Here is a 57671-nt window from a genome sequence, read left to right as displayed (position 1 = left end):
ACTTAAGTAGGCCGATTATGGCAAAACCCATTTATTTTTATGGCATTCATGCAATTGATGCCTTACTCAAACATCGTCCGCTCGATGGTCTTAGCTTGTTTGTCCAACAAGGCCGTGACAGCGACCCTCACGTGCAAGCAATCATGGCCGAAGCCGAGGCCAATGGCATCAGTATTCAGCCCACACAAAAAGACAAGCTGACCCAGATGTGTGGCAGCCCGCAGCACCAAGGCGTGGTGCTTAATGCCCGCCCTCTAGGTTTTGCTGACGAAGCGCTGCTAGACACCATTGCGGGGCGCGAGCAGTGTTTGTTGCTGATACTCGATCAAATCACTGATGCGCATAACTTCGGTGCGTGTTTGCGTACGGCCGTTGCGATGGGCGTGGATGCGGTGATTTGTCCAAAACATCACGCCGCCAGCCTCACCCCAACAGTGGCAAAAGTCTCTGTAGGCGCCGCTGAGCTGATGCCGATTGTCAGTGTGACCAATTTGGCGCGTACGCTTGACCACATCAAAAACGCTGGTGTATTTGTGTTTGGTACGGCGCTTAGTGATGCGGCCAAGCCCATACATGCAGCGGACTTGACCGGCAAAACGGCCATTATCATGGGTTCAGAAGGAGAGGGCATGCGCCGGTTGACCACAGAGCGCTGTGATGAGCTGGTTTATATCCCGATGTCGGGCAATGAGCATGGCAACTTACAAAGCCTAAACGTCAGCGTGGCTACCGGTATGGCGCTGTATGAGGTCAATCGGCAGCGTACTTTAGCTGCTGGGCAAGCGTAAGATAGTTTTGGTGTAGCGGCTCCAGCTGTGCATACAGAGCCGCTAGGTCGCGATCGTTTAAGATGACATCATCAGCGTGACGGTTGCGCGCTTCGCGGCTTAATTGATTGACCATAATGGCTTTGATCTTTTGAACACTTTGCTCATCACGCTGGCTGGCGCGCTCAAGCTGGGTGTCTTCGCTGGCATCAATCACCAGTACTCGTTGGCACAAGTTTGCCAGCCCCGCTTCTGCCGCCTCTATGAGTAGCGGCGCGGACAGTACCACATAAGGCGAAGTGCTGGCGGTTAGCTGTGCTTTTGCCGCTTCTCTTATCGCTGGGTGAGTAATGGCTTCAAGCTCGATGAGCGCCTCAGGATGAGTAAAAACGTGCGTACGCACCGCCGCTCTGTCCATCGAGCCGTCGCTATTTAACACCCAATCGCCAAATTTTCTTTGAATTTTGCGCAATGTCGCGCTGCCTTTTGCCACCACCTCATGGGCGATCACATCAGCATCGATAATATCGATGCCTTGCTGCGCAAACCAGTCACTAGCAGCAGATTTGCCACTACCGATACCGCCTGTCAATCCGACCACCAGTGTCTTGCTTTGCTTTTGGTGAGTTTGCGGCTTGTGAGAATAAGGTGAAGCGTTAGCGTTTGACATAATAATGACTTATCTGACCGATATGATAAAGATGAAAACGTGCGCAGCTGTTTTGCCCCATCTATGTTGATGATTTGAGGCTGGCACAAAGATGAGAGAGATAAGCGCCATTGCCACTTACCCTGCTACTTTTACAGTATGTTTTTTAAAACGTATGGTAAAACTCACGCCTGTTTTAGTAAGTATACATGCCTAAGTACCAACTGACGATATCTGTGCCATATAATAAGGCGACAATACCGGCAATAGCAATGTAAGGGCCGAAGGCAAAGGGTCTGCTCTCGCCTTGTTTTTTCATTAAGATCAGCCCGACGATAGAGCCGAGCAGGGAGGAGAGTAAGATGATAAGCGGGAGCATCATAGGCCCCAGCCAAGCGCCCAATACGGCCAACAACTTAAAGTCGCCCTGACCCATGCCGTGTTTTTTGGTGATCAAATAAAACAGCTTTACCACCACCCATAATGACAAAAACCCCAACAGCAATCCCCAAATAGACTGGCTGGGTGAGACAAACCAGCCTTGGCTGTTGACTGCTAGACCTAGCCCCGCCAAAGGGAAGGTTAACCGATCAGGGAGGAGCTGAGTATCAAAATCGATACCGGTTAAGGCGATTAGCGTCCATACTAAGACCAATGCCGATAAGCCTGTTGCACTCACCCCAAATTGATAAATGATCAGCACAGAGAGTAGGGCGGTGATCAGCTCCACCAGCGGATAGCGGATACCGATGGCGGCGTTACAAGCAGCGCAGCGCCCGCGCAGCATCAGCCAACTGAACAAAGGGATGTTTTGATACCAGGTGATTTTATGAGCGCAGTGCGGGCAGCGCGACGCCGGGCGACTCAAGGTAATGGTGTTGTCGCCTGCGACGATACGGGTCAGTGGCTGCGTATGCTCGCGCGGCATGTCTGCTTGCTCAGCCAGAAACTGACTACATTCTTGCCGCCAGCTTGCAAACATCATCAGCGGGAGCCGATGGATGACCACATTTAAAAAACTACCGACACAAAGCCCTAATAACCCAAATACGACCAAAGCCACGGTCGTATTGTCTTGTAATAACTGTATAAATTGCATGAAATCGCAGTCCTTGAGTGAGGTATTAGCCGACCACTGAGCCCATTTGGAAGATCGGCAGATACATCGCAATCACGAGGCCACCGACCAATACCCCAAGCACTGCCATAATCATAGGCTCCATCAAACTGGTCAGACCATCAACCGCGTTATCGACTTCGCTTTCATAATAGACCGCCACCTTGTCTAGCATCTCCTCTAAGCTACCAGACTCCTCACCGATACCGACCATCTGTATGGCCATACTAGGAAATAAATTGGTAGAACGTATCGAAAACTGTAACTGCTGACCGGTAGAGACGTCGTTTTTGATCTGCTGAGTGGCATTATAAAACACCACGTTGTTGGTCGCGCCTGCTGTGGAGTCCAGCGCATCGATGAGCGGTACCCCAGCGGCAAAAGTCGTTGAGAGGGTGCGGGCAAAGCGGGCGATAATCGCTTGATAAGCGATATTACCAAACACAGGTACCTTCAAAACAGCGCGGTCCAAAAAGTCACGGAATTTTTTGGAGCGTTTTTTCGCTTCTGAAAACCCGATAATGGCGCCGCCGATGAGCACAATCAAAACAAACCACCATGACTGCATCCACTCAGACATGCCCACCACCATTTGGGTAAAGGCGGGCAGCTCAGCACCAAAAGACTCAAAAAGATCAGAGAACACAGGTACCACTTTGATGAGCAAAATCATGGTCACGATGACGGCGACGATAATAACGGCAATCGGGTATTTGACCGCTTTTTTGATTTTGGCTTTGAGCATCTCACTTTTTTCTTTATAAGTGGCCACCCGCTCGAGCATGGTCTCAAGTGAGCCGGATTGCTCACCAGAATCCACCAACGAGCAAAATAGGTCATCAAAGTAGCGTGGATGCTTGCGTAGGGCAGAGGCAAAGGTACCACCAGATTCGATATCAGATTTTATTTGCAACACCAAATCTTTCATACTGGGATTGTCTAATGAGTCAGCGACAATCTCAAAAGACTGCGTCAAAGGCACCCCAGCTTTCATCATGGTGGCCAATTGACGAGAAAAAATCGCGATATCGATGGGTTTAATGGCTTTTTTAAACGTATAAAGCGGCTTGGGTTTTTTCTTGATGCCCTTAACCGTAATACCCTGTTTGCGCAAGGTGGCTTTGGCCAGCTCTAAGCTGCGACTGGTGGTCTCGCCTTTTATCTTTTGTCCGCGCCGGTTTACGCCATCGTAGACAAAGTCTGACAGCATGTCGGTCTTCACTTTTGCCATGTTTCTACCCTCAAAAATTGTCTTATTAGATATTGCAAATATATAAACGATGGTTCGCCAATAACGTTGACTTTAGCCACTTTTATAACAGTGATTTTATGGCACTGCTCTCGTAAATACAGCTGGGCACAGCGTAGTAGCGATAACACAACCTTTTGCATTTCCTACTTTATTTTAGCCTAAAAAACCAGTGCTCATCTGTTTTATTTTGAAATATATCTGGTAGATATTATTGCTAGTTTATAAAAGAAAAGCCATACCTACTTATGACTGGCAAATGATGACCAAGATTACTGCTGCTGTCTTTGATAAAAACACCATTTAGCAATGACGCAGTATGCTCCTCTTTGACGCGATGAGAGTTGGTGCTATTCAGAGGTTACTCGCATCATCTCTTGAATACTGGTTACCCCTTGTAATACCTTTAAAATGCCAGAGCGGCGCAGATCGCGAAAGCCGTTTTTGAGCGCAGCGTCTTTGATATCCATGGCATTGCCATCTTCCATAATGATGCGAGAAATGTCTGGGCTGACCTTCATGACTTCATAAACACCCACTCGGCCTTTATAGCCTTCACGGCATTCATTACAGCCGACAGGCTCATAAATGACGTTGTCTGGATCGTCTAGATCGGCATCCGTAAAGCCAAGCTCAAGCAAGCTTTGCCGCGGTACATTGATGGCTTTTTTGCAGTTTTTACACAAGCGCCGTGCCAAACGCTGAGCAATGACCAAGTTGACAGAGGTGGCAATATTAAAAGAAGCCACCCCCATATTGCGTAGACGCGTCAACGTCTCAGGGGCAGAGTTCGTGTGCAGGGTTGAGAGTACCATGTGGCCTGTTTGCGCCGCTTTTATTGCAATCTCCGCAGTCTCTAAATCTCGAATCTCACCGACCATGACGATATCAGGATCCTGACGCAAAAACGACTTCAAAGCATTGGCAAAGGTTAGGCCAACTTTTTGGTTGACGTTGACCTGATTGATGCCTTCAAGGTTGATCTCCACTGGATCCTCGGCAGTGGAGATATTGGTTGCTCCCGTGTTGAGGATGTTGATACCAGTATATAGCGATACGGTTTTACCAGACCCTGTCGGACCTGTGATCAACAGCATGCCCTGCGGCTTATGAAGAGCCTCTAAAAACATCTCTTGTTGATCTGGCTCATAACCTAAGGCATCAATCCCGAGCATGGCCGATGAGGGGTCCAAAATACGTAGTACGATTTTTTCGCCAAACAGCGTCGGCAAGGAGTTTACCCGAAAGTCGATGGCTTTGTTTTTTGACAGTTTTAGTTTGATACGGCCATCTTGCGGGATACGGCGCTCAGAGATGTCCATTTGTGACATGACCTTTAGGCGCGCTGCGATCTTACCGGCAAGCTGGACAGGCGGGCTGGCCATTTTTTGCATGACCCCATCGACACGAAAGCGTACGCGGTAGATCTTTTCATAGGGTTCAAAATGCAGATCTGAAGCTCCCATACGAATGGCATCCACCAGCATCTTATTGACAAACTTAACGACAGGGGCCTCATCGACGCTATCACTGAGCTTGGTCTCGCCCTCATCAGCCGCGTCATCCCCTTCTTCAAAACCGACGTTTAAATCGCTATCAGAAAAGCTGTCAAAGCTTTGCATACTGTCTGCATAGACCGCTTCGATGCGTTTTTTGAGCTTATCTTCTTCGACCACCACCGTTTCGATAGACAACCGCGAGTTAAACGCAATGGCATCAATGGCATCAATACGTGTTGGATCACTTAAGGCGACAAACAAACGCTGACCGCGCTTAAACAAAGGCAAAGCATTAAACTTACGGACGATTTTTTCATCGACCAAGTCTTTAGGAATGACATCGAGGCTCAGGGCGTCTAAATCAAACAAAGGATCGCCAAAAGCTTGTGAGAGCATTTGTGCCAAGTGATAGGCGTCGGCCAGCTTGTTGTCTACCAAGTATGACACCAGTCCTATTTGCTGCTGCTGCGACTCGGTTTGTGCGGTTTTCATATTTGCTTCGCTAACGATACCTTCGCTAATCAGCTGCTGTGCTAAACCACCATATTTGCTGGTTGTGATAGACATGACGACCTCTCCTCAATAACAAACGTTTGTATCGTTATCTGCTGTTGCACGAATAAATAGGTAGTAAACGAATGCTACTATGTAGTTTTTTTGGGTATTAGGGTAATAATATAGAACATTACTTTAGTTTAAAGAACTTATGGCAACTATTAAACTGTTTATTGACGACGCCAAAAAGATAATAAGAGGTCAATAAATAGCGGCAGATGGTTTAGTGCGGTCAGCCGCTGCAGCCATATCAAGCCATGACAGCCGCTGCAACACCATACTATAGCAGTTGTGAATTATTTGTTATACTGGCGCGCACATTCACCGAATTGGCATAAATACTTAAGACAGGGTAACTACAGATGCAAGCTTGGGTAATTGGTAATTGGAAACAAAATCCTGCAACGAGCGATGATGTCCAGACATTATTAAGCGATTTATTGGCGACTGCTGATAAAGATGACGGTGCCAATAGCGCTGGTTGCCAGTTAATGGTGGCCCCTAGCTGTATCCACTTGGCCAGTGTCAGCACCCATCTACAAGACAGCCCAGTACTGTGTGCTGCGCAAGATATCAGCGCGCATAGTGGCACTACAGGTGCCTATACGGGGGATTGCTCCGCGCAGCAGGTGGCAGACGCTGGCGCAACTTGGACATTACTTGGTCACTCTGAGCGCCGCCAATATCATCAAGAGACGCATGCTTGTTTACTCAGTAAAATGACCCATGCGTTTGACCAAGGCCTAGGCGTGGTGTTTTGTATTGGGGAGACACAAGCACAGTATGACGCTGGACAAACACTTGCGGTTATCGATGAGCAGCTCACCGTCATAAAAGACATACTAACGCAGCAGCCTGCGCTTGCTGACACCTTATCTGATCGCCTTATCATCGCTTATGAGCCAGTATGGGCCATCGGCACAGGTAAAGTGCCTACCGTGGCCGAGGTCAGCGCGACGCATCAGCATATCAAGCAGACGGTCGCAGACTATGGGGAAGCATTGGACAATATCACAGTCTTATATGGAGGTAGCGTCAATGCTGATAATGCCGATAGTTTTGCGGCAGATGCTATGATTGATGGCGCACTGGTCGGCGGCGCTTCATTAAAGGCTGCCAGCTTTTTGGCAATTGCGCAAGCTTTTGGCAATGGGCAAGCCTAAGGCGTCTGACATTACGCCTAACATCGCAGCTGGGTCACTGTTATGTGCTGGGTCGCTGATATGTATAGTACTGCTGGTACTGACGCGGGCACTATAAGCATACGGTTATGGTAAGGTCATCATTTGTATGCAAAATCTCTTTATCAATTGATAAAAGTGGGTTTAACAGTGCCCTTGTAATCGTGTACAATGCGCCTTATTTATATAATCTCATATATAAGCGGATCGGGCAGTGACTTTTGCGCAAAGTCATCTCTGTGCTTGCATAGTAGGTAAAGTAGAGTTAGTAGGTAACGTAAAAGGTTGGCACTAAAAAGTTAACATTGTTATTTGCTAATATTCCAGACTTTTAAGTTGCCTTGTTAGATTGTCGCTTTGTTAGACTCAAGTCAGCTTATATATTGATTCTTAGATTTATTTTCCGTTATCAGTCGTCATTACGCGGCAAAAGAGGCCAGCATGTTTACGTTTATATTAGCCCTGCATATTATTGTGGCGATTGCCATGATTGGCTTGATTTTGATACAGCATGGTAAAGGGGCAGACGCTGGGGCTTCTTTTGGTGCAGGCTCGTCTGGTACCGTCTTTGGGGCGGCAGGCTCCGCAAACTTTTTGACGCGCGCGACCGCTGTTTTGACAGTGATATTTTTTATTACCAGTATGACACTCGCGGTCCATGCGCGTAAACAAGCAGAAGATCAGTTTCGCTTAGATGCACCTGTGTCAGCACCGCAAACGCCGCGCCCCTTGACCCAAGACCCTCAATAACAGCTGGCTTACTATCGGCCTATAGGGGCAGCCTTGTAGGCGATAGCGTAGTAAGTGGTTGGTTTTTTATGGATTGGGGTTTGAATGACGGTTTACTGCTTTCTTTTTTTCAGCAGTACTTGCTATTTTTAGACGTTAGATTTACAATGCCTTTTCTGTTTTTCGCAGTCCAGCTTTAGAGTGGCTTATATAGACACTCAACAAGCTCATTGGCAAGTAAAAGCAGTAAAAAACGCGATTGTGGTGGAATTGGTAGACACGCCATCTTGAGGGGGTGGTAGCGCAAGCTGTGGGGGTTCAAGTCCCCCCAATCGCACCAAGTTTTATGACGTAGCATGACGTCAGGGTAGATTGATTGATGATAAATGGCTTGTTTAAATTTTATTTAAAATAAGCATTGACAATCATACAAACCTTCCCTATAATATGCGTTCTAGATTGATGCGGGGTGGAGCAGTCTGGTAGCTCGTCGGGCTCATAACCCGAAGGTCGTTGGTTCAAATCCAGCCCCCGCTACCACTTTTTATACTGATGTTTTGTACACTAAATTTGTCAGTAACGATTAACCCACCATAATGTTTGTGGGTTTTTTTGTATCTGAAGGTCAGTGTTATCGCGGTATCTATCCTACTTATGCTAAGCTCTATGTCTATAGAGCACGATACGGGTCGTCACTTGCCGCCATTGGCATGATTGTTTCGTAAGCACACTATCTTTTATTCCTCACTCCTTTATCGATAGTACTGCTTTATGAATAATAAAAGCAATGTTTGGCTGAGCTTGATGTTTTTTTGCTCAGCCTTATATAAACGCGCATACATACAACGATCTGTCTTGGTTTACAATATATGAGTATGACTCATCACGGTGAGCGATTATCATCGGTAAACGATCAGCATAACTTTAATAGAGTTTGTGAGTACGATAGATAAGTGAACAGGAAAATATAAATAAATTATGAAGCTTTCGACCAAAGTTGCAGAACTGACCAATATCATCGCGCCTGCGGTTGCTGCTTGTGATGTGGCGCTATGGGGCATAGAGTTTGCGCCGCAAGGCCGTCGCTCGTTGCTGCGCATTTATATTGAGGCGCTGCCAGAAGAGCAGGCTCAGGGCAAACACGTCACTATCGAAGACTGTGCGGCGGTGAACCATCAAGTCAGCGGTATTCTTGAAGTGCATGATCCCATCGCAGGTGAGTACGTCTTAGAGGTGTCATCGCCTGGTTTTGATCGCGCGTTTTTCTCAGATGAGCAAATGCATGCGTATGTTGGTCAAACCATCAGCCTACGTTTGATCCAAGCGATCGGGACAGGTGAGCAAAAACGCCGCAAAGTGACAGGTACGCTAGACAGTATCGATGCCACTTCATTGAAGCTGACGGCCGCTGATGGTGAGCAGTTTGATATTGCATTAAGTAATATTGATAAAGCCAATCTGGTATACGAAGATGCTTAGGTGGCCTACCTGAGCGACTGCACAAATGACCTAGATGGTTTATGATGAAAAACAACGTTAATACATTAATGATAAAATTTAAGTCAATTAAAAAATGATAGGACAGGTATAGCATGAGTCGTGAAATCTTAACGGTAGTAGAAACTGTCAGTAATGAAAAGGGCTTAAATCCTGAAGATATCTTTGAAGCTATAGAAGATGCTTTGGTGGTATCAACCAAGAAAAAAGTATATACCGACCAGCCAGAAGTGGCGGTACGCGTATCAATCGACCGTGCAACTGGCGATTATGATACTTATCGTTATTGGACAGTGGTTGCCGATGAAGATCACGAAATGCCTGCTTGTCAGTTGGCCATCAGTGACTTAGATCAAGACGAGTGGTCCATTGGTGACATCAAAGAAGAGCAGATCGAGTCGATTGAGTTTGGCCGTATCGCTGCCACACAAGCCAAACAAGTCATTATTCAAAAGATCCGTGAAGCGGAGCGTGCGCTAGTTGCAGACGCTTTTGAGCCACGTATCGGTGAGATGATGTATGGCGAAGTAAAAAAACAAACTCGTGATGGCTATATCATCGATTTAGGTGATAATGCCGAAGGCTATTTGTCACGCGATCAGATGTTGCCTCGTGAGCAGTTACGTCCAAAATCACGTATCAACGCTATTTTATATCATGTTAACCGTGAAAACCGCGGTGCTCAGCTGCTTTTATCACGCACGCACCCTGAGATGCTCTCAGCCTTGATGCAAAAAGAAGTGCCTGAAATTGCAGAGCAAATCATCGAAATCCGTAACGTCGCTCGCTTGCCCGGGACCCGTGCTAAAATAGCAGTCAAGACCAACGACCATCGTATTGATCCAGTTGGCGCTTGTATTGGTATGCGTGGCACGCGTATCCAAGCGGTACAGCAAGAGCTCGATGGTGAGCGTATCGATGTGGTGGTGTGGTCAGATGACCCAGCCCAATTTATCATTAGTGCGCTAGAGCCAGCCGATGTTAGCAGTATCATCCTCGATGAAGACACCCAGACCGCTGACATTATCTTTAGCACCAACGACCAGCTCGCGCGTGCGATTGGCTCACAAGGTCAAAACGTCCGTCTGGCCTCAGAGCTGACTGGTTATAAGCTCAATATGATGCTAGAAGAAGAGTATCAGCAGCGTCAAGAAAACGAATCCAAAGCCTTTATTGAGCTGTTTTATGAGCGTTTGGAGGTCGATCATGATCTGGCACAAGCGCTGGTGGATATTGGCTTTACCAGTATCGAAGAAGTCGCCTACGTACCTGTAGAGACTTTTTATGATATCGAAGGTTTGGACGACGAAGCGATTGACATCATTCAAGAGCGGGCAAAAGAAGTGGTCATCGCAGATGAGCTGGTCAAACAACAAAACATGAAAGAGCCAAGTCAAGAGCTGCAAGAGCTTGAAGGGATGACAGTCAGCTGGGCCTATAAAATGGCACAAAAAGACATCATCACCGTAGATGACTTGGCAGAACAAGCCGTCTTCGATTTAGAAGATATCGAAGGATTAGATTCTGAAACTGCAGGACAACTCATCATGAAAGCTCGGGAATCTTGGTTCGATGAATAAGCGGTAACTGCATATCGCTGTCTTTTGGTGATATGCTATTGATAATAAAGCGCTGATAACAGGTACTCATACCGTCACAGGCATTATTGCCGTATCAATACGGACAGATGAGCGCATGAAATCAGCCTTACCCCAATCATTTGTAGCCAACAACTGAATTGAACATATAGCAAATAATAGACAGTAGGTGATAATAAATGGCAGATAAGACCGTCAAAGAACTGGCAGATATGGTAGGCAAAACCGCAAGTGCTGTAAGACAGCAACTGGTGGATGCTGGGCTGCCTGCTCGCGCAGAGGATGACCCAGTCACCGAGCTTGAGCAAGAGAAGTTGGTGACGTATTTAAAGCAAAGTCATGGTCAGCAAGAAAAGCGCCGTATTAGTCTGAAGTCTAAGACGACTAGCACTGCGCGTGTGACCGGCTCTTCAGGTAAGTCTAAGAGCGTCAATGTGGAAGTGCGTAAAAAGAAAGTCTTTGAAAAACCCAATCCAGAAAAAATGGCTGAAGAGTTGGCTGCGCGTGAGCAAGCCTTAATCGAAGCCCAAGCTCGTGCTGCTAAAGAAGCAGAAGAACGTGCTGCTGCTAAGAAAAAAGCAGAAGAGCGTCAAGCGGCAACGCTGGCCGCTATGCGTGCAAGCCTAGGTTCAAGCAAAAAGTCTGACGATAAAAACGACGATATTTCAGCCTCTGTGGTGGTAAAAAAAGGTGGCAAAGCAGCCACTGAAGTGAAGCCAAAAGAGCAACCGAAGAAAAAAGCCGCTGCGACCAAACCTAAGGTAGAAACCGCTGCTGAGCGTAAAGCTCGTGAAGCGCGCGAAGCCGAGGAAGCGCGTCTGCGTGAAATTGAGGCAGAAACACGCCGCAAGCAAGCAGAAGAAGCGCAAAAGCGTACGCTGGAGCAAATGCGTAAAATGGCAGGCAAATATACCGATCGTGAGCCTGTGGCAGAAGTGCGTAAAGATGAGCCGTTGGCCGAAGGTCTGGTCGGTGATGCTCTAGAAGAGTCGTTTGAAAAAGAGCGCCGTGAGATCAAGCGTGGTGCTAATAGCACGGGTGCTCGTGGCCGCCGCCGTAAAAATCAAGATGAGCGTGAATTCAAAAACCGCAAAAACGGTTTACGTTCAACGCAAGCTTCACAGCACAAGTTTGAAAAACCTGTCGAAAAAATTATCTATGACGTCGAAATCAGTGAGCACATCACTGTTGCAGATCTTGCACAGCGTATGGCAGTCAAGGCTCGTGAAGTCATTAAATTACTGATGAAAATGGGTGAAATCGCTCGCGAATCAGACACCATCGACCAAGCGACAGCAAGTCTTATCGTTGAAGAGATGGGCCACAACCCTGTCCCTGTCAGTGATACCAAGGTCGAAGACGATCTACAAGATGCTGTCGATGAGCGCAGCAGTAACGTGCAAACCCGTCCACCTGTCGTCACTATCATGGGTCACGTTGACCATGGTAAGACCTCATTGCTCGACAAGATTCGCGAGACCAAAGTAGCGACTGGCGAAGCAGGCGGTATCACTCAGCATATCGGTGCTTATCATGTTAAGACTGACCGCGGTGTGATTACTTTCCTTGACACCCCAGGTCACGCAGCATTTAGTGCCATGCGTTCGCGCGGCGCGCAAGCGACAGATATCGTCGTCTTGGTCGTGGCCGCTGACGACGGTATGATGCCGCAAACAGCAGAAGCCATCGACCATGCGCGCGCTGCTGGTACGCCGATTATCGTTGCTATCAACAAAATGGATAAGCCAACTGCTGACCCAGATCGCGTCCTCAATGAGCTGACCACCAAAGAAGTGGTATCAGAAGATTGGGGCGGTGATACCCCGATGGCACGTATCTCTGCTAAGACAGGCGACGGTATCGACGAGTTGTTAGAGCTTATCGGATTGCAAGCTGAGCTGATGGAGCTAGAAGCACCGCTTGATGGTTCAGCGCAAGGTGTGGTCATCGAGTCAAGACTAGAAAAAGGTCGTGGTCCTGTGGTGAGCGTGTTGGTCAAAAAAGGCACACTCAAGCAAGGCGACTTGGTATTGGCAGGTGAATACTACGGTAAAGTGCGCGCCATGACAGATGAGCGCGGTCAGCGTATCAAGTCAGCTGGCCCTTCTATTCCTGTCGAGATTTTAGGTTTACCTGAAACGCCAGCCGCTGGTAGCGAGTTCTTAGTCGTCACTGATGAGAAAAAAGCACGTGAAGTTGCGGACTTTAGAACCAATCGTGAGCGCGAGCGTCAACTCGAGCGTCAGAACAAAATGCGTTTAGAGAACATGTTTGATCAGATGGAACAAGGCGATGTATCGACCTTAAACATCGTGCTAAAAACGGATGTTCGTGGCTCATTAGAAGCCTTACTGGCCGCCTTAAACGAATTATCAACGGACGAAGTCAAAGTCAGAGTGATCAGCTCAGGTGTGGGTCCTATCTCTGAATCTGATGTTACGCTTGCTGAATCTAGCGAAGCGGTATTGCTCGGCTTTAACGTCCGCGCAGATAGCGCCGCACGCCGCAAAGCCGATGTCGCCAATATCGATATCCGCTACTATAGCGTCATCTATGGTCTAATCGATGATGTCAAAGCGGCAATGAGCGGTATGCTAGCGCCTGAGCATCGTGAACAAATCCTTGGTATCGCTGAGGTTCGCGAAGTCTTCCGCTCTAGTAAGTTTGGTGCTGCTGCTGGTTGTATGGTGGTCGAAGGTACAATCTACCGTAACAAGCCTATTCGCGTCTTGCGTGATGACAAGGTTATCTTTACCGGTCAGTTGCAGTCATTACGTCGCTATAAAGAAGACGTCAATGAAGTACGTACTGGTATGGAGTGTGGCCTTGCGGTTCGTGGCTATGATGTCGAAGTGGGTGATAAAATCGAAGTCTTTGAAATCCAAGAGTTCGCTCGTACTATCTAAAAACAAAGCTAGATACAAACACCCCTCAGACCATAGGCTCTATCAGCCAAGTCTGAAAGGTGTGGTGGATAGACCGTAGTACAGAGGCCTAACAGGTACATCCTGCTAGGCCTTTTTTACCATAGATAAGTCCTCATAACCAAGTCACTTAACCAATAAAAATAAGCCATATTAACTAAGTCATACTAATATTAAGGTAATAACATGAATCAACGTTTACAACGCTTAGCCGATCAAATCCAGCGTGAGCTTGCCGTCCTTATTCGCGACGAAGTCAATGATCCGCGTCTGACCGGTTTTGTCACCATCTCTAGTGTTAAAGTCAGTCCTGATTTGGGTTACGCTGACATTTATGTCACTATCATGGAGCCAGGGCTCGATGATGCGATGACCAAGACCAATCATGAAGAAAGCGTCAATGTGCTCAATAAAGCAGCAGGATTTTTGCGTACCGAGCTTAGCCACAGCCTAAAAACGCGTACAACCCCGCGTTTGCGTTTTCACTATGATGAAGTGACAGCGCATGGTAATTATATGATGGACTTGATCAATCAGGCTGTCAGCAAAACCGAAAAAAACGAGCATGACGAGTAAGCCCATATTATGCCTATCCCAGCGAAGCAAAATGACAAGATAAAAGTCTCAGGGGTTCTTTTAGTGGATAAGCCCTATGGTCTGACCTCGCAGCAAGTGGTGTCCAAGGTTAAGTATTTGTTTAAATCCCCAAACCATGACAGTAAAAAAGCAGGCCACACGGGGACGCTTGACCCCATGGCCACAGGTCTGCTGCCGATTTGTCTGGGAGAGGCCACCAAGTTTAGCCACTATCAGCTAGATGCCGACAAATCTTATCAAGCCACCATTTTGCTTGGCGGCCAGACAGATACAGGGGATGCTCAAGGTCAAGTAATTGCAACGGCCTCTGTGCCGACATTTGATGCTGCTGCTTTAGAGGAGCTTACCCAGCAGTTTTTAGGCGCGCAGCAGCAGATACCACCGATGTACTCTGCCCTAAAAAAAGACGGTAAAAAGCTTTACGAATATGCCCGCGCTGGCATCGACGTCGTGCGTGAGCCGCGAGATATTATCATCCGCTCTATTCGCCTAACAGCACTCGATCATGAGCAGATTCAGCTAACCGTCACTTGTAGCAAAGGCACTTATGTGCGCGTGCTGGGTGAAGACATCGCTAAAGCGCTCGGTACACTCGGCCATCTCACCGCCCTGCGCCGCTTACAAGTTGGTAGCTTTAAGGTTGATAATGCCATCACTTTATCTGCTCTAGAAAATCTGCCATTGGTCGAGCGTTTCACGCAGCTGATGCCGATAGATGCCTGTATCGAAATACCTGCACAAATGACGCTGACGGCCGAGCAATGTCAGCGTATCCATATGGGACAGCGTCTAAATGTGTCTGCACAATTGACAGATGAGCTACATGTTTATATATCCCAACAGATTCTCCAGTCTACCAGCAGCCAAGTAGTAGCAGCGGCTACTGCGGCTCACGAAACGACTGTCAGCAACACAGCTCTCGCCTCTGACGTACCAGTAGATATTCGTCTGCTAGATGAACAAGGTCAGTTTTTGGGTTTGGGTGCTGTCAGTCTAAACGGTAGGCTACAACCGAAAAAGCTTATTCAACGTTAATGTTACCATTTTGGTTGATCAGCGGCTTATTGCCCGGTTGGCTTACTAACAGTTTACACTAATCACATATCGTCACATTTTATTGCAGGTTTCGCCTATGGTGAGACCTGTTTTTTTTGTACATTAATTAAGTCAGCAAGGGAAACGTGACATCATAATAATAAAAATACTTATGATAAAAATAACAATTAAGCGTTTTATTAAGATAAGAAAAAACAGGACGTTTAAATGAATTATAAAAATAATATTCAAGTATAAGAATAACTAGAAACGCATTATAGTTTTACTATAGAGGGTTGAGAGGGAAGATAATAATAATTATCAATAAAAATATAAGTAAGTAAAAATAATGGATTATGGTTTTGCTATCTAAAAATAGAATAGTAAATACGTGGCTATAACTCGATAAAAAGTAGTTTCTAACAAAGTAGTTTTTAACAAAGACAACGATAAGGATACAGATAACGATGAAGACCATTGCATTTTTATTACATAATCACTTTGAACAAGCCGAGTATGAAGATGTCAATAACCAGCTAAAAGATAAGGGTTATCAGACAGTATTGATTACTACCAACAAAGACAAGCAAGTCCAAGCGATGCAGCAAGATGTCGATAAAGCAGATACGTTTACTGCTGATATTTTCGCTAGCGAAGCAGACGCGAACGACTACGACGCGCTGGTCTTGCCGGGCGGTACTGTCAATGCTGACACCATACGCGGCAAGCAAGACGCCCATCAGCTGATTCATGCTATTAATGATGCTGGTAAGCCTTTAGCGGTGATTTGCCATGCGCCTTGGGTGCTTATTAATACCGGTATCGCAAAAGGTAAGACGCTTACGGCTTATCATTCGCTAAAGACGGATTTGCAAAATGCTGGGGCGGACTTTGTAGACCAGACCGTACAAGTCGATGGTAATTTAATTACCTCACGTAATCCAGACGATATTGACAACTTCGTTGCTGCTATTGACAAAGCATTATCGTAACTGTGTATGTGCAATATTTTGTTTATTACTTGTTCTGTCTAATAACCTTTAAACGCTAAGACTTATTTTACAATCAAGTTTTATCATCAAGAGGAAACTATCATGGCCAATTCAAATCCAAACGATACAAAGCTAGAACAACAACGCTCAGAATCAGCAAAGGCGGCATTAAAAAGCCAAACTGAAGACAATCACACAGAAGATTCTGAGGCGGCGGCTGATAGAATTGCTGATAATTTAGAAAATGTAAAAAAAGATCAGTAATCAATACAGCTAATTTATAATTGAGTTTAGCTGTAGCTAAACAGAAATAATAAAAATAGGAGGGATTATGAGTCAGTCCACAGATAATATGGATCAACAAGAACAAGAAATTGAAAAACTGGCTGAGGATATCAATCCACGTGAAGATGCGACGCCAGATAGCTTAGCAGAAGCGACCACGGTGCCTTTAGAGGACAATGAGCTGGGCACGCATGCAACACAAAAAGATGCAAAAAAATAGAAGCCTTTTAAAATAGGAGCCTTTTATAGTCAGTTGAAAACAAAACTGTCATAAGTTCCAAAACGCTACTGGGGTGAATTTTTCGCAGCCTCTGTGTATACAGCACGCAAGGAAAATTTATACCAGTAGCGCTATAATATTTTTAAACTGAATCTACTATCATCTTTTGACGCGTTTGAGTCGGTTTGTATCTTACGCTTTTTATCACAAACTAATATGAAAAACTGCTGCGAGTTCAGCAGTTTTTTGTTATAATTGCCGCCACATTTAAATTTGGTTTGAAGATAGCATTAGGCTTAAATCATTGCGCTCATAAGGAGCGAGATAGAGCCGTGACTTATCTGCCTTTTTTAGATGATGATCTTATGTGATTGAGCTCAGCGACACTAGGTCAACTCTAGTAATGCAGGGTTGTCCTGAATGCCGTATAAGCTGTTTTACTTTTTATTTTACTGCTTTATATATCGCTCAAATTCGAGCGTATTTAAAGCTTTTAGCATTGCCGGAGATATTTATGCTAACCAATACTGATCGCGAACAAATCATTGCCCAATACCAGCGCAGCGAAAACGACACGGGTTCTCCAGAAGTACAAGTAGCGTTGTTAAGTGCACGTATCAATGATTTGCAAAACCATTTTAAAGAGCACAAAGCTGACCATCATAGCCGCCGCGGCCTTATCCGTATGGTAAATACGCGTCGCAAATTGCTTGATTACCTAAAAGGTAAAGATCTTGGTCGCTATACCACTCTTATTAGTCAGTTAGGTCTACGTCGTTAATACAGCGACGATAGTATGAGCGCTCATTCAGATAAGTGACGCACCTTTAGGCGCTAACTATCAAGCTTCTAGCAGAGCGCGTCACACTTACTTGCTGATATCGATACAATAGATTTTTCTAAAAACGGTGTGGAATAGTTTCACGCCGTTTTTTTATGCTTATTTATAAGAAGTTAAGAAATTAAGAAGTAATACTGTCTGCTCGGTGATGCGTGTGGCACGTGTGCTGTGTGTTATTCTTACTGTCTGTTATATTGATAATGGCCGATCATCAGCGGTGGACGTACCGTTTTGTAATTGATTGGTCAATAGCCACAAATCACTGTAAAATAATGCATTGTTAACTTGATGGCTTAGCGATTGTTAGATAGAGGACTTGCCAGTGAGTAGGGTGTTTATGCAGGGAGTGCCAATAAGGCAGTCATCATAAATATATTGCACAAGGTAACATAAGATGTAGGTAGCTAAGCGCGCTGCATCGGTTTTAGATAATAGATCGATCAAACGATAGTAAGACCACATTTGCACAGCCACATATACATACCAGCAAAATATCTGTGGCAGGCATGGATACAAAGATCGTAATGAGATATGCCGCCGCGGCTATAACATAGCAAACGATGTCAGTCAGCGGGCGGCTATATTCAAAGAATTTTAATGACAGATATCAGCTTTATACGATGCTGATATTCGTTTTTGTCAGTCAACATTAGGAAGATTATATGACAATGTTTAATACCATTAAGCGCGAATTTCAGTATGGCGACCAGCAGGTTGTCATCGAAACAGGACGCGTGGCTCGTCAAGCCAACTCTATTTTGATTCATATGGGCGGGGTGACTGTCCTTGTAGCAGCGGTAGTAAAGTCAGAAGCCAAAGAAGGTCAAAACTTCTTTCCGCTCACCGTAAACTATCAAGAAAAAATGTATGCCGCGGGTAAAATCCCAGGCGCTTATGGCAAACGTGAAGGCCGCGCCAGCGAGTTTGAAACTCTTACCTCGCGTCTTATCGACCGTCCGATCCGCCCGTTGTTTCCTGAAGGTTATGTAAACGAAATCCAAATTACCGCCACCGTGGTGTCATCAGACAAGACTCAGTCTGCTGATATCGCAGCGCTTATCGGTGCGTCAGCGGCACTTGCTATCTCTGATGCGCCATTTAATGGCCCTGTCGCGGCAGCGCGTGTTGGTTTTATCAATGGTGAATATGTACTCAACCCAACGCTTGAGCAGCTAGAGAGTAGTGATCTGGATTTGGTGGTTGCCGGTACCAAGTCAGCAGTGTTGATGGTAGAGTCTGAGGCTGCAGAGCTGTCAGAAGATCAGATGTTGGGCGCTGTGTTATACGGTCATCAGCAGCAGCAAATCGTCATCGACAATATTGCCTCTTTGGCAGAAGAAGTCGGCACTGCCAAGCAAGAATTTGCGGCACCTGAGCGAGATCAGACGCTTGAGAGCAGCATGAAAGCGCAGTTTGGTGAGCAAGTGGCTGATGCCTATACCATCACCAACAAACAAGATCGCTATAGCAAACTTGATGATATCAAAAATGCTGCCATCGAAGCGCTGGCAGGGGATAGCGAATCAGAAGACTATGACAGCAAAGTTTCTGAGATAAAAGACATCTACGAAGATCTGAAATACCGCACCGTTCGTGACAATATCTTATCAGGTAAGCCGCGTATCGATGGCCGTGACCTTGAGACCGTGCGTGCGCTAGACGTGCAAGTTGGCGTATTACCTTATACTCACGGTTCTGCGCTATTTACGCGTGGTGAGACGCAGGCGCTAGTAACCACGACGTTGGGTAACAGCCGTGATGTCAATATGATTGATTCACTAAGCGGTACGATTCGTGATCATTTCATGCTGCATTACAACTTCCCGCATTTTTCTGTCGGCGAGACAGGCCGTGAAGGTATCCCTAAGCGCCGTGAGATCGGTCATGGTCGCCTAGCGCGCCGCGGTGTTCAAGCCATGCTACCAGATAGCGAGCGCTTTCCGTACGTCATTCGTGTGGTATCGGAGATTACCGAGTCAAATGGTTCGTCTTCTATGGCGTCTGTGTGCGGTGCTAGCTTGGCATTGATGGATGCTGGCGTGCCTCTAAAAGCCCCTGTGGCAGGTATTGCTATGGGTCTGGTAAAAGAAGGCGATCGCTTTGCTGTTTTATCAGATATCTTAGGTGACGAAGATCATTTGGGCGACATGGACTTTAAAGTGGCGGGCTCAAAAGACGGTATCACTGCGCTGCAGATGGATATCAAAATCGAAGGCATCACCCCTGACATCATGGAGCAAGCGCTAAAGCAAGCGCATGCTGGTCGTATTCATATCCTTGAAGCGATGAATAAAGTCTTGCCGCAAAGCCGTACTGAAATCAACGCACATGCACCAAACTATGCGGTCATCGAGATCAATCCAGACAAGATCCGTGATGTCATCGGTAAAGGCGGCGCCATGATTCGTCAGTTGACTGAAGAGACTGGTGCAGTCATTGATATCGATGACGGTGGTACGATTCGTATCTTTGGTGAAAACAAAGCAGCGACCAAAGCGGCAATTGGCAAAATCGAAGCGTTGACGGCTGAAGTGGAAGTAGGCAAAACGTATGCCGGTACGGTTGCTCGTATCGTAGACTTTGGTGCCTTTGTCAATGTACTGCCAAACACCGATGGCCTTGTGCATATCTCACAAATCGCAGAAGAGCGCGTCGAGAGCGTATCAGACTATCTGAGCGAAGGTCAGGCAGTCAATGTCTTGGTTCAAGACGTCGACAACCGTGGTCGCATCAAGCTAACCATGAAGGGTGTTGAGCAAAATTAAGCTGTCGTTATAAGCGTGTGATACTTTTTATAAACACTCAAAACCGCTTTAAGTTGTTCTTTATGAACGCTTAAGGCGGTTTTTTTTGGCCGTTATAAAGCCGATAGCTCATACAACACAATCAATATAGTTAGCTGAATGTAAAACTGTTATGGATTTAAACGCGCTACTGGTATAAATTTTACTTGCGTGCTACGTTCCTAGAGGCTGCGCAAAATTTATCCCAGTAGCGCTATGACATTTTTAGAGTGTGTCGACTATATACATGTTGCTGGTGCCGGCTGGTGTGTCGGTTAGACTTAAGCAAGCACGGATACTATTTGGTAGATTGTCTTAATGGATGCTTAAATGTCAAAATGCTTGGGGACGTGTATATCGATACGCAGTTTGGGCAGATCTTGTAAATGCTGCATCAAAAGCGGTAATGTCTCTGTAGCCCAATCTGGCGGTACGGCGTTTGCTAAATGCGCGGTAGCAGGTGAGTGCTGCCGCGTAGTATCATAAATTAAGGGACGGGCCATAAGAGCTGCCCTACGCATTCCTTGATAGCGTATCAGCGGTATCAGCTGCTCACGTAACTGTATCAACGCGGCAGTCAGCCAGCGCATACGAGCCGAATGGTAGGGATGGTCTGATATCACAAGATTGGTAATGTGGCTTGGCTGATTGCCATTACTACTGGCTGCAAGTCCCGCTTGCTCGCGCACGCGCTTATGCAAAAGACAGCTGCCCACGTGTAAGCTACCGTCGCGGCAGGCACGATGATAGCGCTGGTAGTTGTCAGGAAACAGCGTTTTGGCGCGCTTGAGAATAGGGTCTAACAAAATGCCAGCAGTATTGACAGGCAGGATAAGCAGCTGCGCGCTACTATTTAAGATAGGGGCGTGAGTGAGTTGGATGCTTGCCATGATCAGCCCCTTAAAAAAATCCTTATTGCTCAGTGGTTTTGCTGGCGTTATCCGCTTCTAGCTGGGCGATTTGCTGTTCGAGTAGAGCGATTTGCTCTGCTTTCATATCTGCAAGTTTTTTATTCATTGCTAATTGCTCAGCGGCCAGTTTTTCTTGCTCGGCGAGACGTTGGCGCTCATCTTCTAACCGATCAATCTCTTCTTTGGCTAAGCTATTATTCTGTGGTAGCGGTGCTTGTAGGATGGCTTTTGGATCTGGTATTTGGTTGCTGGCCATCGCAGCGCTATTGTTTTCGGTATTTATCGTATCATCTGTTGAGACATCGGGAGACGCTACTGTATTTGTTGTTTTAGTCTGTTCAGCTAAGGCCGACGAGGATTGGTCGATAGGCTCGCTTACTTTAGGCTGAGACTGCGTCCAAATAAAGTAACCAAAAGCTGCAACAAGCAAAACCAATATCACAGCGACTGCGGCTTTTGAGTGCGATTTAGAGGGTTTGTTGTTTAGATGCTTATTTAATAAAGGGTGCGGTTTTTTGTTTTTCATACTTTGGTCGATTTATGTCAAAGATATCAGTGGACATACTATAGCAAACTCAAAATAAAAAGCCTATCTATTAAAAGATAGGCTTAAAACACCGTTAAAGAATAAAACACGTCGCTATCATCAAATAGCGACATGTGCCGTTTAGGGCTTAAACTTCACTGTTCCGCTGGTGCCTGTCGCCATGGCATCGCGAGCGATCTGGTCTTCGGCATGGTTTTTGGCACTGATGGCATCAGGATCTGGACGGCGCTCTGTGTGCCCGCACTGGGTACACTCGATATATTCATCAGCTACTGGCGTGACAATATTTATCTGCACCACCGCATCCATCGCCTGACATTTAGGGCAACGAACGCCTGCTAAAAACCGGCGCTTGGGGGTTGATGATTGATAACGCATTTAGATGCCCTCGCGCGTACTGTGACGCGTGCTATGAGTAGTATCGGTATTTTGCATGCCTTGAGTCGCGACAAAACCGCTATGGCGCAATAAAGCATCAATACTGGCACTACGGCCACGGAAGTTTTCAAAGTTGGTCTTGGCAGGGAAGCTACCACCGACCGACAAAATCGTCTCACGAAACGCCTTACCAGTGATAGGGTTAAAGATACCCTCTTCTTCAAACTTACTAAAGGCATCGGCAGAGAGTAGCTCTGCCCATTTGTACGAGTAGTAGCCAGCCGCATAGCCGCCTGCAAAGATATGACTAAAGCCATTGGCAAAACGGTTGTAGTCGGGGGTTTGCATGAGAGCGACGTCACGACGTACCGCATCTAGTGTCGCCAAAATACCCTCATAATCAAGTGCTGGCGTGTGTGCATGAATCAGCAAATCAAACAAGGCAAACTCGATTTGACGTAAGGTCTGCATGCCGCTTTGGAAGTTTTTTACCGCTAGTAGTGCATCAAGCTTATCGGCTGGTAGTGGCTCGTCAGTATCGACGTGACTACTAATCAGCGCGATGCCCTCGCTGTCCCATGCCCAGTTTTCCATAAACTGACTGGGTAGCTCGACGGCGTCCCATTCAACCCCATTGACCCCAGCCACATCGCCGACCGTCACTTGGGTCAATAAATGATGGAGACCGTGACCAAATTCATGAAATAAGGTCAATACCTCATCATGGGTTAATAAGCTTGGCTTGCCATCTAGGGCAGGGGTGAAGTTGCCAACCATAAAGCAAACTGGTAGCTGCTGATGCTCTGTGGGCTCATGACGATAGCGCGACTGAAAGCCACTCATCCATGCGCCGCCGCGCTTGCCACTACGAGCAAACAAGTCGAAGTAAAACCCTCCAAGCAATGTATCATCGGCGTCAAACAACTGATAAAAACGCACGTCATCGTGCCAGCGCGATACCGACTCGCTGTGCTCTTGTACCTTGATACCGTATAAGCGCTCAACGATTGCAAACAAGCCGCTGATGACCTTTGGTAAGGGGAAATATGGACGTATCTCTTCTTGCGACAAGCTAAACTTGCTTTGTTTAACTTTTTCGGCGATATAAGCGCTGTCCCAGGGCTGTAGCTCATCAATGCCGTAGTCTTGGGCGCATGTCTGTAGCTGCGCTAAGTCCTGCTGCGCGGCTGGCGTGGCCTGTGCGGCCAAGTTGCGTAAAAAGTCTTCGACCTCTGTCACACTGTCCGCCATCTTGGTCGATAAAGAAACCTCTGCATAATTATCAAAACCCAACAGCTTGGCTTTTTGTTCACGCAGCTGCAAAATCTGACTCATGATATCCGCGTTATTTAGCGACTCGCCTTTGGCATTGGTATGCGTGTCAAACTCTGAGGCACGGGTCACATACGCACGGTATAGCGTCTCGCGCAAATCACGGTCATCGGCATGGGTCATGATGGCCAAATATACAGGGATGTTTAAGCTGGCTACATAGTAAGGCGTTGGTAGTGCATCGACATCGGCCTGTGAGAGCGTACCACGAGCCAGCTCACGCGCTTTATATTGTTCACCGGCATCTGCTAGCAGTGCTAAGCCACTGTCGGTTAACCCTGCCAACTGCGCTTGGCTAAGCGGCAGAGCATAGGCTTGAGTGGCGTCCAAAATATGGTCTGAAAACGTCGCAGATAAAGTTGAGAGTTTGCTTTGAATATCAGCAAAAGTGGCTTGCTCCTCTTTTGGCAATGCCACGCCTGATAGCTCAAAGCTACGCAGTGCTAGCTCAATCGCCCGTGCGCGCGCAGGCTCAAGCGCTGCAAAAAACGCTGTGTCATTTTTGATGGTTTGATAACGGCCAAAGAGCGGTTGGTGTTGGCCGACACGTGTGCCATAGGCAGAAAGCTTGGGGAGCAGCTCGTGATGTACCTGACGAATATCATCATTACTCATCACGCTATTTAGATGCGACAAAATCCCCCAACTGCGGTCCAACGCCAAATTGATATGGTCAAAGCTCATCACATCTGCCAGTGCTTGCTCAGCACTGATTTGGCGGTCAGCTGGCAAGGAGTCTAAAGCTGGCATTGTATCTAAAAAAGCATTGGCCGCATCAATGGCGCTGCGAACTTGGTCTTGTAGGGTGGCGGGTGAGACGTTGTCAAAATCGACAAGGTGTAATGCTGGAGAAATGGCTGTCATAGCGGCGTCCGATATCTGATATGAATGAATAATTGACAATCATGCGTTTGGCATGAGGTGGTGTAGGTGGCCTTATCGTTTTATTTATAAGCTGTATAAAAGATGGGTTCGTTTGCCAAAAATACAACCTACGCGCCAGTCATACCGCAAACAGCGCAGAATCGCAAACGGTGTCAACAGTGCAACAAAACAATGAGCGCACAAAATCATGCAAACAATCCGTCATTTTTTGAGTCAGGCAAGTTTATATACAATGATTTATACAATAAAGAGTGCTTCGCTTACAAAGCGCTATCATTTGCTTGCAAATTCACCCTATAGAGCGTGAGGTTTAGCTGTTAGCATCAAGTTAATGGACTATCAGCACAGACATGACAGACAGTACAACATAAAAACAAGCAGCTCTGTCTTTTAAATGGATGTTTTTCTAAGCGGTTTTTTTAATAAAAGACGTCGTTTAATAAACAATAAGTGTCATAAATATTAGGTTTAATAAACACTAAAAAGCCATGAAACCATAATAAAACAAGGAGCAATATATGAAAGCAACTTTAAAGAGCTTACGTGAAACCAAAGCCAACCCTGCGGTCAGTATCTTTGTAAAAACGCATCGTGAGCACCCTGCTAACGATCAAGACCCTATTGCCCTAAAAAACCAACTAAAAATCGTCGAAGAGCGCTTAAACAGTGAATATGATAAGCGTACGGCTACTACTATTTTGGACAATATCTACGCAAAAACCAAAGAGCTCAACCATAACTATAACCTTGACACCTTAGCGATATTTGCCAGCACCGATGATGTAAAAGTCATCCGTATGCCGATCGATACCCAAGAGCGCGTCGTTATCTCAGATCGTTTTGCCACTCGTGATCTAGTACGTGATATGGCAAGTGCTGTCCACTACTATACCGTGGTGCTAACCCGCGAACATGCGCGCCTCATCGAAGCCTCGAACGATCGCGTCATCAGAGAGTTTGACAAAGATGACGATGCACAAAACAACATGGAAAACATCCCATTTCCTGTAGAAAATAATGGCCCCTATACCACAGGCGATGGTGGCTCAGATCGCTCATCAAACAACGAAAGCAGCTATCTCAAAGAGTTCTTTAATCAAGTTGATAAAAGCGTGCAAGAGCTGTGGGGCGAGAATAAAATGCCGCTGGTCATCGTGGGTGATGCCAAAAACATCGGCTACTATAAAGAAGTCTGTGACCGTCCTGACAACATCATTGCTACCGTCACCAATGCGACCAACCTAGAAGATGGCAGCGCTCAGCATATCATCGATAGCGTACAAGAAGCGGTCGAGGGCTATCGCTCGTCGCTACATCAAGAAGCACTCGGTGAGATAGATAAAGCACGTGGCGCCAGTATGCTCCAGACTGACTTGCAAGAAGTCTATCGCAGTGCCTATCAAGGCGTAGGCGAGACCCTCTATGTCCGCCGCGGTTATATCCAGCCTGCAAAGATAGATGAACAAGCGCAGACCCTGAGCCTCGCAGACGACCCAGCTGCTGATGGCGTGACGGATGATGCCATCGGTGAAATCATTGAGCATGTCATTCATAATGGTGGTAAAGCGGTGTTTATGCCACAAGATATCATGGGTGCAGACCAACCGATTGCTCTGGTGACTCGCTACTAAATCGGGACTGCCAGATACTGGCGTGATACGATGACGCATTAGCCATCGGCGGCAGTTAGGTATAACATAAGAGCATTGGTTCACAACGAATCAATGCTCTTTTTACGTCGGTTTTGGCTCACCGCAGACCATGCCGCCCTTATCCTACCATACTGAGTTTATGACCAAACCTATGACTACCACGACTTCTTTTGTTTTAACCAGCTATAACATTCATAAAGGCATGTCGCCGATGAACCGCCAAGTCAAAATACAAGGCATCGCGCAAGCGCTCGATATCATAGGTTCTGATGTGCTGTGTTTGCAAGAAGTGCAGGGTCAAAACCTAAAGCGCAATATGCAATACAATGAGTACCCTGACCAGTCTCAGCATGAGTGGTTTGGCGAATACCTAAAACTGCAAAACAGCTACGGCAAAAACTCAGAGTACGAAAATGGCCATCATGGCAACGCGGTGCTCAGCCGCTTCCCCTTAGACCCAAAGCATAACGTCAATATCACCGTCAATAAGCTAGAGCAGCGCGGCGTTCTCCACTGTGAAGTACAACCCATCGGCTGGGAGCGGCCAGTGGTGGTATTGTGCGCGCATCTAAACTTGTTTGAGCGCGACCGTATCAAACAGTATGAGGCCATCGCTAACTATGTACGTAACGAAATCGATGACGACCAACCTCTGGTTTTGGCCGGGGATTTTAATGACTGGAAAAAAATGTCTTGTGATAAGCTGGCGGCCAGCCTCGGCATGACGGAAGCCTTTAAGCACTGTCATGGCAAGCTCTTGCCCACCTTTCCAGCCAAGCTACCAGTGCTCAGCTTAGATCGCATCTATGTGCGTAATCTGACGGTCAAAGACGCATGGGTACACACGGGCAAGCCTTGGTCGACCCTATCTGATCATCTGCCGCTCAGTGCTGAGCTGACCTTATAGCGGGTGCAGTTTATGAGAGTGACGACACCGACCCTGATGTATGATTACGTGTATAAACATATGTATAAAAAGCCAAAAATACTTTAATTAATAGACGGATAAGGATATATACCATGTCTAATTCAACAACCGAAAAACAACTGCCAACTACGCAGCACGCTGTCCTCATCAAAGAGTTTGGTGCACCTGAAGTGATGCAGTATCAAGACGGGGTGGCGATGCCATCGTTGGCAGACGAGCAAGTTTTGATCGAAGTGGCGTATGCAGGGATAAACCCCGTCGATTATAAAACGCGTCAAGGCAAAGGCTGGGGCGCAGAGGCAATTCAAAGCAATAAGTTTGATAAAAACGAGCCAGCAATTTTGGGTTTCGATGTCGCAGGTACGGTGGTAGATAGCCGTAGTGATAAATTTGCCATCGGTGATCAGGTGGCGGCTTTGAGCTTTGAGGGCAGCTGCTACGCTGAATATGTGGCAGTGGATGCCAAACTGCTGGCCAAAGTGCCCAATCCTGTCACACTAAAGCAAGCAGGCGCACTGCCTTGTATTGGTCAAACCGCGCTACAGTTTGTTGAGTTTGCTGCTATCAAAAAAGGTGAGCACGTCGTCATCAATGCACCCGCAGGCGGGGTGGGGCACCTAGCGATACAGCTATTGATGGATAAAGTAGCCAACGACGATATCAAGGTCACGGTCATTTGCTCACCTGAGAAGTATGACAAGCTTGCAGACTTAATCGATAAAGACAAGCTGGCAGGCTGGATTGACTATACCAAAGACGCGGCGTTTCCTGATCTACAAGCTGATGTGCTACTGGATCTGGTCGGTGATGAGGCAGGCGTACGAGCGCTGAGCGTGCTCAAGCCTGCGGCTCGGGTTTTTGTTTTGCCGACTATCTGGGTTGATAAACTCAAAGCAGCAGGTGAGCAAAAGCAGCTAACGGTCACAGGCTACAAAGCGCAGCGCAGCGGTGATGATATGGCACGCGTTTTACAACTCATCGCTGATGGAAAGTTACGCTTAAAGATTCAAAGCGTCTACCCACTCTCTGAAGTGGTGGCAGCGCATCATGAGCTGCAAAAAGGCGATGCCTTTGGCAAGATAGTCTTACAAGTAAAACAAAAAAGCGATTAGCCAGACCCATGCAGTTATATTCGTTAAGTTGGGTGTAGGTGCCGAAAGGCTAGGCTGATGCGCCCATCGGAGACGGTTTTTGTCTTAGTGATGCTGTGTTTCCAAAAGCGCTGCGTCTCGCCATGCATGACGATTAGCTGACCGGACTCAAGATAAAGCGCGACTTTATCTTGAGTTTTTTTGTGCTTAAAGACAAATTTGCGTGTGGCACCCAGTGATAAAGAAGCAATCACAGGCTGCGCGCCCAGCTCTTTTTCATCATCGGCGTGGTAGCCCATGCCATCATGCCCTGTCGGGTAGTAATTGAGCAGACAAGAATTGAAATTGGCATCAATACCGATGCTTGATAGTTGCTGTTCGATATAAAGTTTCACGTGAAACACGGTGTCTGACCATGGCAGGCTGTGTCGGGTATGACCTGAGTACTGATAGCTCAGATCTTTTTCACCCATCCATACCACTTGGCGAGTGGTGATGTGCGTCTTACCAAATAAGGTCACCCTATCAGGCTGCCATGGTAGCTCGGTCAATAATGCATCGTAGAGCTGGCATTCATCATCGATGATGCAGCCGAAGTCATTTACCCTGCCATCATAAGGCAATAAGTTATCGGTTGGGGCAGGGGCAAAAAGGTCGCTCATGGCTTACATTGCTCAGCTTAGTGACTGTTTTTATAATGCTCATTGATAATTTGTGCGCACAGTTTGGGCGCTTCCATTGGCAAAAGATGGCCGTAATCTGGTAAAGAGATGATATTGTCGGCAGGGACGAATTTTTGCCACTGCTTACGGACTTTATTGCTAATAAATAAGGTTGGCTTGCCCGTGATCAGTGTATAAGGGCAGCGAAGGTTTTTTAGAGCGGTGTCGATATGCGGCGCACCAAAATAGTTGGCAAGCTCTTGCTCTGGGGCAAACATCAGCGTGTGGCTACCATCGGCATTGACGCTCAAGCTTTGCTCAGCAAACACGTATAAATGCGCATCGCTAATGCGTTTGTAGGCTCGGTTGGCGCGTAGGGCTTGATAGTACGCATCAACGCTCGTCCAAATAGCGGGTTTGGTCAGCGTACTTTTAAAAGGCTCTCGACTGAGCAAAAACCGCCGCGGCAATAAGTTATACAGTCGTGCTTGGTTTTTGGTAAAGGTGACCGGCTCTATCAAGTACAGCTGGGAGAATAAATCTGGACGTTTGGCGGCGGCCATGGCGGTGGCAGTGGCACCTTGCGAATGACCGATACCCACCACAGGCCGATCTTGGGTGCGCTCCAAAAACTCAATCAATAGCTCAGCGTCTTGCTCTCGAGTGAGGCGGCGTTTTTGCGGTTTATCGTACCAGTAGCCGCGTAGGGCAAGCGCACTGATATCAAACGTTGCTGCCAGCTCATGCAGCAGCGGCGTATAAGTACCGACCGTAAAGCTGTTGCCTCCATAAAAGTGCGCAGGCGCACGTTTGTTGTGCTCTGCTGCTACTGATGGGTTGATACTGCCAAGGTCGTAGTAGCGTGCTTGTTTGCCGCTTAAATTGATACGATGGGTAAAGGCTTCCATAAACTGCCCACTTCCTTATGTTTTATTTTTATGATGATGGCGGTCTAGGGGGTGTCTTCGCCCAAAAACCCACCGCTTTGACGCTGCCACAAGCGCGCATAGACGCCGTCTTGTGCCAACAGCTCGTCATGGCTACCTTGCTCGATGATTCGGCCTTTTTCCATCACCACCAGCCTATCGAGCGCAGCGATGGTAGAGAGGCGATGGGCAATGGCAATCACAGTTTTGCCGGTCATGATATCGTTGAGGCTCTCGGTAATGGCAAACTCAATCTCAGAGTCAAGCGCGCTGGTGGCCTCATCCAATAACAAGATCGGCGCGTTTTTTAGCATAACACGAGAGATGGCGATGCGCTGACGTTGACCGCCGGAGAGTTTGACGCCGCGTTCACCCACTTGGGTATCAAGACCTGTATTGCCTTTATCGTCATATAAGTCTTTGATAAAGTCCCATGCTTGAGCTTGTTTGGCGGCATGGATAATCTCTTCGTCAGAGGCGCCGGGACGGCCATAAGCGATGTTTTCACGTATGGTACGATGCAGCAGTGAGGTGTCTTGGGTCACCATACCGATCTGCTGACGCAGAGAGTCTTGTGTGACATCATCGATCGCTTGACCATCGATATATATCTTACCGCGATCGACATCAAAAAAGCGTAGCAGCAAGTTGACCAACGTGGATTTGCCCGCTCCTGAGCGCCCAACCAAGCCGATTTTTTCTCCTGGTTTGATATCCAAATAAAAGTAATCAAGCAGCTTGACCGAGTTGTCTTGCGCCATGTCAGTGGTCGCTACCGACGGTTTAAATGTTTTATCGGTGGCGTGATAGTTATCGTGGTCTTCATTCTCATAGCTAAAGTCGACATGATCAAAGACGATATGCCCCTCGGTGACGCGTAGTTCAGCTGCGTCTGGCTTATCGACGATCGTCTGCGGCGCGGATAGCGTGCGCATGCCGTCTTGTACCGTGCCGATACTCTCAAAAAGGCTGGCGGTTTGCCACATGATCCAGCGCGTCAGACCATTGAGGCGTAGCGCCATCGCCGTCGCCGCGGCAATCGCCCCGACCCCGACCGCGCTTTGTTGCCATAGATACAGGCCAATCCCTGCGGTACTACTGACCAAAATCACACTGATAAGATGGGTGAAAATCTCTAAATAACTGACCCAGCGCATCTGCGCATGTACCGTTCCTAAAAACTGCCCCATGGCGTTTTTGGCATAACCAAGCTCACGGCGTGAGTGGCTAAACAGCTTGACAGTCATGATATTGGCATAGGCATCGGTGATACGCCCCGTCATCAACGCGCGCGCATCTGCTTGTACGATGGCAGTTTGTTTGAGCTTTGGAATAAAATACCATATCGCCAGCGCCACCAACCCAAACCAGAGGATAAAGGGAATCAATAACAAGCTGTCTAAATTAAATAAAATAAGGCCACTGGTCACAAAATATACGGTGACATACATAAACATATCTGTGACGGTCATCACCGTATCACGCACCGCAAGCGCGGTCTGCATGACCTTGGCCGAGACACGTCCAGAAAACTCGTCTTGATAAAACTGCATGGACTGCCCAAGCATACGCTGATGAAAACGCCAGCGCATCTGCATGGGAAACACGCCTTGCAAGGTCTGAAAATGAATAAACGAGGATAAGGCAATCCAAAACGGGCTGACAATCATCACCGCCAGCATCAGCAGCAGCATATCGCCTTTTTCTAGCCATAAGTTCTGCGGCGTATAGACGCCAAGCCAATCGACGATATCGCCAATCCATGCAAACAGCATTGCTTCATAAATGCCGATGCCTGCTGACAACACCATAAACAGCAGCAGCCAGCTGCGCAGCCCCTTTGTACAAGCCCACAAAAACTGCAGCATACCGTCACGAGGCGAGGACAGCGGCATGGGGGTGTTGGGGAAGGCCGGTAAGCGGTTTTCAAAAAAGCGAAATAGAGCATTCATAGGCAGTGATAAAACATCAATAGCAGTACGCCAAAACAAGCGATGACGGTCGTTATTTTGAATCTTTACTTTGTGATTGGGAGTGCTGGCTATTTTAGCAAAATTTCCTGTCAGACCTGCAGGCTAATTGTAATTGCATGCATATAGATGCCACGAGTATCAGCACAACAAAACACCAAAAAGCCATTGTTGCATAGGAAATATTTTGTTACATTCAGTGGTTTTATATTGTTTGCCATGGTTTTGTGTATTGCTGATGTGCGGTGTTGCTCTGACATGAATCGAGGATAGAGGTAAGGATTATGATGTATTTGGTGATAGCAGTACTGTGCAGTGTGGCCGTCTCGGTACTGCTCAAAGTCTTGCGGCAAAAAAATATCGATATTCGCCAGACCATCGTCGCAGGTTATCCCGTGGCTTTTTTGCTGACATGGTTTTTATTAACGCCAGATGTCAGCAGCATAAGCACGCTTGGCAACGCTTGGGGCATCATTCTGGCGCTTGGGATACTGCTGCCGACGGTTTTTATTATCTTGGGCCGTGCGATTGCATCGGTCGGCATGGTCGCAACTGATGCCGCCCAGCGCTTGTCGTTGATTATTCCCATTATCGCCGCTTTTTTATTATTTGGTGAGGTGCTGACGGGCACGCGAGTGCTTGGTCTGGTCTTAGGGTTTTTGGCGTTGGGGGCTTTGGTTTACCGGCCCAAACATACCGGTGGAGGCGAGCACGCTAGTATGAGCCCGCCCGCCGCGCGTACCCCGCTATGGCTATTTGGCGTATGGGCAGGCTATGGCATCGTCGATATCTTATTTAAACAAGTCGCCAAACAAGGCACGGCCTTTCCACTGACGCTGTTTGTCAGCTTTGGCGTTGCAGGATTGTTATTGCTGATTTATTTGCTTGTGACACGCGTGCGTTGGCAGGGTAATGCCTTGGCAGCAGGGCTATTACTGGGCGCTCTAAACATGGGTAATATCTATGCGTATGTGCGCGCCCACCAAGTATTGTCCGACTCTCCTAGTATTGTCTTTACTGGGATGAACGTCGGGGTCATCGCCGTCGCGACGCTCATCGGGGTGGCTGTGTTTAAAGAGCGGCTCGGTCGTATCAATGTGCTAGGCTTGCTGCTGGCGATTGGCTGTGTGGCGGTACTGTTTTTGGCATAAGAGTTTGATGTAAGGCTTTGATGTACGTGGTTTGGCATAATATTCTTATACCTATAGTCGACGCACTCTAAAAGAGCATAGCGCTACTGGGATGCTGTTTTTAAATGTAGGTTGTGCAGCCTCTGAGAACGCCGCACGTCAGTAAAATTTATATCAGCAGCGTGTTTAAATTTATATAACCGTTTTATTTTCAACCGACTATTTCAACTGGCTATTTTCAACTGATATATCATAAAAATTGGCGGCGCTGTCACGCATCCTATATAGGCAGATAAAGCATCCTATGGTAAGGTTGTCTACAAATAGCAAGGCTCATATAGATTGAGTCGATTGATGATGTTTGGTTTTAATCAATAGAAATAGGATACTTTTTCAATGGAATACCAAAAACAACGACAGCGTATAAAGGATGGTTCAGGGTTTATCGCCGCGCTTGATCAAAGCGGTGGCAGCACACCAAAAGCCCTAGAAAACTACGGCATCAGCAGCGATGCTTATGACAATGATGACGCGATGTTTGATCTGGTGCACGAGATGCGCGCGCGTATCATGACTTGTGATGCCTTTGATAATGAGCGTGTCCTTGGCGCGATTTTATTTGAAGACACCATGGAGCGCGAGGTCAATGGCAAGCCAACGGCAAACTATCTGTGGGAAGATAAAAACATCGTGCCGTTTTTGAAGGTCGATAAGGGTTTGGCCGAGCAAATGAGCGGCGTACAAGTCATGCGCCCGATGCCAGACTTGGACGCGCTACTGGATAAAGCCAAAAACTATCCGGTATTTGGCACCAAGATGCGCTCAGTCATTTATGAGCCTAGCGTCGATGGTATCGAGCTGGTGGTACAGCAGCAGTTTGATGTCGCTAAACAAATTATCTCCAAAGGCTTTATGCCAATCGTTGAGCCTGAGGTTAATATCGATAGCGCCCAAAAGCATGAGTGTGAAGTGATACTCAAAGCGGATATTTTGCGTAACCTTGAGCGTCTAAATGACGACCATCAAGTGATGCTCAAACTAACCTTGCCCACCGACGGCGGATTCTATCAAGAGCTGATCGATCATCCAAAAGTACTCAAAGTCGTGGCATTATCTGGCGGTTATAGTCGTCGTGAGGCCTGCGAAAAGCTTAAGCAAAATCCCGGTATGATTGCCAGCTTCTCACGCGCGTTTACCGAAGGGTTGAGCAAACAACAAAGCGATAAAGAGTTTGCTGATACCATGAACGCCTCAATTGAAGAGATTTATCAGGCGTCAAATGTGTAAACGGCTCTTTGGCTAAGAAATACTTATCATAAAAAAAGCTCGCTTCTACAGGCATAAGAAGCGAGCTTTTTGCTATAGTAGATTCAATTTAAAAATGTTATAGCGCTACTGGTATAAATTTTTCTTGCGTGCTGTATACACAGAGGCTGCGAAAAATTCATCCCAGTAGCGCTTTGGAACTTATGACAGTTTTGTTTTAAACTGACGATATATAAAGTAATTAAATATACAGCAGTCAAATCAGCGGAGTTATACCTCTTTATACAGCTGTCGACCCTCGCTATGATATTTTTCAGTCATCTCTTGCATGCCTTGCTCAATCTCAGCTGCACTCATCGCCTCTGTGCCTAAGCTTTCTGACGCGTCCAAACCCTTGGCGTACTCGCGGACGTTTTGGGTGATTTTCATCGAGCAAAATTTCGGCCCACACATCGAGCAAAAGTGTGCCGATTTGTGCGCGTCTTTTGGCAGCGTTTCATCATGGTATTCGCGGGCGGTATCAGGATCGAGCGCCAGATTAAACTGATCGTCCCAGCGGAACTCAAAGCGCGCCTTAGACAAGGCATTATCGCGAGCTTGCGCGCCTGGGTGGCCCTTAGCCAGATCAGCGGCATGCGCGGCGATTTTATAGGTGATGATACCGTCTTTCACATCCTTTTTATTCGGCAGTCCTAAGTGCTCTTTTGGTGTCACATAACAGAGCATGGCGGTGCCAAACCAGCCAATCATCGCCGCACCGATAGCACTGGTGATATGGTCATAACCGGGTGCGATATCGGTGGTCAGCGGCCCTAAGGTATAAAACGGCGCGTCGCTGCAAGTCTCTAGCTGTAAGTCCATATTTTCTTTGATGCGGTTCATCGCCACATGTCCTGGGCCTTCGATCATCACCTGTACATCGTGCTGCCATGCGATTTTCGTTAGCTCACCAAGCGTGCGCAGCTCACCGAACTGCGCTTCGTCATTGGCATCTTGCAAGCAGCCAGGACGCAGACCATCACCTAAGCTAAAGGCCACATCGTACTGCTTCATAATCTCGCAAATCTCTTCAAAATGGGTGTATAAAAAGCTCTCTGTATGATGGGCAAGGCACCACTGCGCCATGATAGAGCCGCCGCGAGAGACAATACCTGTGAGTCGATTGGCCGTCAGTGGCACATAGCGCAGCAGCACGCCTGCGTGGATGGTGAAGTAATCAACGCCTTGTTCGGCTTGCTCGATCAGTGTATCGCGGAATATCTCCCACGTTAGGTCTTCGGCGATGCCGTCGACTTTTTCTAATGCTTGATAAATTGGTACCGTACCGATGGGCACAGGCGAGTTACGAATCAGCCATTCACGGGTCTCGTGGATATGATTGCCTGTCGACAAATCCATGATGGTATCCGCGCCCCAACGCGTGGCCCATGTCATCTTCGACACTTCTTCATCGATAGACGAGCCAAGTGCTGAATTGCCGATATTGGCGTTAATCTTTACCAAAAAACTACGCCCGATAATCATCGGCTCAGACTCAGGGTGATTGATATTATTTGGGATGATGGCGCGACCGGCCGCGACCTCGCTACGCACAAACTCAGGGGTGATGATTTTTGGGGTATTGGCACCAAAGCTCTCGCCGTCATGTTGGCGCATATCGGTCAGTTCATGCTGTTTTTGCGTCTCACGAATGGCGATATATTCCATCTCAGGGGTGATGATACCGCGGCGCGCATAGTGCATCTGCGTGACATTGCCTGCTTTACCATTGACTTTTTTGGCGCGGCGTGGCTTATCGATATGGGCAAACCGTAGATTGGCTGTGGTGATATCACGCGCACGCGCTTGCCCGTATGAGCTGGACAAACCGCTTAGCTGCTCTGTATCACCGCGCTCGGCTATCCAGCCCTCGCGTAGTTTGGGCAAGCCGCGGGTTAGGTCAATTTGGGCATCAGGGTCGGTATAGACGCCTGAGGTGTCGTAGACATAAAACGGCGGGTTTTGCTCCCAGTCGGACTCATCCACGCCCTGAATAGGCGTGGGATCTAGCGTGATCTTGCGCATCGGCACTTGAATATCAGGTCTTGAGCCTTGGATATAGACTTTTTGCGAGGCGGGGAGAATGCGGTGTAAGTCGCGCGCTTCTTCTTCAAAGCGCGTGTCTTTGGCGCTACGGTGCGCAGGGGTTTTTAGCGCGTCGGTTTTTTTGTCAGAAGCGTTTTTCTGGGTCTTTGGAGGTAGGATTGAGGTTGTCATATGCTGTCCTAGCGTGTTGGTTTTTGAATAAAAGCAACACCGCCAGAAGCTGCGGGGGTAGCACTTATCATCTAGGCAGTTTTTGCTGCGTCGTCGTCACTGGCTGTCAAATCTATCATCGCAAAAATCTGCCTTCGCGGAGGATGTCATCAACCTGTAAGCGACGCTTGGTATCTCTCATCATTATTTGGCACTACTTAACCCTATAAAGCTTAGCACCACTAAGCGGGCATTTAGGCCAACAGTCATGAGGATAACAAGGCATTTCTGCCCGTCTTTGCCATACATAATAAAGTGCTGAAGACTTCCCTGCGTCGGTACTAACCGCATCAGGTTCGGCGGGTGATCTCTCAGCGAATGTACAAAGGCAGTCAGCCATTCGTACACCGCACCCCGAGTCTGTCAGTGTTGTCAATCAGTCTCATACTAACAAACTTCTGCCATGAGGGCTACTGGTGTTTGACCACCGGTATGTCAGTCAACGTGCGCACGAGGCCATGAGTCATGACACGCAGGCTAATAGCGTTAGCCTCAAGCGCCGACTGATTTGACCCTATTTGTCACGCACATAAAAGAGTTGGGCGGTTGTCATCAAACTGTCATAAAAACTTGTCAAGATGTCACACATGTCACCAATCATGCTTTGTTCAATCGTTGTTAAACTTTAGGAGTTCTACATGCGTTATTCGTTATTGGCAGTCGCCGTTAGTTGCACCTTAGTACTCACCGCTTGTAATAAATCGACCGACACCGCAGAGTCAGCAGCGCAGAGTGACACCAGCGCGGCGACAGTGGCCGAAACTACCAGCACAGTGACATCTTCTCCAGCAAGCGATTTTAAATCAGCTGAAAACATCGCCATGAACATCACTGGTGCTGGCGCGTCGTTCCCGCAGCCTATCTATGCCAAATGGTCATATGACTATAATGCCGCGACTGGCGGTCAGGTTAACTATCAGTCTATCGGCTCCTCAGGTGGCATCAAACAAATCCAAGCAAAAACCGTTGACTTTGGCGCCTCTGATGCCCCCATGACCCCTGAAGAGCTGGATGCGGCAGGACTTATTCAGTTTCCAACCGTCATCGGCGGCGTGGTACCGATTGTCAATATCGATGGTGTCGGACCAGGTGAGCTAAAGCTGGACGGCGCAACTCTAGCCGATATCTATCTGGGTAAGATTAGCAAATGGAATGACCCTGCTATCACCGCCATGAACCCAGATTTGACCCTGCCAGATGCTGCCATTACCACCGTATTTCGCTCAGATGGTTCAGGCACGACCTTTAACTTTACCGATTATTTGGCGAAGGTTTCAACTGACTGGAAAGACAGCGTGGGTGTCGATAAAACCATCAAATGGCCAACCTCTGCCACAGGGGCAGGCGGCAAAGGCAACGAGGGCGTATCAAGCTACGTCAACCGCATGAAAAACGCTATCGGCTACGTCGAGTATGCTTACGCCAAGCAAAACAACATGGCGCACGCTGCCCTAAAAAACGCGGCGGGTAACTTCGTGCAGCCATCTGCTGAGACCTTTGCTGCGGCAGGTGATATCGATTGGTCACAGCAACCAGGCTTTTATAAAGTCATCACCAACTCTGAGACCGAGCAAGCGTGGCCCATTGCCGCTGCCACCTTTATCTTGGTACACAAGCAGCCAGAAAACCCGAAGCAAGTGGCTGGCGTGCTGAACTTCTTTGATTGGGCGTATGCTCAAGGTGATGATAGTGCCATGGCGCTTGATTATGTGCCTTTCTCTGATACCGCAGTGGCACTGTTTAAAGACAAGTGGAATGAAGTCAAAGGTAGCGATGGTCAACCCGTCTACACCCCAGCTCAGTAGTTTTTATACATATATATAGCAGAGCTTGTAAGCCCCTTTGAGACACCTATTCTCCGGTGGTTGTCTCAAAGGTTTTATCACAACAAATTTAAAAATAGCGTCATTAATGACCGTTAATAGCGCCCTTTATTAAGATTTAGTTTGTTGTGATAAGACCTGATGAGTCTTTTAAAGATTTTGATTTAATATTATTTAATGCTGAGACACTTATGAATGATTTAAGGTCGCAACTGGCAAAACAAAAACGTTACGATGCATTATTTGTCAATGCCACCAAGGCATTTGCCATTCTCGTGCTGCTATCTTTGGGCGGTATTTTGCTCTCTTTGATCATTGGCGCCTGGCCGAGTATACAAGCATTTGGTCTGGGGTTTTATACCAGTAATAACTGGGACACGGTTGCCAATGAGTACGGTGCGCTGGCGCCGATCTATGGCACGCTGGTGACGTCCTTTATTGCCATCTTAATCGCCGTACCCGTCAGCTTTGGTATTGCGATATTTTTGACCGAGATGTGTCCGAATTTCTTAAAAAAGCCCCTCGGCATCGCCATTGAGCTGCTGGCGGGTATTCCCTCTATCATCTACGGTATGTGGGGACTGTTTGTCTTTGCGCCATTTTTTGGCGATCACATTCAGCCGTGGTTTATCGAGCATATCGGCCCATTGCCTATCATCGGCAAGCTGTTTACCGGTGCGCCAATGGGATTGGGCATGTTTACCGCCTCATTGGTGCTTGCCATTATGATTATTCCTTTTATTGCCGCTACCATGCGCGATGTTTTCTCTGTCGTGCCAGACCTGCTCAAAGAGTCAGCTTACGGCATGGGCGCGACCACTTGGGAAGTGATGTTTAAAATTATCTTGCCCTATACCAAAGCAGGCGTGGTCGGCGGGGTTATCTTGGGGCTGGGTCGGGCGCTGGGCGAGACCATGGCCGTGACCTTCCTTATTGGCAACGCCTTTAATATCAGTCCAAGTCTGTTTACCTCGGGCGTCACCATTACCTCAGCGCTGGCCAATGAGTTTGCCGAAGCCTCTAGTGAGCTACATCTGGCCTCGCTGCTGCACCTTGGCCTCATACTATTTATCATCACCTTTATTGTGCTGTCGCTGGCTAAGCTCATGCTGATGCGTATTGATCAAAAAGCAGGCAACCGCTAATACATAATGACATACAGACGATAGCGATATACAGGCTGACAAAAAATCTTGAAAAATGGAAATGAGTTTTATGCCTACTAATGCGATGCACTCAGCGTTACCTGCGCAGACTGGCTTTGATAGCCGCTACGACAAGCGTCTTTATAACAAACGGCGCTGGGCCAATAAGCTGGGCTTGGGTTTTGCCATGTCGGCGATGGTATTTGGCTTGATTTGGCTGTTTTGGATACTGGTGACGCTGTTTGTCGAAGGCTTTCAGGGCATGGTGCAAATGCCTATCTTTACTGCCGATACGCCGCCGCCGATGAGCGAAGGCGGCCTACGCAACGCCATTGTCGGCTCGGTGATGGTGGCGTTTTCAGGGTTGTTTATCGGCGCGCCCATTGGCCTGATGACAGGGATTTATTTGTCTGAGTTTGCGCAAGGCAGCCTACTTGGCAAAGTGACGCGCTTTTTAAATGACATTTTGCTCTCTGCCCCCTCGATTGTCATTGGTCTGTTTATTTATGCCCTGATGGTTAAAGGTCAAAGCTTCTCTGGGTGGGCAGGCGCACTAGCATTGGCACTGATTGTGGTTCCAGTGGTGGTACGCACGACAGAAAACATGCTCAATTTGGTGCCCAATAGCATTCGTGAAGCGGCCTATGCACTGGGCACGCCGAAGTGGAAGATGGTCACGCAAGTGACGATTAAGGCGGCTCGAGCGGGGCTGACCACTGGTGTGCTGTTGGCCTTTGCCAGAATCACTGGTGAGACGGCGCCCTTGCTATTTACAGCATTGAATAATCAATACTTTAGTACCGATATGGGCGAGCCGATTGCCAACTTGCCGAACACTATTTATCAGTTTGCCATGAGTCCTTATGATAATTGGCATACACTTGCATGGGCCGCTGCATTGCTGATTACTGCTTCGGTATTGGTACTAAATGTATTGGCAAGGTTTATCGGTGGTCGCAGCTCCAGCAAATAGTAGCCAGAGTAGATAACGCCTACCGCCAAATCACCTTATATATAGCAGTTACTTAAATTTATATTCATCAAGCTAGGTTGGATAACATTATGAATGACGTCATCAGCAAAACGCGTAGCACAGCAGATAGCAACAACTTTGATACGAGCACAGCCAGCTTATTAAACAGACCGATGGCGACGACCACGCAACTGTCGCAGCCAGATGCGGCAAACTTAACTAAGCAAACACAGCATGATATTCCCAAAGACATGCCAGCAGCGAAGATGCAAATTCGTGATTTAAGCTTTTATTACGGGGATTTTCAGGCACTTAAAAACATCAATATCGACATTCCTGATAAAAAAGTGACTGCTTTTATCGGGCCATCCGGCTGCGGCAAGTCAACCCTGCTACGTACCTTTAACCGTATGTATGATTTATATCCTGGCATGCGTGCAGAAGGCAGTATCAACCTCGATGGCAAAAATATCTTGGGCAAAGACATCGATGTCAACCTGCTACGTGCGCAGGTCGGTATGGTATTTCAAAAGCCGACGCCGTTTCCGATGTCTATCTATGACAATGTCGCCTTTGGTGTGCGTCTTTATGAAAGACTAAGCAAAGCTGAGCTGGACCATCGGGTGGAATGGGCGCTAAAAAAATCGGCACTATGGCCGGAGGTAAAAGACAAGCTCAAAGCCTCAGGTTTGTCTCTATCAGGCGGGCAGCAGCAGCGTCTGTGCATCGCTCGTAGTGTCGCTACCAAGCCTGAAGTGCTACTGCTCGATGAGCCAACTTCGGCGCTTGACCCAATCTCGACAGGCGCCATCGAGGATTTGATTGAAGACTTAAAAAAAGACTATACCATCGCCATCGTCACTCACAACATGCAGCAGGCGGCGCGAGTGTCAGACTATACGGTCTATATGTATCTGGGCGATATGGTTGAGATGGGCGAGACCGATCAGATATTTACCACGCCTACGCAAAAAGCCACGGAAGACTACATTACGGGTCGTTATGGCTAACGCTGTACAGATTAAAGCTATCGTTAATTTTTAATAACAAAAATATAGTGAGTTCCGTATAAAAACGATACAGTGGGACTGGGATAAATTTTACGCAGCCTCTGTCCGCGCAGGCACAGCACGCAAGGAAAATTTATACCAGTTCCACGTTGACATATGATGTATCTGTTTTATTTAGAATCGACTACACAGCTATGCTAGCAGCATGCCATTAATATACAGATATTCAGGGAATACCTCTTATGCAAAGTGACAAGCATATCTCCAAAAGTTTTGATCAAGATTTGGATGAAGCCATTCGTCTGTTTTTGGTGATGGGCGACCATGCAGCCAGCCAAGTTGCCAAAGCCATTCACGCACTTATTGACAAGGATGACACACTGGCGCAAGAAGTCATCGAGATGGATTTTGATATCAATCGGCAGGAAGTCGAGCTGGATGAGCATATCTTGTTATTGGTCGCCAAGCGCCAGCCTGCGGCCAGTGACTTGCGTTTGGTGATGTCCATCAGTAAAGGCGTGGTGGATCTAGAGCGCATCGGTGATGAAGCGGTCAAAATCGCCAAAATGGCCAATAAGCTCGCTGCCCAAGGCAAATCAGCGTATGGCTATGCCGAAGTTCAGCATCTAAGCAATCAAGTACGTCTGATGCTGCACAATGCGCTAGAGGCTTTTAGTCAATCCAATGCTGAGCAGGCGTTTGAGGTGATGCGCAATGATGATGTGGTCAATGAAGAGTATCAATCAGCGATGCGTGCCTTGATGACTTATATCATGGAAGATGCGCGCCACGTCTCCAAGGTCATCAATATCGTGTGGGTGTTGCGCGCGCTCGAGCGTATTGGTGATCATGCGCAAAACATCGCCGAGCTGGTCATCAACTATATCAGCGGCCAAGATGTACGCCACTCAGACTATGCACTGGTCGAAAAAGCCGTGCAAGAAGCCAATGATCGGATGGCGGCACGTCACGATGGCGCAATGTCAGCGAACATGTCAACCACGGACGTTGGATTGCCAGATACGGACTAAAGGTGATAAGAGGGTTTATAAAAATCCTACTTTGTGTGCACTAAAAAAACGCGCTATATTTAAAGATAGCGCGTTCTAATATTTAACATACTGGTATAAGTATAAAAGTGATGCCGAATTTTTATCATCCAACGCCGTAAAACCACATCCTTCTAGGGCGTGGATATCAGGCGTCAGCCGTTGTCACCTAAGATTTAGATTGCCTTGATAACCAAACCTATTGAGATCATAATTATTCCATGAAAACGCTCAAACTACGCATCAAAGACAAACACGCCACTCAGCTCAATATCTTGGCTGGGGCGGTCAATTTTGTCTGGAATTACGTCAATGAGCTAAGTTTTAAACATCTTAAGTGTACAGGCAAATTCTTTTCAGCTTATGACTTGGCCGCTTATACCAAAGGTGCGGGAGACTACCTAAATCTGCACAGCCAAACCTTGCAAGCAGTGACCGAAACCCATGCCAAGGCTCGTAAACAGTTTAAAAAAGCCAAACTCAGCTGGCGCACCAACAACCCAAAGGCCAAGAGAAGAAGTTTGGGCTGGATTCCTTTTAAAAAGACCGCGATTAAGCACTTAGCAATCCGTCAGTCAGGCAAGAAAAGCCTTAAATCTACTATTCAGCTAAGCCTTGCTAAGGGTAAAAAGCTGACCATTGATCTGTGGGATAGCTATAACCTAGCCCTCTACAGCATCAACACCTGTGAGTTAGTGCAAGACAATCGGGGCCATTGGTATGCCTGTATCACCGTCAAAGAATTTCCAAAGATTAAGTGTGGTACTGGCCAAGTCGGTATTGACCTAGGCTGCAAAGATTCAGCAGTCAGTAGTAATGGCGATGTTCTAACCACTAAGCTAACCCATCAATATGCTGAAAAACTGGCCATCGCCCAACGTGCTAAAAACAAAAAACGGGTCAAGGCCATTCACGCCAAGATTAAAAATACCCGCCAAGACTTGATCCATAAATTTACCAATAAATTAGTCAAAGCCAACAGCTTAATCGTTGTTGGTAAAATCAAATCAACATCATTCACTTCATCCAAACTGGCCAAGTCCGTCTATGATGCTGGTTGGTTTGAGATTAAGCGGCAACTGGATTACAAATGCGCGAACGCAGGTTGCCACTATATCGAAGTCAATGAAGCGTACAGCACCCAAACCTGCTCGTGTTGCGGCTCTCGCCAAGACAGTCCGAAAGGTAGAGAAGGGCTTGGTATAAGAGAATGGTTTTGTCGTTCTTGTAAAACGACCCATCAACGTGACGTTAATGGAGCAAAAAACATTCTCGCGGTCGGGCTTGGCCGTCTTTAGTAGGAATTCCCTCACTTTAGGGAGGGGAGGAAGTCAATTTTCTGGTGTCCAGCCCTGCGCGCGCTCATAGTCTTCGTTGTCCAAAAACTTCTCACGCTGCTCAGTCAAAAACTTTTTGGCCTCAGGGTCCATCATGCTTAGATGGTTTTCGTTGATTAGCATGGTTTGCTGCTCTAGCCACTCTTTCCACGCTTTGTCAGAGACTGTTTCTTGTAGCTCTTTGCCTTTTTGATTGGGGAAGGGTGGATGCGGCATTTTTGGCAGCTCTTGCTTGTATTTGCGGCAAAACACGGTATTGGCTTGCGGGTTAAAAGTCTCAGTCATTAGAGGCTCCTTATAAACTATGAATATCACCCTATGATAACGATCTGAGTAAATTTAGCAAAGGCTATCGGGTGTATAGACGGTAACAGCCAAGCGGTTTGATGAAAGTTTTGGCGATGTGAGGACAAAAAAACACCCGCGCGAAGGCGTAAGTGCTAGGCGCGGGTGTTGTATAGTGAGTTCAGGATAAAAACGATACAGCGGGACTGGGGTGAGTTTTACGCAGCATCTGTCCGAACAGGCACAGCACATAAGGAAAGTTTATACCCGTTCTGCGTCGGAATATCATGTCTCTGTTTATGCAAATTATGCAAAAGCTTTTAAGCGCGCGCGGCCATTAACCACCGCTTGCTTGACCTGATTGGGCGCGGTACCACCCAGATGATCACGGGCGGCGAGTGAGCCCTCTAGCGTTAGGTAATCAAAGACGTCATCGCCGATCGCGTCGCTAAATTGCTGAAGCTGTGCCAATGACAAGTCACTTAAATCAACGCCTTCTTTGATGCCTAAAGCCACAGCGTTGCCGACCACTTCATGGGCATCACGGAATGCCACGCCTTGACGTACTAGGTAATCTGCCAAATCAGTCGCTGTCGCATAGCCCTTCATGGTCGCTTGACGCATACTGTCTTTATTTGGTGTGATATTTGGTAGCATATCAGCGAATGCCAGTAGCGAACCTGTCAAGGTATCGACGCAGTCAAATAAAGGCTCTTTGTCTTCTTGATTGTCTTTATTATACGCAAGCGGTTGACTTTTCATCAGGCTTAACAATGTCATTAATTGACCAAAGACCCGCGCCGCTTTACCGCGTACCAGCTCTGGCACGTCAGGGTTTTTCTTTTGCGGCATGATCGACGAGCCAGTACAGAAGCGATCGGGTATCTGTACAAAGTTAAACTGCGCCGACATCCATAGGATAATCTCTTCGCTCATACGCGACATATGCATCATAAGGATAGAGGCCGCTGAGGTAAACTCAATGGCAAAATCTCGGTCTGAGACCGCATCGAGTGAGTTTTGGCAAATGCCATCAAACCCTAGCAGTCTGGCGGTGATGGTACGGTCAATCGGAAAGGTCGTACCAGCAAGCGCAGCACTACCAAGTGGCATCTGATTGATACGGCGACGGGCGTCGACGAGGCGCTCGGTATCGCGATAGAGCATCTCAAACCATGCCATCACGTGATGGCCAAAGCTGACAGGCTGCGCGGTTTGTAGATGCGTAAAGCCTGGCATGATGGTGTCCGTATGCTGCTCGGCCAAATCTAGCAAGCCGTTTTGTAAACGCACCAACAGCGCGATGATATTGTCGGTTTCTTCGCGTAGCCACAGGCGGATATCGGTGGCCACCTGATCGTTACGGCTACGGCCAGTGTGTAACTTTTTGCCCACCGCGCCGACGATATCAGTCAGACGTGACTCGACGTTCATGTGTACGTCTTCTAGGGTAATAGACCAATTAAACTCACCTGCTTTGATCTCAGCTAATACCTGCTGTAGACCATCGATGATGGTCGCCACTTCATCAGCGGTCAAAATCCCGCATTCTTTGAGCATGGTCGCATGAGCGATAGAGCCTTGGATATCATGTCGAGCAAAGCGTTGATCAAAGCCGACCGAAGCGGTGAAAGCGGCCACAAAGCTGTCCGTCGCTTCACTAAAGCGTCCGCCCCACATCTGCTGGCCTGGCGCGCTGGCAGGACCGTTTTGCGCCGCGTTATTTGTTGTAGAATCATCTGTGCTAGAATCAGAGACTGACACGTTTTTATTTAATTCAGGATTACTAGGGTTTGAAGAGTTGGCGTTCATATCGATACAAGACAAGTCAAGAGAATAAGAACTCAAGTATAGCAAATGATGAGGTTGCCTTACTAGCGGAGCGCTTAGAGTTTTTTATCCCCAAGCTCATGGAGGTCATGAAGCCTTGGCAGTGGCTGATTTATATCTTTTTTTGGTCGCTGTTTGTCACGGTGATCGACCGCCATGATCTAGCTACTTGGTCTGACTTTATAATCAAGCTTGGCAGCCGAGTGATACAAAACACCTTAAGCATCATCCCTTCTTTATATATCATCGATTATCTGCGCCCTGTTTTTAAGAGCATGAGCATACCCAAGGTCAGTATGTATGTGCTCGCCATCCTTATGCTGGCCTCTGCTGTCTCTATGGTGTTGGTCTTGCTGGTCATGATAAACATGGGCTGGCACGAATACAGCCTACAAAACTTCGTGTTAGAAGTGGTTTTTGACTTAATCCTTACAGGCGGTTTTACCTTGGTGTTTTTATTGTACTTTTTGCGCCATTATCATGAGATGAATGCCCTTAGTCAATCCTTTGAGCACAAACTAAACGCCCAAAACGACTTAATCAAAGCCCGTATCACACCGCATTTTTTCTTTAATACCATCAACACACTGGTGTCGCTGATGGAGTCCAATCCAGCGCGCGCCTCCCAGTTGCTACAGCATGTCTCAGCGCTGTTTCGCGCCAGCTTTAGTGGCGCGCGTGAGATCAGCTTTGAAGAAGAGGTCGCTTTGTGTGAGCACTATTTGGCCATCGAGTCTAGCCGGCTATCTGACAAGCTTGATGTCACTTGGCAGCTGCCAGATGAAGACATCATGTATGACATGGTCATCACTGCTTTGACGCTACAAAGTGTGCTAGAAAAAATGCTTCTTAACGTGGTGGAGATGACCACAGAGACGATTTTTATTCATATCAAAGTCACTTGGTATGAGCACCGCGTCAACATCACCATCAGCGTCCAGCTCCCCAAAAAAACCTTGATGATCAATCATGACTTGCGCCAGCACATGAATTTTTATATCCAAGCAGAGCGTCTGCGCTCGTACTTTGGCCAAAGCGCCGATATCAGAAGCAAAGTGACCAACAGCCAAATCATTACCTTGATTGATTATCCGCTACAAGACGTCGGGATATAGCGGTCTGTCATCTAGCTATCTGTAAGCTAGCGATTATCAATAGATACCTATTACTAATACAAACTTTTGTTTAATACGATGAATATAAAGTATGGCACAGTTATTGCACCGTACTGTTTATAATCGGCACGATAATCGTCAATATCTACTATATATTTGACCGATAAATAAGCGCTGTCGCTGCCCAAATTAAATGTTCAGAATACCTGCAATAATCAAACATTTTTTATGCTAAGTCCTTGGGCGTTAGTGTTATTATTGATAATAGGTTGATGAATTATTTCACTAAATCGTATTAAGTATGTCCTAAAACAGGAGTTTGCATGCGGATCGTAGTCTGCGATGATGAGCCATTGGCGCGTGAGCGTTTGGCCAGAATTGTACAAGAGTCAGGCCATCAGGTGGTGGCACAAGCTACGACAGGGGCAGAAGCCATTGTCGCTGTCAAAACCCAGCAGCCAGATATCATATTATTAGACATTCGTATGCCTGAGATGGATGGGGTGCGCTGTGCGCAAGCGCTGAACGAGCTTGAACATCCGCCAGCCATTATCTTTGTCACCGCCTACGATCACTACGCCATTGCTGCTCTCAAGGCCAATGCCATCGGCTATTTGCTCAAACCTGCCAATAAAGACGAGCTGCTGGAGGCGCTAAACAAAGCCAAAAATCTAAATGCCGCCCAGCTCAACGAAATCCGTAAGCTTGAGGACCCGACAGCGCGGCCAATACGTGAGCATATCGCCGCTCGTACCCATCGCGGTGTAGAATTGATTAAACTCACAGACATCTACTACTTTACTGCCGATCAAAAATACGTCAAAGTCCGTCACAAGGATGGTATCGTATTGATTGATGAGACACTAAAAGAGCTTGAGCAAGAGTTTGAAGACCGGTTGTTCCGCGTCCATCGCAATGCCATTATCAATCTGAGCTTTTTGGACTACTTAGAAACCTTGGATGCCGGCCAATATCAAGTGCGCTTTAAAGGCATCGATGAGACATTGGCGGTGAGTCGTCGCCACCTGCCAGCGTTACGTGATAAAATCCAAAGCATGTAAAGCGCTATCTGTAACTGACTGTTTTTATCAACCAGCGCCTGATATCTACATTCTTCTAGGGCGTAGATATCAGGCGTCAGCCATTGTCGTCCAGTATGGCGAACACCTTGATAACCAATTGCATTAAGATCATAATTAATCCATGAAAACGCTCAAACTACGCATCAAAGACAAACATGCCACTCAGCTCAATATCTTGGCTGGGTCGGTTAATTTTGTCTGGAATTACGTCAATGAGCTAAGTTTTAAACATCTTAAGTGTACAGGCAAATTCTTTTCAGCCTATGATTTGGCCGCTTATACCAAAGGGGCGGGTGAATACCTAAATCTGCACAGTCAAACCTTGCAAGCAGTGACCGAAACCCATGCCAAGGCTCGTAAACAGTTTAACAAAGCCAAACTCAACTGGCGCACCAACAACCCAAACGCTAAGAGAAGAAGTTTGGGCTGGATTCCTTTTAAAAAGACCGCGATTAAGCACCTAGCAACCCGTCAGTCAGGCAAGAAAAGCTTTAAATCGACCCTGCAATTTAGCCTCGCTAACCGTCAAAAGCTCACAATAGACCTATGGGACAGCTATAACCTCTCGCTCTACAGCATCAACACCTGTGAGTTGGTACAAGATGCACGAGGCAGATGGTATGCCTGTATCACCGTTAAAGAATTTCCAAAGATTAAGTGCGGTACTGGCGAAGTCGGTATTGATCTAGGCTGCAAAGATTCAGCAGTCAGTAGTGATGGTGATCAGCTACAAATCAAAGTCACGCATCAATACGCTGAAAAACTGGCCATTGCCCAAAGAGCCAAGAATAAAAAACGGGTCCGTGCCATTCATGCCAAGATTAAAAATACTAGATTAGACCTGATTCACAAATTCACCAATAAATTGGTCAAAGCCAACAGCCTAATCGTTGTTGGAAAGATTAAATCAACATCATTCACTTCATCCAAACTGGCCAAATCCGTCTATGACGCAGGTTGGTTTGAGATTAAGCGGCAACTGGATTATAAATGCAAGCATGCAGGTTGCCACTATACCGAAGTCAATGAAGCGTACAGCACCCAAACCTGCTCGTGTTGCGGCTCCCGCCAAGACAGTCCGAAAGGTAGATCAGGTCTTGGTATAAGAGAGTGGTTTTGTCGTTCTTGTAAAACGACCCATAACAGAGATGTTAATGGAGCAAAAAACATTCTCGCGGTCGGGCTTGGCCGTCTTTAGTAGGAATTCCCTCACTTTAGGGAGGGGAGGAAGTCAAGCTTAAATAGGGGTATTTTTTTGCGTCAGCGTTTACTATCAACGAGTGATAGCGCCCATTTTTGTGGCAAATCGACCGTATCGTTTCATGCAGAGATGATTCGCACTGATATTGTATATCAAACTTATTGAGGCCTTTTATGAGCAATCTGCAGCAACCTGCTTTGACTACCTTAAACATCGCCACGCGCCAAAGCCCATTAGCCTTATGGCAAGCTGAGCATATCCGCGATCGTCTGTTGGCGCTATATCCTGAGATGACGATTAATTTGCTAAAAATCGTCACTAAGGGTGACAAAATTTTGGACACGCCACTGGCAAAAATTGGTGGCAAAGGTTTGTTTGTTAAAGAGCTTGAGCAAGCGCTTTATAATAAAGACGCAGATATCGCCGTGCATTCGCTAAAAGATGTGCCCATGCAGCTACCTGAAGGCTTGACGTTGGGGGTATACTGCAAGCGCGCCGCCCCAACCGATGCGTTTGTGTCCAATACATACGATAGTATCGATGCGTTGCCGCAAGGCGCTGTCGTTGGCACCTCAAGCTTGCGCCGTCAGTGTCAAATCAAGGCTTATCGCCCAGATCTACAAATCAAAACCTTGCGCGGTAACGTTGGTACCCGTTTGAGCAAATTGGACGCAGGCGAGTATGACGCGATTATTTTGGCCACCAGTGGTTTGCAGCGTATTGAGCTGGACGAGCGTATTCGCGGTGAGTTGGATATCGATGCTTGTCTGCCCGCGGTTGGGCAAGGGGCGTTGGCGATTGAGTGCCGCGAGGGCGATGATGCAGTATTGCAGCTATTGGCACCCCTAAATGATAATAAAGCGCGTATTCGCCTGATTGCTGAGCGTGCCCTCAACCGTCATTTAGAAGGCGGCTGTCAGGTACCGATCGCAGCCTATGCGGTCTTGCAAATGGCAGACGAGACCGAGGATGACCGTGCGAAAAATACCGAAAATGTCAACAATGACGACGGCAACATATTGTGGCTGCGCGGGCGCGTGGGGCAGGCCGATGGTAGAAAGCTACTAAAAGCAGAAAAACGCATTGCCTTAACTGGTAGCCAAGACGAGCAAGAAGCTCAGGCCAATCAGCTGGGTATCGATGTGGCTGATATGTTACTTGCAGACGGTGCAGGCGCTATTTTATCAGCGATTTATGATACCAAATAACACGTAGATACCGCCGTCTAAGCTGCAAGCCCGTAATTAAGACGGGTTTGCGACTTCTTTATTTCTTTCGATTTTTGTCATGGTACGTCTATGTCATCCACCTCATCTCATCCAACATCTACCGCTCGGCATAAGAGCGCGGCCCCATCAGCGCCTGCGCGCGTGGTCATCAATACCAGACCGGTAGAGCGTGCCGCTCCGCTGACGCAGCACCTACAAGCTGCGGGTCTAAGCGTGGTAGAGATTCCGATGCTGACGTTACAGCCGCGTCCTACCACAGATGCGGACATGGCGCTGATGCGTCAGTGGTTTGCAGGCGACTATCAGGCACTTGTCATCGTCAGTCCTACGGCAGCAGCAGCGGGACTAGCGGTTTGGCAAGCGCTTGCCCGCGAGCGCCATGCCCAGCACTCTGAGACGAATGGTGATAACCAAAATGATGAAAGCCAAAAAACTACCGAGCTGCAAACCCTCAGCGCTCCCAGTCACTTGATTGCGGTAGGAGAAGCGACAGCTGCGGTCTTAAATGAGGCAAAAATCAAGGCGGCAAGCTATCACGTGCTGCAGCCGCGCGTGGCCAATAATGAAGGCATGCTTGCGATGCCAGAGATCGACAGCTTGCAAGCAGGGGACAAGCTGTTGGTATGGCGCGGTCTTGGTGGCCGCCGTTTATTGGTTAACACGTTACAAGCGCGCGGTGTCCATATCGATAGCATCGCTTGGTACGAGCGTATTATGCCTCATGAGGCCTGTACGCAATACAATCAGTGGTTACAGCAGTTTGCTACGGCCGCTTCTTTGCCTAGCTCTCCATCATCAACATTAGCATCAGCACCAGAACCTGCAGAACCAGCAGCGCCAAGCACCGCTCAGCATCCACAGCCTATACCCAAACAGTCAAAACCGGTCGTTATCATTAGTAGTGCCACCGCCTTTGAGCATTGGCGGCAAGTGGTCAGTCAAGGTACGCGACAAGCAACTGATGAAACGAGTGCTAAGGATACTGCAAAGCAGCCATTGGCAGACAGTACAGGGGCTGATGGGTTGCCCAAGCTCAAGCTGTCGGACTTTGCTTATGTGGTGCTGGGTGAGCGCTTGGCCAATATGGTGGCCGATGAGCAGCTGAGCTACTGGCGGGTGGAGGATTTAGCACCAGCCACCATACTGGCTGCGATCAGTGCTTGATACGCCTAGGATATGGCTGTTTTGTCATCAGGATGATTATTCCCGTTTTATACGGCTTGCGACAACCATGACCCAATCTACCAGTAACGGTGCTGTACTATGTCTATGAACCCTGAGTCTTCATCCAAGGACCCTTCTGCTATTCAGCAGCGTCGGCAAGCAAATATGCTACTCATACGCTTGCAATGGCTGACGATTTTATTGCTTATCGCCGCCTTACTCTGGTTATATATCAGCCAGCAGCGTTTTGAGCAGAATGTTCACGAGCGTCTGCAAAGTAACGAGCAAGTTGTCAGCCGTTTAAACGAGATGGATGATCGCTTGTTTGCCATGAGTCAGCAGACGCTACCTGAGCCGCGCGTGGCAGCCAGTAGCCAAGCGCAAAATCAGCTGGATTTACTGCGTATTCAAATAAAAGCGGTGGATAGGCTGCTGGTGGATAACAACGATAGCGCGGCGATTGATTTGCTGCGAGGGCTACACTGGCAGCTGTCGCAAAGCAGTAATGAGATTGCCCCTGCGCTGACGGTGGTGATTAAGCAAAGCCTGCTAAAAGACATTGAGCGTCTACAAGCGCAAAGCGCGCAGCCAAGCCCGTGGCAGATGCATAGCTTGGCCATACAAAATATCCAAACCTTTTTGCATCGCCATGAGCGTTACGACCATAAAGAGGGTAGCAAGGACAATAAAACCCCAGTTGCAAACACAGCTAAAGACAAGGAAGCACTGACCCGTAGGCAGCTGACCATCCACGAGACCATTATGACACTGAATTTGGCCATGCAAGCCAGCAATATGCGCGACCGTGAGCAGCTCATCAGTTATCTGTCGCAGGCACGCAAACAGCTCATAACCCTCACACCAAGCGCTGATGAGCGGCAGAAACAGGCCAACCTGCAAGCGTCAGATCAAACGGTCAATATCACGATGATGCAAGCCCCCAACGACGTGGCAGAGGTGATCAATTGGCTAGATCAATTGATTGTCGAAGCACCCAAGCCCACGGCGCTATTGACCACGCAAGTCTTAGCCAAACCGCAGCGCTAGTCGCTGGGGGCTTGACGATAAGACACACCCTAATAATAAAAAATAGGATGATAAAAAAGGACACTTTATCTCACCCCGCCGTAAAACCACGTCCTTCTAGGGCGTGGATATCAGGCGGCTTATAATAGTTTATTTCTTACATTAATAGTTTTAAAATGTAAGACATGAAACATAGAGCCTACAAATTCCGATTTTACCCAACTGATGAACAAACTGTATTGCTTGCTCAGACGTTTGGTTGTGTCCGGCTTGTGTATAACTCTATTTTGCGTTGGCGTTCTGACGAATACTATCAAAGCAAGGCTAAAGCAGGCTATGTTCAAGCCAGTGCTAAGCTGACTCAGCTTAAGAAGAAACCTGAATACAGTTTTTTGAATGACGTGTCTTCGGTTGCCTTGCAACAATCTATACGCCATCAACAAACCGCTTTCAAAAACTTCTTTGAAGGTCGAGCTAAATACCCTACATTCAAATCTAAGAAGCACAAGCAATCTGCTGAATTCACCAAGAGCGCCTTTAAGTACAAAGACGGCAATATCTATATTGCTAAGAATAAAGAGCCGCTTAGTATTAGATGGTCGAGAGACTTGCCAAGCGCACCTACTACTATCACTATTAGCAAAGACCGCGCAGGACGATATTTTGTATCGTGCTTGTGCGAGTTTGAAAATCAAGTACTGCCAAAGTCCGATACCAACATTGGTATTGATGTTGGCATAAAACACCTGTTCGTAACCGATACTGGTTCTAAGGTTGACAATCCCCGCCATACCGCTAAATACGCTAAGAAGCTTGCCTGTGCACAAAAGAGACTGAGCCGTAAAAAGCTTGGTTCTGCCAATCGTGCTAAGGCTCGTCTTAAAGTAGCTCGTATTCACGCTAAAATCTCCGATTGTCGATCAGATAACTTACACAAGTTGTCTCGCAAACTAATCAACGATAACCAAGTTGTTTGTGTCGAAAGCCTTCGCGTTAAGAACATGATCAAAAACCCTAAGCTGGCTAAGCATATCAGCGATGCCAGTTGGGGTGAATTTGTACGGCAACTAGAATACAAGGCTGATTGGGCGGGTCGCTCTATCTCTAAGATAGACCAGTTTTTCCCAAGCTCTAAGCGCTGTTCCAGTTGTGGGTACATACTACCGTTTTTGGCGCTTGATACTCGCCGTTGGGTCTGTCCTGAATGCAGTGCTGATCATGACCGTGATATCAATGCTGCCATCAATATCAAAACCGCAGGACTTGCGGGGTTAGCCTTTGGAGAGAATGTAAGTCTTGTGTAGCCAGTCTGCATAAGTAATTCTCGTTGAATTAGGAAGTTCTAGTAGCGATGCTAGGAATCCCCGTCTTTCAGGTCGGGGAGGAGGTCAAGAACCGCTCCCTACCAGCCGATTTACCGACAGTCAATGAGCCCCTAGCGACTGAGCTGGCTCACTATCCCGTCATCCATCATCAGCCGATTCACTGGGGCGAGATGGACGCCTTTAACCATCTAAATAACGTGGTGTTTTATCGTTATGCTGAGTCAGCGCGTATTGCTTATCTGCAGGCATTAGGCATGTTTGATGGCAGCATGGTGACGGTATTGGCACAGTCAAGCTGTCAGTATTTGCGTCCTGTGGTCTACCCTGATACTTTGTTATTAGGAGTGCGCTGCCAGCGTTTGGGCCGTACCAGTATCGTGATGGAGTATAGTTACTATAGTACGGCGCAAAGTCTGGTAGTGGCGACGGCTGAGGCAGTGGTGGTGCGCTTGGACAGCGCTGGCAAGGACAAATTGCCGTGGAGCAGCGCCGAGCGCGAGCGCCTATTGGCATTAGAAGCGACCGTTGGTCATACGCCTGAGGTTTGAGCCTCAACTTTTATAGATGTTACTCGCACATAAAAAAGCACGCTCAGTTTATAAGCGTGCTTTTTTTATGATTGATAAGGCCACTTAATCACTATCGAATAGTGCTTAAATAATGATCACAGCGCCTAGCCTTGCTTGGGTGCATGCACAAAATCTACTACATTTAGATCAAAGCCTGATAGTGCATAAAACTTCATGGGCGATGACAATAAACGCATATCACGCACGCCTAAATGACGCAAAATCTGTGCGCCAACCCCGATGCTACGATACGGCTGCTGGGTGATGGTTGATTGCGATTGATTGTCTGCCGCTTTATCCAGCGCATCGCCTAGATCAACGGGCTGATTGCTACCAATCCAAACCAGCACGCCGCGCTCTGAGGCGCTGATTTCTTCCAACGCTGACTGTACGCTCCATCCGCTACGACCTGTCATATCGTTTTTGGCGGCAAACAAGTCACGCAGCGGATGGAAGCCATGGACACGGACAGTACTGACGCCTTCGCTGACATCGCCCTTGACCAACGCCAAATGCGTCTCTTCAGCGCCAAACTCACGGAAGCGGTGCAAGGTAAAAGTCCCATGCTCGGTCTCAAAAGGACGCGTCTCTATTTCTTCTACCGTTTGCTCGTTGGCGATACGGTAATTGATCAGATCAGCGATTGTGCCCATCTTGATGCCATGCTCTTTGGCAAAGATTTCAAGATCGTCACGACGTGCCATCGTACCATCAGCGTTGATGATCTCGACGATGACCGCTGCAGGCTCCAGTCCCGCTAGACGAGCCAAGTCGCAGCCTGCTTCGGTATGGCCGGCACGGTGCAGGACGCCGCCGTTTTGTGCCATGATAGGGAAGATATGGCCAGGTTGTACGATGTCTTCGGGTTTGGCTGATGCAGAGACCGCTGCCTGAATAGTGTGCGCGCGGTCAGCCGCTGAGATGCCTGTGGTGACGCCTTCAGCCGCTTCGATAGACACTGTAAAGTTGGTGCTAAACTTTGCTTCGTTGCGATCAGACATTAGCGGTAGTGCTAGCTGTTGGCAGCGCGCTTGCGATAGGGTCAGACACACTAGGCCGCGAGCATGGGTGATCATAAAGTTGATGTCTTCAGGGCGCACATGGGTGGCGGCCATGATGATATCGCCTTCGTTTTCGCGGTCTTCATCATCCATCAAGATGACCATTTTTCCAGAACGGATGTCTTCGATAATCTCAGGAATGGTATTTAAACTCATAGTAAGTCTCGATATTTTATTATGTGTAGATAGGTGTGAGGTAACATATATAGCATGATCTGCCTATAGTAACAGCCGCTGACGCCATAGGCTGTTGCGATTAGGAAACGTGCCGCTGGCTACATTTATTCGATGATGGGCATGACCCGGCTATAGGTACGGACGCTAGGCACGATTGCCTCATTGCTTATATATCATTATGAGGACATTTTAACGCTTTTCATCCTATCGTGCTGCCCCATCTCCAAACTATATGCCGAAGTCTGTCAAAAACAGCGTTCAGTATTACTAATAAACGGGCAGGTTTTAAAAGTTACTGGCAGATTGGGATTTTAGCCAGTCCATAAACTGCTTGCTGTGCTGCTCTCGCTGATTATCAGAAAAATAATAAAAGCGCGTACCCAGCAGCGTATCTGGCAGATAATGCTGCGGATAATAATGATTTGGGTAGTCGTGTGGATAGGCGTAGCCCTGCCCGTAGCCTTGATTTCGCATCAATTTGGTCACGCCATTGCGCAGATGTAGCGGTACGGGAGAGGCGTCTTTTTCTGCCAAGGCCATCGCCGCATTTATCGCTTTATAAGTGCTGTTGCTTTTGGCACTGGTCGCCAGATACACTACCACTTGCCCTAATATAATGCGCGCCTCTGGCATACCGATGGACTGCACGCTACGTAGGGCGGCATCAGCGAGGAGTAGGGCATTGGGGTTGGCATTGCCGATATCTTCGCTCGCCAAGATGACCAAACGCCGCGCGATAAAATCAGCTGGCTCTCCGCCCACCAGCATCCGCGCCATCCAGTAGAGCGCCGCATCAGGGTCGGAGCCGCGCACGGACTTTATCATGGCAGAGACAATATCGTAATGCTGCTCGCCGTCTTTGTCATAGCGTACCAGCGCCGTTTGTGCAACGCGAGCGACCAGCGCATCATCGATGATCAGCGGCGATTGTCTGGTATCCGCCGTTTGTATGGCCAGCTCTAGTAGATTAAGCGCCTTTCTGGCATCGCCGTGTGCCAGTTGGCTAATAGTGTCTTGTGCCTGCAAATCCACGACCAAGTCTTTGAAAATGCTATCTTCTGAGATAGCACGCTGCAACACGGCGGCGATTTGCTCGGGTGTCAGTGGCTCCAAGCGATAAACCTGACAACGCGATAGCAAAGCATTGTTGACGCTAAATGAGGGGTTTTCGGTGGTTGCCCCAATCAAGGTAATATCCCCAGACTCGACGGCGCCAAGTAAGGCATCTTGCTGCGCTTTGTTAAAGCGGTGTATCTCATCGATAAACACCACCGGCGACTCAAAGCTCAACGAGTCCTTAACCTCCAGCACTTCGCGTAACTGCTTGACCCCCGTATTGAGTGCCGACAACGCATGAAACGGCCGACCCACGGCATCAGCCAATAGCATAGCAATGGTGGTTTTGCCGATGCCTGCCTCACCGTGCAAGATAATGGAGGGCAGATGGCCTTGCTCGACCAAGCGTCGTAGCGGTGCCCCAGCTGCCAGCAGATGCTCTTGACCGATGATAGCATCGAGCGTCGCTGGGCGCATGCGCTGGGCAAGCGGGGTATCGGCATGAAAGTTTGGCGGCATAACACTCTCTATCGTTAATCAATGGGGCGGCAAAAGGATAGTCAATATAAAAGCACAGGCTCAGTATCAAATTAAAAGGGGCTGTAGTAGATAAGCACTATGCTAGACTACTTTTATGAAGATAACCCGTTGTAAACTAAGTAAAAAAGTACAGCGAAGGCTGTTAGAGTTTTTCACAGCTGAAGTGACGGCTAGAACAGCCGC

48 protein-coding genes, 2 tRNA genes, 1 pseudogene and 1 riboswitch are annotated in these 57671 nt (G+C 47.6%); of the genes and pseudogenes, 35 read left to right on the top strand and 16 right to left on the bottom strand.

Annotation, left to right across the window (positions count from 1 at the left end):
• Positions 1–17: 17 nt before the first annotated feature.
• A complete protein-coding gene (rlmB, locus tag JMX98_RS05130) occupies positions 18–788 on the top strand; it encodes a 23S rRNA (guanosine(2251)-2'-O)-methyltransferase RlmB (protein ID WP_201585077.1) in 771 nt (256 codons plus the stop codon).
• On the opposite strand, the gene coaE is transcribed toward rlmB, so the two are convergent.
• From coaE to pilB, 4 genes are all read right to left on the bottom strand, one after another.
• Positions 751–1437, bottom strand: a complete 687-nt coding sequence (gene coaE, locus JMX98_RS05125) for a dephospho-CoA kinase (protein ID WP_201585075.1) — start codon at positions 1435–1437, stop codon at positions 751–753. The two genes, rlmB and coaE, sit on opposite strands and share 38 nt — an antisense overlap.
• A 175-nt stretch (positions 1438–1612) precedes the next feature.
• On the bottom strand, positions 1613–2515 hold the full coding sequence (locus tag JMX98_RS05120; protein WP_201585074.1) for a prepilin peptidase: 903 nt from the start codon (positions 2513–2515) through the stop codon (positions 1613–1615).
• A 25-nt stretch (positions 2516–2540) separates the two neighbouring features.
• Positions 2541–3764 (bottom strand): type II secretion system F family protein, encoded by a 1224-nt coding sequence (locus tag JMX98_RS05115; protein ID WP_201585073.1) that lies wholly within the window; start codon positions 3762–3764, stop codon positions 2541–2543.
• Between the two features lie 368 nt (positions 3765–4132).
• The gene (gene pilB / locus JMX98_RS05110; protein ID WP_201585072.1) at positions 4133–5848 is read right to left on the bottom strand and encodes a type IV-A pilus assembly ATPase PilB; all 1716 of its coding nucleotides are present in this window, start codon (positions 5846–5848) and stop codon (positions 4133–4135) included.
• A 350-nt stretch (positions 5849–6198) separates the two neighbouring features.
• Here pilB and tpiA point away from each other — a divergent pair, with 350 nt between their 5' ends.
• The 14 genes from tpiA to pnp all read left to right on the top strand — a co-directional run bounded on the left by tpiA (position 6199) and on the right by pnp (position 20500).
• On the top strand, positions 6199–6999 hold the full coding sequence (tpiA, locus tag JMX98_RS05105) for a triose-phosphate isomerase (RefSeq protein WP_201585071.1): 801 nt from the start codon (positions 6199–6201) through the stop codon (positions 6997–6999).
• A gap of 459 nt (positions 7000–7458) precedes the next feature.
• Entirely contained in the window at positions 7459–7767 is a 309-nt protein-coding gene (secG, locus tag JMX98_RS05100; RefSeq protein WP_192994546.1) for a preprotein translocase subunit SecG, read from the top strand.
• A gap of 234 nt (positions 7768–8001) precedes the next feature.
• A tRNA-Leu gene (locus JMX98_RS05095) sits at positions 8002–8086 on the top strand.
• Between the two features lie 123 nt (positions 8087–8209).
• Positions 8210–8286: transfer RNA gene (locus JMX98_RS05090), tRNA-Met, on the top strand.
• 438 nt (positions 8287–8724) lie between these two features.
• Positions 8725–9225, top strand: coding sequence for a ribosome maturation factor RimP (gene rimP / locus JMX98_RS05085; RefSeq protein ID WP_075101367.1), 501 nt, complete (start codon positions 8725–8727; stop codon positions 9223–9225).
• Between the two features lie 113 nt (positions 9226–9338).
• The gene (gene nusA, locus JMX98_RS05080; RefSeq protein WP_105244514.1) at positions 9339–10823 is read left to right on the top strand and encodes a transcription termination factor NusA; all 1485 of its coding nucleotides are present in this window, start codon (positions 9339–9341) and stop codon (positions 10821–10823) included.
• Positions 10824–11020: 197 nt separating this feature from the next.
• Entirely contained in the window at positions 11021–13747 is a 2727-nt protein-coding gene (gene infB, locus JMX98_RS05075; RefSeq protein ID WP_201585070.1) for a translation initiation factor IF-2, read from the top strand.
• Positions 13748–13951: 204 nt separating this feature from the next.
• The gene (locus tag JMX98_RS05070) at positions 13952–14341 is read left to right on the top strand and encodes a ribosome-binding factor A (RefSeq protein ID WP_105244516.1); all 390 of its coding nucleotides are present in this window, start codon (positions 13952–13954) and stop codon (positions 14339–14341) included.
• Positions 14342–14350: 9 nt separating this feature from the next.
• Positions 14351–15397 (top strand): tRNA pseudouridine(55) synthase TruB, encoded by a 1047-nt coding sequence (gene truB / locus JMX98_RS05065; protein ID WP_201585069.1) that lies wholly within the window; start codon positions 14351–14353, stop codon positions 15395–15397.
• A gap of 467 nt (positions 15398–15864) precedes the next feature.
• Positions 15865–16389: a type 1 glutamine amidotransferase domain-containing protein gene (locus tag JMX98_RS05060; RefSeq protein ID WP_100748660.1), complete on the top strand. Its 525-nt coding sequence runs from the start codon at positions 15865–15867 to the stop codon at positions 16387–16389.
• 102 nt (positions 16390–16491) lie between these two features.
• A complete protein-coding gene (locus tag JMX98_RS05055; protein WP_158676696.1) occupies positions 16492–16653 on the top strand; it encodes a hypothetical protein in 162 nt (53 codons plus the stop codon).
• Positions 16654–16720: 67 nt separating this feature from the next.
• Entirely contained in the window at positions 16721–16894 is a 174-nt protein-coding gene (locus JMX98_RS05050) for a hypothetical protein (protein WP_201585067.1), read from the top strand.
• 514 nt (positions 16895–17408) lie between these two features.
• Positions 17409–17675, top strand: a complete 267-nt coding sequence (gene rpsO / locus JMX98_RS05045; RefSeq protein WP_075101373.1) for a 30S ribosomal protein S15 — start codon at positions 17409–17411, stop codon at positions 17673–17675.
• Positions 17676–18397: 722 nt separating this feature from the next.
• Positions 18398–20500 carry a polyribonucleotide nucleotidyltransferase gene (gene pnp, locus JMX98_RS05040; protein WP_192993371.1) on the top strand — a complete coding sequence of 701 codons (2103 nt, stop codon included), beginning with the start codon at positions 18398–18400 and terminating at the stop codon, positions 20498–20500.
• 344 nt (positions 20501–20844) lie between these two features.
• On the opposite strand, the gene JMX98_RS05035 is transcribed toward pnp, so the two are convergent.
• From JMX98_RS05035 to JMX98_RS05020, 4 genes are all read right to left on the bottom strand, one after another.
• Positions 20845–21408 (bottom strand): hypothetical protein, encoded by a 564-nt coding sequence (locus JMX98_RS05035; protein ID WP_201585065.1) that lies wholly within the window; start codon positions 21406–21408, stop codon positions 20845–20847.
• Between the two features lie 22 nt (positions 21409–21430).
• On the bottom strand, positions 21431–21955 hold the full coding sequence (locus JMX98_RS05030; RefSeq protein ID WP_201585063.1) for a hypothetical protein: 525 nt from the start codon (positions 21953–21955) through the stop codon (positions 21431–21433).
• Positions 21956–22096: 141 nt separating this feature from the next.
• Positions 22097–22354: a YheV family putative metal-binding protein gene (locus JMX98_RS05025; protein WP_201585061.1), complete on the bottom strand. Its 258-nt coding sequence runs from the start codon at positions 22352–22354 to the stop codon at positions 22097–22099.
• Positions 22355–24550: a M3 family metallopeptidase gene (locus JMX98_RS05020; RefSeq protein ID WP_201585059.1), complete on the bottom strand. Its 2196-nt coding sequence runs from the start codon at positions 24548–24550 to the stop codon at positions 22355–22357. It lies immediately after the preceding gene.
• A gap of 539 nt (positions 24551–25089) precedes the next feature.
• On the opposite strand from JMX98_RS05020, the gene JMX98_RS05015 reads away from it, so the two are divergent.
• The 3 genes from JMX98_RS05015 (at position 25090) to JMX98_RS05005 (ending at position 28263) form a co-directional block, all read left to right on the top strand.
• Positions 25090–26202, top strand: coding sequence for a hypothetical protein (locus tag JMX98_RS05015; protein ID WP_201585057.1), 1113 nt, complete (start codon positions 25090–25092; stop codon positions 26200–26202).
• Between the two features lie 172 nt (positions 26203–26374).
• Complete coding sequence (locus tag JMX98_RS05010) at positions 26375–27130, top strand: endonuclease/exonuclease/phosphatase family protein (protein WP_105244526.1); 756 nt, start codon at positions 26375–26377, stop codon at positions 27128–27130.
• A gap of 113 nt (positions 27131–27243) precedes the next feature.
• Positions 27244–28263, top strand: coding sequence for an NADP-dependent oxidoreductase (locus JMX98_RS05005; protein WP_201585055.1), 1020 nt, complete (start codon positions 27244–27246; stop codon positions 28261–28263).
• A 23-nt stretch (positions 28264–28286) separates the two neighbouring features.
• Here JMX98_RS05005 and JMX98_RS05000 read toward each other — a convergent pair whose 3' ends face one another.
• From JMX98_RS05000 to JMX98_RS04990, 3 genes are read right to left on the bottom strand one after another with little or no spacing between them, the layout of a single operon-like run.
• The gene (locus tag JMX98_RS05000) at positions 28287–28904 is read right to left on the bottom strand and encodes an alpha-ketoglutarate-dependent dioxygenase AlkB family protein (RefSeq protein WP_201585053.1); all 618 of its coding nucleotides are present in this window, start codon (positions 28902–28904) and stop codon (positions 28287–28289) included.
• Positions 28905–28921: 17 nt separating this feature from the next.
• A complete protein-coding gene (locus tag JMX98_RS04995) occupies positions 28922–29812 on the bottom strand; it encodes an alpha/beta fold hydrolase (RefSeq protein ID WP_201585051.1) in 891 nt (296 codons plus the stop codon).
• A gap of 44 nt (positions 29813–29856) precedes the next feature.
• Positions 29857–31782, bottom strand: coding sequence for an ABC transporter ATP-binding protein (locus tag JMX98_RS04990; protein ID WP_201585049.1), 1926 nt, complete (start codon positions 31780–31782; stop codon positions 29857–29859).
• Positions 31783–32084: 302 nt separating this feature from the next.
• Between JMX98_RS04990 and JMX98_RS04985 the strand changes: the two genes are divergently transcribed.
• Positions 32085–32951: an EamA/RhaT family transporter gene (locus tag JMX98_RS04985; RefSeq protein WP_201585047.1), complete on the top strand. Its 867-nt coding sequence runs from the start codon at positions 32085–32087 to the stop codon at positions 32949–32951.
• A gap of 375 nt (positions 32952–33326) precedes the next feature.
• Positions 33327–34217, top strand: a complete 891-nt coding sequence (locus JMX98_RS04980) for a fructose bisphosphate aldolase (protein ID WP_201585046.1) — start codon at positions 33327–33329, stop codon at positions 34215–34217.
• A gap of 249 nt (positions 34218–34466) precedes the next feature.
• Here JMX98_RS04980 and thiC read toward each other — a convergent pair whose 3' ends face one another.
• On the bottom strand, positions 34467–36452 hold the full coding sequence (gene thiC / locus JMX98_RS04975) for a phosphomethylpyrimidine synthase ThiC (RefSeq protein WP_201585045.1): 1986 nt from the start codon (positions 36450–36452) through the stop codon (positions 34467–34469).
• A 289-nt stretch (positions 36453–36741) separates the two neighbouring features.
• A riboswitch (TPP riboswitch) is annotated at positions 36742–36858 on the bottom strand.
• Positions 36859–37129: 271 nt separating this feature from the next.
• Between thiC and pstS the strand changes: the two genes are divergently transcribed.
• The 6 genes from pstS to JMX98_RS04945 all read left to right on the top strand — a co-directional run bounded on the left by pstS (position 37130) and on the right by JMX98_RS04945 (position 43789).
• A complete protein-coding gene (gene pstS / locus JMX98_RS04970) occupies positions 37130–38296 on the top strand; it encodes a phosphate ABC transporter substrate-binding protein PstS (RefSeq protein WP_201585044.1) in 1167 nt (388 codons plus the stop codon).
• Positions 38297–38505: 209 nt separating this feature from the next.
• Positions 38506–39459: a phosphate ABC transporter permease subunit PstC gene (gene pstC, locus JMX98_RS04965; RefSeq protein ID WP_201585043.1), complete on the top strand. Its 954-nt coding sequence runs from the start codon at positions 38506–38508 to the stop codon at positions 39457–39459.
• Between the two features lie 70 nt (positions 39460–39529).
• Complete coding sequence (gene pstA / locus JMX98_RS04960) at positions 39530–40432, top strand: phosphate ABC transporter permease PstA (protein ID WP_413786516.1); 903 nt, start codon at positions 39530–39532, stop codon at positions 40430–40432.
• A 251-nt stretch (positions 40433–40683) separates the two neighbouring features.
• A complete protein-coding gene (gene pstB / locus JMX98_RS04955) occupies positions 40684–41442 on the top strand; it encodes a phosphate ABC transporter ATP-binding protein PstB (RefSeq protein WP_227526468.1) in 759 nt (252 codons plus the stop codon).
• A 242-nt stretch (positions 41443–41684) separates the two neighbouring features.
• Positions 41685–42473: a phosphate signaling complex protein PhoU gene (gene phoU, locus JMX98_RS04950; RefSeq protein ID WP_201585041.1), complete on the top strand. Its 789-nt coding sequence runs from the start codon at positions 41685–41687 to the stop codon at positions 42471–42473.
• 239 nt (positions 42474–42712) lie between these two features.
• Entirely contained in the window at positions 42713–43789 is a 1077-nt protein-coding gene (locus tag JMX98_RS04945; RefSeq protein ID WP_201585040.1) for an RNA-guided endonuclease InsQ/TnpB family protein, read from the top strand.
• Between the two features lie 33 nt (positions 43790–43822).
• Here the strand turns inward: JMX98_RS04945 and JMX98_RS04940 are convergent, their stop codons facing one another.
• Both JMX98_RS04940 and argH read right to left on the bottom strand, forming a co-directional pair.
• The gene (locus tag JMX98_RS04940) at positions 43823–44113 is read right to left on the bottom strand and encodes an oxidative damage protection protein (RefSeq protein ID WP_201585038.1); all 291 of its coding nucleotides are present in this window, start codon (positions 44111–44113) and stop codon (positions 43823–43825) included.
• Positions 44114–44419: 306 nt separating this feature from the next.
• Positions 44420–45793 (bottom strand): argininosuccinate lyase, encoded by a 1374-nt coding sequence (gene argH, locus JMX98_RS04935; RefSeq protein ID WP_198336189.1) that lies wholly within the window; start codon positions 45791–45793, stop codon positions 44420–44422.
• Positions 45794–45906: 113 nt separating this feature from the next.
• On the opposite strand from argH, the gene JMX98_RS04930 reads away from it, so the two are divergent.
• The 8 genes from JMX98_RS04930 (at position 45907) to JMX98_RS04895 (ending at position 54633) form a co-directional block, all read left to right on the top strand.
• Positions 45907–47058: a histidine kinase gene (locus JMX98_RS04930; RefSeq protein WP_201585036.1), complete on the top strand. Its 1152-nt coding sequence runs from the start codon at positions 45907–45909 to the stop codon at positions 47056–47058.
• A 323-nt stretch (positions 47059–47381) separates the two neighbouring features.
• The gene (locus tag JMX98_RS04925) at positions 47382–48119 is read left to right on the top strand and encodes a LytR/AlgR family response regulator transcription factor (protein ID WP_201585034.1); all 738 of its coding nucleotides are present in this window, start codon (positions 47382–47384) and stop codon (positions 48117–48119) included.
• Between the two features lie 142 nt (positions 48120–48261).
• Complete coding sequence (locus tag JMX98_RS04920; RefSeq protein WP_201585033.1) at positions 48262–49338, top strand: RNA-guided endonuclease InsQ/TnpB family protein; 1077 nt, start codon at positions 48262–48264, stop codon at positions 49336–49338.
• Positions 49339–49514: 176 nt separating this feature from the next.
• Entirely contained in the window at positions 49515–50549 is a 1035-nt protein-coding gene (gene hemC, locus JMX98_RS04915) for a hydroxymethylbilane synthase (RefSeq protein WP_201585032.1), read from the top strand.
• A gap of 90 nt (positions 50550–50639) precedes the next feature.
• Complete coding sequence (locus JMX98_RS04910) at positions 50640–51734, top strand: uroporphyrinogen-III synthase (RefSeq protein ID WP_201585031.1); 1095 nt, start codon at positions 50640–50642, stop codon at positions 51732–51734.
• A gap of 99 nt (positions 51735–51833) precedes the next feature.
• Entirely contained in the window at positions 51834–52781 is a 948-nt protein-coding gene (locus JMX98_RS04905) for a hypothetical protein (RefSeq protein WP_201585030.1), read from the top strand.
• 164 nt (positions 52782–52945) lie between these two features.
• Positions 52946–54064: an RNA-guided endonuclease TnpB family protein gene (locus JMX98_RS04900; protein WP_201585029.1), complete on the top strand. Its 1119-nt coding sequence runs from the start codon at positions 52946–52948 to the stop codon at positions 54062–54064.
• A gap of 191 nt (positions 54065–54255) precedes the next feature.
• Positions 54256–54633 (top strand): acyl-CoA thioesterase, encoded by a 378-nt coding sequence (locus tag JMX98_RS04895; protein ID WP_227680041.1) that lies wholly within the window; start codon positions 54256–54258, stop codon positions 54631–54633.
• Positions 54634–54758: 125 nt separating this feature from the next.
• Here the strand turns inward: JMX98_RS04895 and ribBA are convergent, their stop codons facing one another.
• Complete coding sequence (ribBA, locus tag JMX98_RS04890; RefSeq protein WP_201585026.1) at positions 54759–55871, bottom strand: bifunctional 3,4-dihydroxy-2-butanone-4-phosphate synthase/GTP cyclohydrolase II; 1113 nt, start codon at positions 55869–55871, stop codon at positions 54759–54761.
• A 306-nt stretch (positions 55872–56177) separates the two neighbouring features.
• Complete coding sequence (locus JMX98_RS04885; RefSeq protein WP_192993866.1) at positions 56178–57467, bottom strand: replication-associated recombination protein A; 1290 nt, start codon at positions 57465–57467, stop codon at positions 56178–56180.
• A 115-nt stretch (positions 57468–57582) separates the two neighbouring features.
• Between JMX98_RS04885 and JMX98_RS04880 the strand changes: the two are divergent.
• Positions 57583–57671, top strand: a pseudogene (locus JMX98_RS04880) (IS1595 family transposase); the annotation flags it as partial.

Origin of the sequence: Psychrobacter sp. HII-4 (assembly GCF_904846595.1) — a bacterium.
GTDB lineage: Bacteria > Pseudomonadota > Gammaproteobacteria > Pseudomonadales > Moraxellaceae > Psychrobacter > Psychrobacter celer.
Note: the sequence above shows the minus strand (reverse complement) of the source record. Positions and strands in the feature narration are given on the sequence as shown.

Bases quoted from the DNA above. Each gene is read 5' to 3' on its own strand.
- rlmB (WP_201585077.1), top strand. From the start codon at position 18: ATGGCAAAACCCATTTATTTTTATGGCATTCATGCAATTGATGCCTTA.
- coaE (WP_201585075.1), bottom strand. From the start codon at position 1,437: ATGTCAAACGCTAACGCTTCACCTTATTCTCACAAGCCGCAAACTCAC.
- JMX98_RS05120 (WP_201585074.1), bottom strand. From the start codon at position 2,515: ATGCAATTTATACAGTTATTACAAGACAATACGACCGTGGCTTTGGTC.
- JMX98_RS05115 (WP_201585073.1), bottom strand. From the start codon at position 3,764: ATGGCAAAAGTGAAGACCGACATGCTGTCAGACTTTGTCTACGATGGC.
- pilB (WP_201585072.1), bottom strand. From the start codon at position 5,848: ATGTCTATCACAACCAGCAAATATGGTGGTTTAGCACAGCAGCTGATT.
- tpiA (WP_201585071.1), top strand. From the start codon at position 6,199: ATGCAAGCTTGGGTAATTGGTAATTGGAAACAAAATCCTGCAACGAGC.
- secG (WP_192994546.1), top strand. From the start codon at position 7,459: ATGTTTACGTTTATATTAGCCCTGCATATTATTGTGGCGATTGCCATG.
- rimP (WP_075101367.1), top strand. From the start codon at position 8,725: ATGAAGCTTTCGACCAAAGTTGCAGAACTGACCAATATCATCGCGCCT.
- nusA (WP_105244514.1), top strand. From the start codon at position 9,339: ATGAGTCGTGAAATCTTAACGGTAGTAGAAACTGTCAGTAATGAAAAG.
- infB (WP_201585070.1), top strand. From the start codon at position 11,021: ATGGCAGATAAGACCGTCAAAGAACTGGCAGATATGGTAGGCAAAACC.
- JMX98_RS05070 (WP_105244516.1), top strand. From the start codon at position 13,952: ATGAATCAACGTTTACAACGCTTAGCCGATCAAATCCAGCGTGAGCTT.
- truB (WP_201585069.1), top strand. From the start codon at position 14,351: ATGCCTATCCCAGCGAAGCAAAATGACAAGATAAAAGTCTCAGGGGTT.
- JMX98_RS05060 (WP_100748660.1), top strand. From the start codon at position 15,865: ATGAAGACCATTGCATTTTTATTACATAATCACTTTGAACAAGCCGAG.
- JMX98_RS05055 (WP_158676696.1), top strand. From the start codon at position 16,492: ATGGCCAATTCAAATCCAAACGATACAAAGCTAGAACAACAACGCTCA.
- JMX98_RS05050 (WP_201585067.1), top strand. From the start codon at position 16,721: ATGAGTCAGTCCACAGATAATATGGATCAACAAGAACAAGAAATTGAA.
- rpsO (WP_075101373.1), top strand. From the start codon at position 17,409: ATGCTAACCAATACTGATCGCGAACAAATCATTGCCCAATACCAGCGC.
- pnp (WP_192993371.1), top strand. From the start codon at position 18,398: ATGACAATGTTTAATACCATTAAGCGCGAATTTCAGTATGGCGACCAG.
- JMX98_RS05035 (WP_201585065.1), bottom strand. From the start codon at position 21,408: ATGGCAAGCATCCAACTCACTCACGCCCCTATCTTAAATAGTAGCGCG.
- JMX98_RS05030 (WP_201585063.1), bottom strand. From the start codon at position 21,955: ATGAAAAACAAAAAACCGCACCCTTTATTAAATAAGCATCTAAACAAC.
- JMX98_RS05025 (WP_201585061.1), bottom strand. From the start codon at position 22,354: ATGCGTTATCAATCATCAACCCCCAAGCGCCGGTTTTTAGCAGGCGTT.
- JMX98_RS05020 (WP_201585059.1), bottom strand. From the start codon at position 24,550: ATGACAGCCATTTCTCCAGCATTACACCTTGTCGATTTTGACAACGTC.
- JMX98_RS05015 (WP_201585057.1), top strand. From the start codon at position 25,090: ATGAAAGCAACTTTAAAGAGCTTACGTGAAACCAAAGCCAACCCTGCG.
- JMX98_RS05010 (WP_105244526.1), top strand. From the start codon at position 26,375: ATGACTACCACGACTTCTTTTGTTTTAACCAGCTATAACATTCATAAA.
- JMX98_RS05005 (WP_201585055.1), top strand. From the start codon at position 27,244: ATGTCTAATTCAACAACCGAAAAACAACTGCCAACTACGCAGCACGCT.
- JMX98_RS05000 (WP_201585053.1), bottom strand. From the start codon at position 28,904: ATGAGCGACCTTTTTGCCCCTGCCCCAACCGATAACTTATTGCCTTAT.
- JMX98_RS04995 (WP_201585051.1), bottom strand. From the start codon at position 29,812: ATGGAAGCCTTTACCCATCGTATCAATTTAAGCGGCAAACAAGCACGC.
- JMX98_RS04990 (WP_201585049.1), bottom strand. From the start codon at position 31,782: ATGAATGCTCTATTTCGCTTTTTTGAAAACCGCTTACCGGCCTTCCCC.
- JMX98_RS04985 (WP_201585047.1), top strand. From the start codon at position 32,085: ATGATGTATTTGGTGATAGCAGTACTGTGCAGTGTGGCCGTCTCGGTA.
- JMX98_RS04980 (WP_201585046.1), top strand. From the start codon at position 33,327: ATGGAATACCAAAAACAACGACAGCGTATAAAGGATGGTTCAGGGTTT.
- thiC (WP_201585045.1), bottom strand. From the start codon at position 36,452: ATGACAACCTCAATCCTACCTCCAAAGACCCAGAAAAACGCTTCTGAC.
- pstS (WP_201585044.1), top strand. From the start codon at position 37,130: ATGCGTTATTCGTTATTGGCAGTCGCCGTTAGTTGCACCTTAGTACTC.
- pstC (WP_201585043.1), top strand. From the start codon at position 38,506: ATGAATGATTTAAGGTCGCAACTGGCAAAACAAAAACGTTACGATGCA.
- pstA (WP_413786516.1), top strand. From the start codon at position 39,530: ATGCCTACTAATGCGATGCACTCAGCGTTACCTGCGCAGACTGGCTTT.
- pstB (WP_227526468.1), top strand. From the start codon at position 40,684: ATGCCAGCAGCGAAGATGCAAATTCGTGATTTAAGCTTTTATTACGGG.
- phoU (WP_201585041.1), top strand. From the start codon at position 41,685: ATGCAAAGTGACAAGCATATCTCCAAAAGTTTTGATCAAGATTTGGAT.
- JMX98_RS04945 (WP_201585040.1), top strand. From the start codon at position 42,713: ATGAAAACGCTCAAACTACGCATCAAAGACAAACACGCCACTCAGCTC.
- JMX98_RS04940 (WP_201585038.1), bottom strand. From the start codon at position 44,113: ATGACTGAGACTTTTAACCCGCAAGCCAATACCGTGTTTTGCCGCAAA.
- argH (WP_198336189.1), bottom strand. From the start codon at position 45,793: ATGTGGGGCGGACGCTTTAGTGAAGCGACGGACAGCTTTGTGGCCGCT.
- JMX98_RS04925 (WP_201585034.1), top strand. From the start codon at position 47,382: ATGCGGATCGTAGTCTGCGATGATGAGCCATTGGCGCGTGAGCGTTTG.
- JMX98_RS04920 (WP_201585033.1), top strand. From the start codon at position 48,262: ATGAAAACGCTCAAACTACGCATCAAAGACAAACATGCCACTCAGCTC.
- hemC (WP_201585032.1), top strand. From the start codon at position 49,515: ATGAGCAATCTGCAGCAACCTGCTTTGACTACCTTAAACATCGCCACG.
- JMX98_RS04910 (WP_201585031.1), top strand. From the start codon at position 50,640: ATGTCATCCACCTCATCTCATCCAACATCTACCGCTCGGCATAAGAGC.
- JMX98_RS04905 (WP_201585030.1), top strand. From the start codon at position 51,834: ATGTCTATGAACCCTGAGTCTTCATCCAAGGACCCTTCTGCTATTCAG.
- JMX98_RS04900 (WP_201585029.1), top strand. From the start codon at position 52,946: ATGAAACATAGAGCCTACAAATTCCGATTTTACCCAACTGATGAACAA.
- JMX98_RS04895 (WP_227680041.1), top strand. From the start codon at position 54,256: ATGGACGCCTTTAACCATCTAAATAACGTGGTGTTTTATCGTTATGCT.
- ribBA (WP_201585026.1), bottom strand. From the start codon at position 55,871: ATGAGTTTAAATACCATTCCTGAGATTATCGAAGACATCCGTTCTGGA.
- JMX98_RS04885 (WP_192993866.1), bottom strand. From the start codon at position 57,467: ATGCCGCCAAACTTTCATGCCGATACCCCGCTTGCCCAGCGCATGCGC.